Raw genomic sequence first — 57,480 nt, 5'->3', positions numbered from 1 at the left:
CTGGCGCCGACCACCTCCACCACCGTCACCCTGGCCCTGGGCGACGCCATTGCGGTGGCGCTGCTGGACCTGCGCGGTTTCAAGGAAGAAGATTTCGCCCGCTCGCACCCGGGCGGCGCACTGGGCCGCCGCCTGCTGACCCACGTGAAAGATGTGATGCGCAGCGGCGACGCCGTGCCGCGCGTGACCGCCGGCGTCAAGCTGACCGATGCGCTGCTGGAAATCACCCAGAAGGGCATGGGCATGACCGCCATCGTCGATGCCGACAACAAGCCGGTCGGCGTATTCACCGACGGCGACCTGCGCCGCATGATTGAAAAAGTCCAGGATTTCAGCAAAGTGGTGATCGGGGATGTGATGCATGCCAACCCGCGCACCATCTCGCCTGAGAAAATGGCGGTGGATGCGGTGGCCGTGATGGAGCAATACCGCATCAACCAGATGCTGGTGACCGATGCCGACGGCAAGCTGGTCGGTGCGCTGCATATCCACGACCTGACCCGCGCCAAGGTGATCTGATGACCGAGCTGACCTATGTGGAACGCGCCGCGCGCGTCAAGCTGATGATTTTCGACGTCGACGGCGTGCTGACCGACGGCAGCCTGCATTACGGCGCCGACGGCGAGGCGCTCAAGACGTTCAACGTGCAGGATGGCCTGGGCATCAAGCTGATCCAGGAAGCCGGCATCCAGACCGCCATCATCAGCGCGCGCACTTCGCCGCAGGTGATCCGGCGCGCGGCCGATCTGGGCATCAGCCATCTGCACCAGGGCGGCCACGACAAGCTGACGCCGTTCAACGCGCTGCTGGAGAAGACCGGCCTGACCGCCGAGCAGGTCGGCTTCATCGGCGACGATGTGGTGGACTTGCCGATCCTGGCGCGCGCCGGCTTTGCGGTTGCGGTGCCGAACGGCCGCAAGGAAGTGCTGGAGCGCGCCCACCACGTGACCGTGGCCCACGGCGGCCGTGGCGCGGTGCGCGAGGTCTGTGAGCTGGTGCTGCACGCGCAGGGGCTGTACGAGCGCGTGCTGGCGCAATTCCTGGTTTGACAGGGGGTAATCATGCGTAAAAGAACAGCCCACCGCTGGCAGCTGACCCTGATCATGATGGCCGGCGTGTTTGTGGCCGTCGGCAGCTTCTGGCTGGTGCAGGTGGTCAACCAGGCCGGCGAGGAAGCCCAGGCCGACAAGTTCCGCGACGAGCCGGACTACATCATCGACCGCTTCAGTACCGTACGCATGAACAAGAATGGCCAGCCGGCCTACATCATTTCCGGCGATAAGCTGACGCACCGCCCGCTGGATGACTCGTCGCTGATCGACAAGCCGTTCGTGCACGGGCTGGCCACCGAACAGCCGCCGATGAATATCCACGCGCAGACTGCCGTTGTCGATCAGGGCAATACGCGCGTCACATTGAATGGTAATGTGGACGTGGTGCGGCCCGCCACCAGGCAAGCGCAGGAGCTGCGCCTGAAGACCAGTACGCTGACCGTGTACCCGGATGAAGAACGCATGGAAACCGACGCCCCGGTCGAGATGCTGGTTGGCACCTCGACTGCCACCGGCACCGGCATGAAGGCCAACAACGCCACCCGCCAGATTGCGCTGGGCGGCCGCGGAACGATTACGATGCCGCCGCGCGCGGCACATTGAAGGAAGCAATGATGAAGATGAATAAACTGATGTTGTCGGCGGCGCTGCTGCTGGCCGCCGCTGCCGGCGTGGTGCACGCCGAGAAGGCCGATTCCACCAAGCCGACCCAGGTGACTTTCGACCAGCTGGACGCCGACGACGTCAAGCAGATCAAGACCTTCACCGGCAATGTGGTGCTGACGCGCGGCACCCTGCTGATGAAGTCGCCCAAGGCGGTGGTGACGGAAGATCCGGAAGGCTACCAGTTCGTCGTGCTGCACAGCGCGCCGGGTGTGCAGGCCACCTTCCGCCAGAAGCTGGACGGCGCCGGCGACCAGTGGGTCGAGGGCCAGGCCGACCGCATCGAGTACGACAACAAGACCGAGCTGGTCAAGCTGTACGCCAAGGCGCAGATCAAGAAGCTGGAAGGCGGCAAGCCCGCCAGCCAGGTCGACGGTGAATTCATTTCCTACGACAGCCGCAAGGAATTCTTCGCGGTGAAGAACACGGCCAGCGGCGAGAGCAAGCCGGGCGCGGGCCGCAGCACCATGGTGATTCAGCCATCGAGCAAGCTGGCAACGCCGCCTGCGCCGACCACCCAGCCTGCACCGGGGAAATAAGATGGAAGCATCCTGCGGTAGCACCCTGATCGTCAAAGGCTTGCAAAAGACCTACGGCAAGCGCCAGGTGGTGCATGACGTGTCGCTGCAAGTCGAATGCGGTGAAGTGGTCGGCCTGCTGGGGCCGAACGGCGCCGGCAAGACCACCTCGTTTTACATGATCGTCGGCCTGGTGCCGTCGGACGCCGGCAGCATCGATATCAGCGGCACCGATATCTCCTCGCTGCCGATCCACCGCCGCGCGACGATGGGCCTGTCCTATCTGCCGCAGGAAGCGTCGGTGTTCCGCAAGCTGACTGTGGAAGAAAATATCCGTGCCGTGCTGGAAATCCAGAAAGTGGACGGCAAGCCTTTATCCAAGGCTGACATTGATGAACGGCTGAATACCCTGCTGGCCGATTTGCAAATCGAAAAGCTGCGCGAAAACCAGGCGCTGTCGCTGTCCGGTGGCGAGCGCCGCCGCGTCGAGATCGCGCGCGCCCTGGCCACCAATCCGCGCTTCGTGCTGCTCGATGAACCTTTCGCCGGGGTCGACCCGATTGCCGTGATTGAGATCCAGCGCATCGTGCGCTTCCTCAAGGAGCGCGGCATCGGCGTCCTCATTACCGACCACAATGTGCGCGAGACGCTGGGCATCTGCGACCGCGCCTACATCATCAACCAGGGGACGGTGCTGGCTTCCGGCCGTCCGGACGACATCATCGCCAACGAGTCGGTGCGCCGCGTCTATCTGGGTGAACATTTCCGTATGTAAGTCTTCATGAAACAGTCTCTGCAACTGCGCACGTCGCAGCACCTGGCGTTGACGCCGCAACTGCAACAGTCGATCCGGCTGCTGCAGTTGTCAACGCTGGAGCTGCACCAGGAACTGGAACAACTGCTGATCGATAACCCGCTGCTGGAACGCCTGGACGATCCGCTGGACCATTCGCTGCGCCTGCTGGCCGATGGCGCCATCAGCCAGCAGGCGCCGGCCGGCGAAGCGCCGCCGGAAGGCCCGCCGGGCGAGGCGCCGGCGGCCGAAGCCGACACCTACGATGCCCCGGCCGCCGACACTGAAAGCACCACCCCCGATGCCGACCTGGACTGGGGTGACTCCGGCCGCAGCAAGAACAACGACGACGAGGAAGCGCGTCCGCAACTGGAAGCCCATCACTGCACGCTGCGCGAGCATTTGATGGAACAGATGCGGGTGACGGTGCTGGAAATGCGCGACCGCGCGCTGGTGGAGCTGATCATCGACGCGCTTGACGAAAACGGCTACCTGGAAGAATCGCTGGAAGAAATCCACGCGCGCCTGCCGCCAGAGCTGGAGATTGAAATCGAGGAGCTGCAGACCGCGCTCAAGCTGCTGCAAAGCTTCGACCCGATGGGCGTGGGCGCGCGCAATGCGTCCGAGTGCCTGGCGATACAAATCAGGCGTTTGCCCGGCGTGCCTTTGGTGACGCGGCGCATGGCCCTGGCCATCGTGGAAAATCACCTGACCTGGTTTGCCCAGCGCGACTTCAACAAGCTGAAAAAAACCCTGCTGTGCGATGACGAAGACTTGCGCGAAGCGCAGGCCGTGATTCGCCAGTGCAATCCGCATCCGGGCGCGGCGTTCGCCTCCGATGTGTCGGACTATGTGGTGCCGGATGTGATCGTCAAAAAATCGCGCAACGGCTGGCAGGTCAGCCTGAACAACGACGTCATGCCGCGCCTGCGCGTGAACGCCATGTACGCCAACCTGCTCAAGCAGGGCAAGGGGGAAAGCGCCATGGGCGCGCAATTGCAAGAGGCCAAATGGCTGATTAAAAATATGCGCCAGCGTTTCGATACGATCCTGCGCGTGGCACAGGCGATAGTAGAAAGACAAAAGAACTTTTTCTCGCATGGCGCCGTCGCCATGCGCCCCCTTGTGCTTCGCGAAATTGCTGATACACTGGGACTACACGAGAGCACTATTTCTCGCGTAACAACTCAAAAATATATGCTGACCCCGCACGGCATGTTTGAGTTGAAATATTTCTTTGGTAGCCATGTCGCCACCGAAGCTGGCGGGGAAGCAAGTTCGACGGCGATACGTGCCTTGATTGTGCAATTGACAGGAGCTGAAGACCCGAAAAATCCTTTATCCGACAGTAAGATTGCGGACATGCTGGGAGAACAGGGCATGGTGATTGCGCGACGGACTGTTGCCAAGTATCGCGAAGCTCTCAAAATCCCGCCAGTAAGCCTCCGCAAGTCTTTGTAGTGTGTTGGTTCCTGCGCGCCCGGCAGCAATGGGCACCGCACTAACCGTCAGAAGCGACTTATCTTTAGGAGTGTGTATGAATCTCACCATCAGTGGACATCATCTCGAAGTGACCGCAGCGATTCGCGAGTACGTGCAGAACAAGCTGGAACGGGTCACCCGCCACTTTGATCAAGTGATTGATATTGCTGTCATCCTGACCGTAGATAACCTTAAAGAGAAAGAGAAACGCCAGAAGGCTGAAATCAATCTGCGTCTGTCCGGTAAAACCGTCTACGTGGAAAGCCTGTCGCAAGACCTGTACGCCGCCATCGATACCCTGATCGACAAGCTTGATCGCCAGGTCATGAAGTACAAATCCAAAGTTCAATCGCACGGGCACGATGCCATCAAGCATATCCCGGATAGCTACGAACCCGCTGCCGCCGCCCTATAACAACGGCCCCGGCACATACAACTAAGGGCGCATGAGGGCGCCCTTTTTTGATCCTGCCCTGTTAAACGATTTTCTAAATCTTGGCAAGCTGCATTGGCGTTTACACAACGCAACGCAAATCTCTCTGGAATTTACAGTGCTGGAATGGTTTAATCATTAAGTTAAACGTTTTCCTATAACTACAAAGAGAGACTACACGATGAATCAACTCGCGATCCGGCCGCTGAGCGCGGCAATTGCCTTGATCTGCCTGTCCAGCGCCTGGGCACAGGAAGAGCCCGCGACGGTGGTGGTGTCCGGCATCCGCAAATCGTATGCCGACGCCGTCAACATGAAGCGCGACACCCTGGAAATTACCGACAGCATTTCATCCGACGGCCTGGGCCGCTTCCCTGACCTGAACGTGGGCGAGGCCATCCAGCGCATTCCCGGCGTGCAACTGAACCGCGAAGCCGGCTCGCGCAACGCCACCATCAACTTGCGCGGTCTGCCTGGCACCTTCGCGCTGACCACGATTAACGGCATGTCGTTCGCCCAGCCGGTGCTGAATGGATCGACCCCGCTGGGGGCGTTCAACTCGGACATTTTCAGCGCGGTGACGGTGCTGAAAAGCCCGACCGCGGCAGAACAGCCGGGCGGCCTGAGCGGCAACATCGATTTGCGCATCACCTCGGCGCTGGCGCGCAAGGATGGCGGCGGCATCACCGTGGGCGACGAATATGACGAGCTGGGCCGCCTGACCACGCCGAATGCCACGGTGTCCTGGAACAAGCACTTCGGCAAGGATCTGGCGGTGTTTGGCGTGTATGCCTACAAGAAAGAAGATTTCCGCCGCGATTCGACCCAGATTCAGGATTACGATCAGCTGACGGCAGCCAACCTCGGCATCACGCAAGCGCAGTTCGACGCGCGCTATCCAAAGTCGGAATACGCCAAGGGCATCCTGTTCCCCGGCCAGATCCGCCAGACCGTGACCGCCAACACCGGCGCCACCCACAGCGGCGCGGCCGGCGTCGGCTGGCGCATGAACAGCGAGACCAAGCTCAACCTCACTGGCTACTTCAGCGACCGCAAGCTCGATGCCTCCAACCAGTACCTGAACTATATCGACCCGACCGTCAATTCGCCGATCACCAACCTGGGGCCGATCTTCACCATCGATACGCCGAGCGGCAAGCAGGCCATGATCAATTCCTACGATTACGCCAACGCCAGCATCACCGACTCGCTGCGCTCGGCGCCGCAACGCCAGCGCACGCATGGGCTGAGCGCCGATGTCGATTGGGAGAACGACGACTGGCACTTCAACGGCGCGCTGCACAGCTCGCGCGCAGAAAACCGCCAGGACCAGCTGTCGATTGACATCGTGCAATCGGCGCGCACGCTGCCCGGCGCCAATGGCACCTATGGCCACTACTACTCGGGCGGCACCGACCTGGCGCAGTCCATCCTGACCCTGTTCACGCCCACCGCCAGCCACATCAATCCGGGGCCGTACGACCAGCGTCCCGGCACCTCGGTCACGCAGGCGCGCAACAATGGCAACGACCGCTTTGGCGTGACCGGCACCAACGGCCGCGCGCTGACCTCGGTGGATGCGGTGCAGGCCACGGCCGAGCGCAGCTTTGAGGAAGGCTTCTTCAAGTCGGTCAAGGCCGGCTTGCGCGCCGAGAACAATGACTTCGTATCGAGCGGTACGCGCAACACCGCGCAAGGCATCAACTTCGCGGCCATCCAGCCCTCGCTGGCGATTGCCAATCCCTATCTCGACACCTTTGCCGGCGGCTACATCCCCGGCTACACCAAAAACTGGGTGGCGGTCGATATTCCTGCGGTGCTGAACGCGGTCAAGCCGGTGACGGTGCTGCCGGGCCAGACGCTGACGCCGTATGGCCTGGTCAACAACGACGCCGATCCGGGCTTCTCTTCATATAACTTCTCGGTCAAGAACCGGATCGCTTCGGCCTTCGTGTCCAGCATCTGGGGCACCAGCGTGCTGGGCATTCCGCTGAAGGGCAATCTGGGCGCGCGATACGAGACCACGCGCGAAACCGTCAATTCGATCGATACCAGCAACCAGACCGTCACCATCCCCGGCGGCACCAAGGTGGTGACCACCAAGACCCCGCGCGAGTTCGAGCAGCGCTATCGCAACTTCCTGCCGTCGCTGGTGGCCAAGGCTGACCTGAGCGACAAGCTGGCGCTGCGTGGCGCCGCCTACCGCACCTTTGTGCGGCCGCAGCCGCGCGATATCACGCCGTCCACGGTGGTGACCGAACCGGCGCAGGGCGCCACCACCCCGACCTATAACGTGGTGCTGGGCAGCGCCGACCTGAAACCGTACACCGCCAATTCCTTTGACCTGGCGCTGGAGTGGTACAACCGGCCGAACGGGCTGGTGGCGCTGACCGTGTTCCAGAAAGATGTGAAAGGGCTGGTGGGGCCGGTGCGCGACGTCAACCGTCTGTGCCCGGCCGATGCCACCGCCTTGGGCCTGGGCCACCTGAGCGTGGTGGGCAGCAATTGCATGAGCGATATCCTGGTCAATGTCGGCACGGCGGAAGCGCCGTCGCTGCAGCCCGCACGGGTGGTCATCACCGGCCAGACCAACCAGCAGAAGATCAAGGTGAACGGCGTGGAGTTCAACGTGCAGCAGAATCTGGACTGGCTGCCGGCGCCGTGGAATAACCTGGGCGGCGCCTTCAATTACGCCTACACCACCATCAAGGGCAAGAACGACGACGGCTCGGCGGCGACGCTGCCGGGCGTGTCGCGCAATAATTACAACCTGATCGCTTACTACGAGACCAAGACCTGGGGCGTGCGCGCGGTGTACAACTATCGCGACGATTACGACCTGGCGGCCGGCGGCACCTTTAACGGCGCGGCGCGCTCGGTCAAGGCGCGCGGCCAGTTGGACATGTCGGCCAGCTACACCTTTGCCGGCAATTACAAGATTTCCTTCGACGCCTTTAATATGACCAACTCGGTGCGCGAGGAATACGAGGGCTCTTACCTGAAGCCGCGTCGTCTGGATGTGGACGGCCGCACCTATCAGGTCAAGCTCAGCGCGACTTTCTGACAGGAGCATCATGAAATTATTTATACCATTATTGTTGGCCGTGTCGGCGGCGCAGGCCTGCCCCGATGCGCCGCCGGCGCGCAGCGACATCGAGGCCAACAGCTATTACTCGGACAAGCATCACTCGGTGATCGATCCGGTGTTGCGGGCCAAGAACATCGCCGCCAGCAAGCCGATCGAGGATTTCCTGGCGCAGGTGGCGCGCGATGCGAACGGGCAGGGCGACCCCGCCTGCGCGCTGTCGTGGCTGGCCAGCTGGGGCGAGCAGAAAGCCATGCTGGGCAAGATGTCGAGCGAGCAGGCTTACTACGTGCGCAAGTGGACCCTGAGCGGCATGGCGCTCAACTATGCGCGCATCCGGCAGCAGGCCACGCCGGCGCAGCGCGCGGTGATCGAGGGCTGGTTCAAGGCGCTGGCCGACGCCACCATCGCGCACGCGGATGCCAAGAAGGGCGTCCGCAACAACCATTACTACTGGGAAGGCCTGGCGGTGACCGCGGTCGGCGGCGTGACCGGCGAGACGCGCTATCTGGACTGGGGCCGCAAGGTGCTCAACCATGCGCTCGGCCAGATGGAGGCCGACGGCGCCTTACCGGCCGAGATGGAACGCGCCGGCAAGGCGCTGCATTACCAGGTGTATGCGGCCACGCCGCTGGTGTTCATCGCCTCGATCCTGGATGTGCACGATCCGCGTCTGGATACGCTGGTGGCGTTCACGGTGGCCGCTTCGGCCGATCCATCCGGCATCGCCAAACGCACCGGTGTGGAGCAGGATCGGGTGGGCAGCCGCGAGGTGACGACCATTTACAACCGGCACGAGGGCAAGCCGCCACCGCCGCCCGGCAAGGCCCTGTGGCAACCGCGCATGGGCGGCGCACTGGATGTGCCCAATCCGCTGGAGCATCTGCAGTAGAATGGGCGGATGAGCGAATACATCCACACCAGCATCAGCAACGGCACCGGCCTGATCGTACTGGACCGGCCCAAGGCCCTCAACTCCCTGTCGCTGGACATGGTGCGGGCGATTACGCAGGCGCTGCTGGCGTGGCGCGATGACGCCGCGGTCGATGCCGTGCTGATCCGCAGCAGCAGCGAGAAAGCCTTGTGCGCCGGCGGCGACATCCGCTTTTTCTACGACGCCGGCAAGACCACGCCGCAGGGCGGCAGCGCGCTGGTGGAGGATTTTTTCACCGAGGAATACGCGCTCAACCACCTGATCCACTTTTATCCGAAACCGTATATCGCGCTGATGGATGGCGTGGTGATGGGCGGCGGCATGGGCGTGGCGCAGGCCGGGCCTGACGCGCGCGTGCGCATCGTTACCGACAAGACCCGGATGGCCATGCCGGAAGTGAATATCGGCCTGTTCCCGGACGTCGGCGGCAGCTACTTCCTGTCGCGCGCGCCGGGCGCGCTGGGCTATTACCTGGGCGTCACCGGCGTCACCATCAACGCTGCCGACGCCCTGTACGCCGGCCTGGCCGACCATTACGCGCCACTGGCCGACCGCGCCGCGCTGGACGCCTTGCTGAGCGCCACGCCGGGCGTGGACCTGCCGCGCGCCTTGGCCGCCTATGGCGCCGGCCACCACGCCGGCGACAGCCAGCTGGCTGCCAGCCGCACCGCCATCGACCGTCACTTCAGCGCTGGCTCGGTGCCCGCCATCATCGCCTCGCTGCAGGCGGATGGCAGCGAGTTTGCCGCCCACACCCTGGCAGTGATGGCCACCCGTTCGCCGCTGATGATGTGCGTCACGCACGAGCTGATCAAACGCGGCGCGACCCTGGACGTGGCCGGCTGCCTGCGCATGGAACGCGCCCTGGTGCGGCGCAATTTCGAGCACGGTGAGGTGATTGAAGGCGTGCGCGCGCTGGTCATCGACAAGGACAATGCCCCCCAATGGCATCCCGCCACCCTGGGCGAAGTGCGCGATGAGATGGTGCAAGCCATGTTCGCCCCGGTCTGGCCCGGCTACGCCCATCCCCTGCGTCATCTGTGACAGCGGCCGGCCGCCGCGACGGCGGCCGGGATGTCGCGCAGCGCCAGGATGCTGCGGGCGGCGTCGCGCTTGACCGCTTCTTTCGGCATGCCGTACACCACGCAGCTGGCTTCGTCCTGAGCGATGGTGTGGGCGCCGGCGTCGCGCATTTCGCGCAGGCCGCGCGCGCCGTCGTCGCCCATGCCGGTCATGATCACCCCCAGCGCATTGCGGCCGGCGCAGTGCGCCAGCGAGCGGAACAGCACGTCCACCGATGGCCGGTGGCGGTTGACCGGCGGCGCGTCCCTGATCTCGACCCGGTACTGGGCGCCGCTGCGCTGCAGCACCAGGTGGCGCCCGCCAGGCGCGATCAGGGCGCGCCCGGGCAGCACGCGGTCGCCGTCCTCGGCCTCGCGCACCTCGATCTGGCACAGCTGGTCGAGACGGCGCGCGAAGGCGCCGGTGAAGTGCGGCGGCATGTGCTGCACGATGACGATGCCCGGGCACACCCGCGGCAGCGCGCCCAGCACGTATTCCAGCGCCTGCGTGCCGCCGGTGGAGGTGCCGATGCCGACCACGCTCTCGCTGCCCAGCACCGGCGCCGGCGGCGTGCTCGGCAGCACCACGTCGGCGCTCAGCCGCGGCGCCGGCGGCGCCAGCGCCGCGCGTGCCGTCATGGCGCCCAGGTTGGCGCGCGCGGCCGCCTTGATCACGCTCGCCATGTCGTCGCCGCTGTCGAGCAGGAACTGGCGCAGCCCCAGCTTGGGCTTGGCGATCACGCTGACCGCGCCGGCCGCCAGCGCCTGCATGGTGGTTTCGGCGCCCTGTTCAGTCAGGGTGGAGCAGATCACCACCGGCGTCGGCCGCTCGCGCATCAGGCGCCGCAGGAAGCTGATGCCGTCCATGCGCGGCATTTCCACGTCCAGCACGATCACGTCCGGCCAGTCGCGCGCCATGCGCTCCATGGCGTACAGCGGGTCGCTGGCGGTGGCGATGACGCTCAGCGCGGGATCGGCCGCCAGCAGCGCGGACAGCACCTGGCGCACGGTCGCCGAATCGTCGACGATCATCACCTTGACCGGCTTCACGCGCCGCCCAGCTTGCGGTAGATCGAGGGCTGCACCAGCGCCAGCTGGGTGCTGACGCGGTTCAGGCTTTCCGCGTGGCTGACGATCAGCCAGCCGCCCGGGCGCAGCAGGGCCTGCAGCCGCTGCACCACCGCGCACTTGGTGTCGTGCGGGAAGTAGATCAGCACATTGCGCAGGAAAATCACGTCAAACTCGCCCAGCGCCGGCAGGCGCGCGTTGAGGTTGATCTGGCGGAAGCTGACGCGCGCGCGCAGGGCCGGATCAATGATGGAGGTGCCGGCATGGCAGCCGACGCCGCGCAGGCAATATTGCTGGCGCAGCTCGCGCGGAATGGCATCGAAGGCGGTCGAACGGTAGGCGCCGGCTGCGGCCTGTTCCAGCACCCGCGTGCTGAGGTCGGACGCCAGCACTTCCCACGGCTGCTGGCCCAGCGCCTGTGCCAGTGTCATGGCGATTGAATACGGCTCCTCGCCGCTGGAGCAGGCCGCGCTCCACACCCGCACCGGGCCGCGCTCGCGCAGCGGCGGCAGGATGGTGTCGCGCAGGAAGTCGAAATGCTGTGGTTCGCGGAAAAAATAAGTCTCGTTGGTGGTCAGCAGATCGACCGCGGTTTGCAGTTCGGCGCGATCGTCCTGCAGATGGCGGAAATAGGCCGCGTAACTGTCCCAGCCATGGTCGCGCAGGCGCCGCGCCAGCCGCCCGGCCACCAGCGCGCGCTTGGCGTCCGACAGGTGGATGCCGGCGATGCGGAACAGCAGGTCGCGGAACAGCTGGAATTCCCGTTCGCTGAGAGGCGGTCCGCACGGAACCGCCGACTGGCGCGCGCCCATGTTCAGGCGACGTCGGCCAGCTGCGCCAGCTCGTCGACCGCCAGCACGCGGTCGCTGTCCAGCAGGATCACGAAACGGTCGCGCACCTTGCCCATGCCGGCGATGAAGTCGGCACGGATGGCGGCACCGAACGCCGGCGGCGGCGCGATCTGCGCCGGCGGGATGTCCAGTACGGCGTTGACGGCATCGACCATGATGCCGATGTCGTGGGTGGCATCGTCCGCGCGCGCCTCGACGATCACCACGCAGGTGCGGCGGGTCGGGGCGCCGGCCTGGCGGCCGAAGCGTGCAGCGAGGTCGACCACCGGCACCACGGCGCCGCGCAGGTTGATCACGCCGCGGATAAACGCCGGCAGGCAGGGCACGGTGGTGAGTTCGCCGTACTCGATGATTTCCTTGATGCCGAGAATGCCGATGGCATACACCTCGCTGCCCAGCATGAAGGTCAGGTATTGCTGGCCGCCCGGCGCGGCAGGAGCTGCGTCCATGGCCGCTCCTAGTAGCGCACGAAGCCGGGCGGCGTGCCGACGGCCGCGCGTGGCGCGCGTACGGCTGGACGCGGCTGCTGGCGCGCGGCGGTGGCAGCCGGCACGGGCGCCGCCGCTGGCGTGCCGGCGGTCGGTTCGGACAGCGTAAAGAATTGCATCAGCTGCTGCAGCTGCACCGCCTGATCGCCCATCTGCTCGGCGGTGGCGGCCAGTTCCTCGGCGGCGCCGGCGTTCTGCTGGGTGGCCTTGTTGAGCTGCTCCATGGCGCCGTTGATCTGGCCGATGCCGGACGATTGTTCGCTGCTGGCCGAGGCGATTTCCTGCACCAGGTCGGAGGTCTTGGTAATGGTCGGCACCATGCCGTCCAGCAGCTGGCCGGCGCGCTCGGCCTGCTTGACCGAGCGTGCGGCCAGGTCGCCGATTTCCTGCGCCGCCACCTGCGAGCGTTCGGCCAGCTTGCGCACCTCGGCCGCCACCACGGCAAAGCCTTTGCCGTGCTCGCCGGCGCGGGCGGCTTCGATGGCCGCGTTCAGGGCCAGCAGATTGGTCTGGTAGGCGATGTCGTCGATGATGCCGATCTTTTGCGCGATCGACTGCATGGCGCCGACCGTTTCGCGCACGGCGGCGCCGCCCTCGGTGGCCTCGGCGGCGGCCTGGCTGGCCATGCCGTCGGTGACCTTGGCGTTCTCGGTATTCTGCAGTACGGTGGCCGACATCTGCTCGATCGAGGCCGAGGTTTCCTCCACCGAGGCGGCCTGTTCGGAAGCGCCCTGCGACAGCGACTGCGCGGTGCCGGAAATCTGTTCCGAGGCCGAGGACAGCGATTCGGCCGCCGCGCGTACTTCGCCGATCACCTGCGCCAGCTTGCTGATGGTGTTGTTGACAGTGTCCTTGAAGTCCTTCAGCTGTCCCTGGTAATTGCCTTCCACGGTGCGGGTCAGGTCGCCCTGTTCCATTTCCGCCAGCACCGCCACCGCCTCGTTGACCGGCAGCACGATGCCGTCCAGCGTCTGGTTGACGCCGGCCACCAGGCGCTGCCAGCCGCCGACGAACAGCCCGGTGTCGGCGCGCTGGTCGAGCTGGCCGTTGGCGGCGCCCTCGATGATGGTGGCGGTCTGCGCCAGCAGGTCGCTCATCATCTTGACCAGCGCATTCAGGTTGGCCTGGATGATGCCGTACAAGCCTTGGTAATTGGTCTCCAGCGGCGGCGGGATCACGCCCTTGGCGATATGGTCCACATACTCGGCGGTGATGTTGAGCGGCTGGGCCACGGCGTCGAGAATGGCGTTGATGCCGCGGCTGGCGTCTTTGAGGCGGCCCTCCGGCAGGCGGTCGAAGTTGATGCGGGTATCCAGCTTGCCGGCCAGCGCGTCCTGCACGCAGGCGGTCAGGTCGCCGGTGAAATGCATCAGCTCGGTCCGGTCTTCCCATTCCACCACCGCGCCCAGGCGCTTGCCGTCGCGGTTGAAGATAGGCATGGCCTTGAGGCCGAAGGTGCGGGCGCCAATCGTGATCTGGGTGCGGAACAGCTTGGTGAACTCGCTCAGCATCTTGCGCTGGTGCGCCGGATTCTTGTGGAACTGGTCGATGTTCGAACCCAGTAGTTTGTTGGCGTCAAACGAGGGGAAGATCTGGCGGATGTCGGCTTCCGCCACCCGCATCATCTCCACCACTGCCGGGTTGACGTAGTTGATGTTCAGGTCGGCGTCGGCCATCATGATGCAGGTCGAAACGATTTCCATGCCGCTGCGCAGGCGCTGCAGGCTCAGCTCGTCCTCGTGGCGCGCGGCCGCGGTCTGCTGCATGCGCTGCAGCTGCGCCAGCACCGGCGTCAGCGCGTCGTCGCCCAGCTCGTCGATGAGCGGGCCGCTCTCGTTGTCGCTCAATCCTTGCAGAACTTGCAGGACGGTGTCGATGCGTTCCTGACGTATGCGGTTGCCAAAGAATGCCATGTGTGTCTCCTGATGAAATGGTGGTGCCGACGGCGGGCCGGCTTACGCCGCGATCCGGGGCGGGGAAGCTTGCGCTGCCGGCGACCCGCCGGCCAGGGTGAAGAATTGCATCATCTGCTGCAGCTGCAGTGCCTGCTCGCCCATCTGCGCGGCGGTGGCGGTCAGCTCCTCGGCGGCGCCGGCGTTCTGCTGGGTGGTCTGGTTGAGCTGCTCCATGGCGCCATTGATCTGGCCAATGCCAGACGATTGTTCGCTGCTGGCCGAGGCGATTTCCTGCACCAGGCCGGAGGTCTTGGTAATGGTCGGCACCATGCCGTCCAGCAGCTGGCCGGCGCGTTCGGCCTGCTTGACCGAGCGCGCGGCCAGGTCGCCGATTTCCTGCGCCGCCACCTGTGAGCGTTCGGCCAGCTTGCGCACCTCGGCCGCCACCACCGCAAAGCCTTTGCCGTGCTCGCCGGCGCGGGCGGCCTCGATGGCCGCGTTCAGGGCCAGCAGATTGGTCTGGTAGGCGATGTCGTCAATGATGCCGATCTTTTGCGCGATCGACTGCATGGCGCCGACCGTTTCGCGCACGGCGGCGCCGCCCTCGGTGGCTTCGGCGGCGGCCTGGCTGGCCATGCCGTCGGTGACCTTGGCGTTCTCGGTATTCTGCAGTACGGTGGCCGACATCTGCTCGACCGAGGCCGAGGTTTCCTCCACCGAGGCGGCCTGTTCGGAAGCGCCCTGCGACAGCGCTTGCGCGGTGGCGGAAATCTGTTCCGAGGCCGAGGACAGCGATTCGGCCGCCACGCGCACTTCGCCGATCACCTGCGCCAGCTTGCCGATGGTGTGGTTGACGGTATCCTTGAAGTCCTTGAGCTGGCCATGGTAATTGCCCGCCACGGTGTGAGTCAGATCGCCGTGTTCCATGGCCGCCAGCACCCTGACCGCCTCGTTGACCGGCAGCACGATGCCATCCAGCGTCTGGTTGACGCCGGCCACCAGGCGCTGCCAGCCGCCGGCGAACAGGGTGGCGTCGGCCCGTATGCCCAGCTGGCCGCTGGCGGCGCCCTCGATGATGATGTCGGTTTGCGCCAGCAGCGTGCCCATGGTGGCCACCAGCGCGTTCAGGTTGTCGCGGATCACGCCGTACTGGCCGTGGTAGGTGGTGCTGATCGGCGGCGGGATCACGCCCCTGGCGATCTGTTCGACGTAGCTGGCAGTGAGGTTGAGCGGCGTGACGATGTTGTCCACGGTCTGGTTGATGCCGTCCACCAGCGCGCGCCAGTCGCCGCTGAAGAGCGCGGCGTTGGCGCGCCGTTCAAGCTGGCCCTCGGCAGCGCCCTGGATCAGCACTCGGGTCTGGCTTTGCAGCGCGTTCATGGTGGCGATCAGGTCGTTGAGGTTGTCGCGGATCAGCCGGTACTCGCCCTGGTAGTCGGTAGCGATGGGCGGCGGCATGACGCCGCGCGCGATCTGCTGGACATAGCCGGAGGTCACCAGCATCGGCCCGGCGATATTGCTGACCATGGTGTTGCAGCCCTCGACCAGGCGCCGGAACTCGCCCTGGAACGGCGCGGGATCGGCACGTGCCTCCAGCCGGCCCTGGGCGGCGGCGCGCGTCAGCTGGGCGGTGGCGGCGGTGACGCCGCGCAGGGTGGTCTGCAGGGTGGCCAGCGCGGCCATGATGCTGTGACGGTCGCCGGCGCGCAGGGTGATGCGGGCGTCGAGGTCGCCGGCCGCGAACTGCTGGGCCAGCCGGGCGGCGCGGGCCGGCTCATCGCCCAGCTGGCGGCGCAGATCGGCGGTGATATACCAGCCCAGCGCGGCCACCAGCAGCAGCGTGGCCGCCGTCAGGCCCAGCGAGAGCAGCAGGGCGTGCTGTTTGGCTTCGGCCGCGCGCGCCGCGCCTTGCCGGCCCAGCTCGACGTTGTAGCTGAACTGTTCGCTGATCAGGTCGCCGATCTGGTCGGCGATGCCGGCCAGCGCGGTCAGCGTGGCACGCGCGCCGGCCTTGTCTCCGCCGTCGCGCGAGGCCTGCAGCAGGGCGTCGATCTCGCCGTCGTAGCGCAGCGCCAGTGCCTTGATCTGGTCCAGATAGCGCTGGTCGCGGCTGTCGTTGACGCAGCTGGCGCCCTGGCAGCCGGTGCTGGCATACAGGCGCACGGCGTCAAAGGTGTCGCGCCGCTTGCGCTGCAGCTGGGCCTCGATGCGCGCATAGTCGCGCGGGTCCTGGCTGAGGATGTGCTGGTTGAGATGGAGGCGCACGCGCATCTGGCTGGCGCGCAGGCTGTCCAGGATGGTCAGGCTGGGCGCGGTGTCGCGGTTGCCGAGGTTGGCGTCCTGGTAGACCTGGTCGATCAGGTGGTGCGAGGTGGCCGCCAGCAGCACGATGCCGCCCAGCGCCGACAACACCAGCAACAGCATTTTCCGGGTGATGGTCATGCAGCCTCCGTGGTTTGCTGGCGGATCAGTTGGCCGACCAGCTCGGGTACATTGAGGATCAGCGCCACCGCGCCGTTGCCGAGAATGGTGAAGCCGCCGATGCCGCGCAGCTGGCTGAAGACTTTACCGAGCGGCTTGATGACGGTCTGGAATTCGCCCAGCAGATGGTCCACCACCAGGCCGACGCGGCGCCCGCCGTAGCGGATCACCACCACGTTTTCGCGCCGCAGCGGGGCCGGCGCGGCTCCAAACAGCTGGCGCAGCCGCACGAACGGCAGCACTTCGCCGCGCAGGTTGATGTAGTGGTTGTCGTTGGCCTCGGCCGCCTGCTCGGCGCTCAGTTCGATGCACTCGACCACCAGGGCCAGCGGCACCACATAGGTGGCCTGGCCGACGCCGATCAGGAAGCCATCAATGATGGCCAGCGTCAGCGGCAGGCGGATGCTGACAGTGGTGCCGCGGCCTTCGCTGCTGGTCAGCTCGACGCTGCCGCGCAGCGCCGCGATGTTGCGCTTGACCACGTCCATGCCGACCCCGCGCCCGGACAGGTTGCTGACCGTGTCCGCGGTGGAGAAGCCCGGTTCGAAGATGAGGTTGTAGATGTCGCGTTCGGCCAGCTGGGCGCCGGGCTCGATCAGGCCGCGCTCGGCCGCCTTGGCCAGGATGCGCTGCTGGTTCAGGCCGCCGCCATCGTCGGCCACCTCGATCACAATCGTGCCGGCATCGTGGTAGGCATTCAGGCGCACGGTGCCATGGTCCGGCTTGCCGGCGGCACGGCGCGCGGCGGCCGGCTCAATGCCGTGATCCATGGCGTTGCGCACCAGGTGGGTGAGCGGGTCGGCGATCTTTTCCACCACCGTCTTGTCGAGTTCGGTATCGGCGCCGCTGATGGCCAGCCGGATATCCTTGCCCAGCTCGGCCGAGACATCGCGCACCACGCGCTGAAAGCGGTTGAAGGTGGCGCCCACCGGCACCATGCGCAGGGTCAGCGCCGAGTCGCGCACCTGCTCGACCAGGCGCGTGACCTTGGTGGCCGATTCCAGCAGGGCCGGCGCGGCGGCCTGCTGGGCGGCCAGGCCGGCGCTGGCGCTGGCGATGATCAGTTCGCCCACCAGGTCGATCAGCTGGTCCAGCTTGGCGGCGTCAACGCGGATCAGGTTGGCTTCGGGGCCGCGTGCGGCGCGGGCTGGCGAGGCTGCGGCCTGCTCGCCGGCAGCGCTCGACACGGCAGGCTTGGCGGCCTCGCCGGCGTGATTGGCAATATGTGCGGTATGGGCACCATCGGCATCCTCGGCGTCGGGCGCCATGGCCGCCTCCAGCGCGGCCGGCGTCAGGCTGCCGCACAGAACCAGCAACTGGTCGATGCAGCTATGCTCCTGTGCCGCGCGCAGTTCGATCAGGCGGCGGAAGTCGGCGCCGCTGCTCCCCGGCGGCAGCAGGCAGATGCTGCTGTCCTCGCGCACGAACTCGAAGGCGCCATCGATGGCGGCGTGGCCGGCGCTGCTGAGGAAGCCGATTTCGTAGCCGAAGTAACTGCATTCCGGGTCCAGCGCGGGCAGGGGCGGCAGGGCGCCGGTGACGGCGGCGCAGTGGACGATCTGGCCCAGCGTGCGCAGATAGTGCAGGAAGGAGAGCGGGTCCATGCCGTAACGCAGCACGTCGGCGTTGAAGCGCAGCGACAGATGCCAGTGGCCGCTGCTGGCGCTGGCGGGCGTGGTGCCCGGCATGGCGGCCTCATCGACCGCGCCTGCCGGCAGTGCATCGACGCCCAGATAGCTTTGCAGCTCCGCGCCGAGCGCGCCGCCGGCGGCGGCGCAGGCAGCGTCCGGTTCTTTGCCGGTGGCGGCCAGCGCCACCAGCGCCGTCAGATAGTCGCTGACCGACAGCAGCAGCGTGGCCAGCGCCGGCGTGATGGCCAGGCGGCCGGCGCGCACCTGGTCCAGCACACTTTCTGCCACATGGCTGCAGGCCACGATGTGCTGCAGGCCGAACAGGCCGGCCGAGCCCTTGAGGGTGTGGACCGCGCGGAACAGCGCATTAACGGCGTCGGCATCGGCGCCGTCCTGCTCGATATGCAGCAGGCCCGCTTCCATTTGTTCCAGCAGCTCGCCGGCCTCGGCGATAAAGGTCGGCAAAGCCTCGTGCATCATGCCAGCTCCTGCAGCCCGTCGGCGTCGAGTTCAGCGCTCAGGCCGCAGATGGCCAGCACCTCGCGCAATTGGGCGCTGTGGTTGATCAGGCGTAGTTGGTTGCCGAGCGCGCGCGCATGGCGTTTGGCGCCCACCAGCAGCTGCATGCCGGCGCTGTCGATGCTGGTGACCTGCGCCAGGTCCAGCACCACCAGGGGGCCGGCGTGGACCGCGTCCAGCAGCCAGCGCTGGTCCCGCGCGGCGGTGAATATCGTCATCTCGCCGGCGGGCGCGGGATGGATGATGGCGGCAGTATCGGACAAGGGCTGGCTCATGGCGGGCGTGGCGTGATGTGGTTAGGGCAGGATCAGCTTGGAGACCGCGCTGAGCACGGTCTCCGGCTGGAACGGTTTGACGATCCAGGCGCGCGCGCCGGCCGCCTGGCCGGCGGCCTTGCGGGCGTCGCCGGCTTCGGTGGTCAGCATGACGATGGGCGTGAACTTGTAGGCCGGCAGCTGCTTGGCGGCCTTGACGAAGGCGATGCCATCCAGCTTGGGCATGTTGACGTCGCTGATGATCAGGTGGTACTTGCGGCCATCCAGCTTGCTCAGGGCGTCGTCGCCGTCGCAGGCCTCGACCACGGTATGGCCGGCGCCGCGCAGGGTGATGCCCAGCACCTGGCGCAGGGAGGCGGAGTCATCGACGATCAATATGGTTTTGGACACGAGTAAATCCTTGGCGGGTTGGCGGGTTAAAAGAAGGTGACGGCCTCGGCCTGTTGCGGCGCACGCCCCAACTGCGGATGGTGCTGTTCCGGCGCGGTGTAGCTGGCGGCCAGCTCGGCCAGCCAGGTTTGCGGATCGGGCGGCGGCGCGGTGTGGTCGTCCAGGCGCACGGCCAGCTTGTGCATGTCGGCCCGTACCTGGCCCAGGATCTGGCTGATCCGGTCCTGGAACTGCAGCGAGACCAGCACCTGCTCCAGCTCGTGGCCGACCGCGCTGCTGTGCTCGCGCATATCGTGTGCGGTCGCGGCCAGGGTGGCCGTGGCGCCGCGGAAATCGCTGACCACCCGTTCGATGATGGCGGCCGCGTTGAGCAGCGCCTGCTGATCCTGGCGCGCGTATTGCTGCGACGCTTCCAGGGTGCCGTTCAAGGCCCGGTTGACGGTGTCGATGGTGTCGGCAATCTGCTTGCCGGCGGCGCCCGACAGCAGCGACAGCTCGCGCACCTCGCGCGCCACGACCGCGAAGCCGCGCCCGGCCTCGCCGGCGCGGGCCGCTTCGATGGCGGCGTTGAGCGCCACCAGATTGGTCTTGCGCGCCACTTCGGCCACGCTGGCCGCCAGTCCGCGCAATTCGCTGGTGAAGCGCGCCAGGCCGCCAACCTGTTCCAGCAGCGCGCTCTTGGCGGCCAGGGCGTCGCGCAGCGCATTGGTGATGGAGTCGAGCTCTTCGTGGCTGCGGTTGAGCAGGTCGAGCAGGACGCCATCGTCGCCGGCGTGGCTGGCGGCCACCGCGACGCCAACCCGGCGATGGATTTCAACGAAGCGCTGGGCCAGCGCGGTGATGGCTTGTTCGGTCTGCTCGCTGGCCAGCTGGACCTGGTCCGACCACACCGGCAGCACGCTGCTGCACAAGGCATCCAGCCCTGGGGCGGCGGTGTCGGCCAGAGGCTGGGTGGCCGTGGCCAGCCGGCGCCAGGCCAGCGCATAGCCGCCTGCGGCCGCCAGCACCAGACCGGTCAGGCGCAGTGCCAGCGGCATGCCGGCCGGCAGCACGGCCGCGGCGGCCAGCGGCAGCGCCAGCAGCGCCAGCACGCGGGGTGCGCGGCGCAGCCAAGCGCGGCTGGGTGCGTCGAAATTTCGGTCCATCTGGGGCGTCTCGAAAAAGGAAAGCGGGAGACGATGATGGCGGAAGGGCTGGGGTCTTGCCTATAAGATATAACTTAATTTTCCGTAAGGAAAATAGATATTCTCGTAGGGAAATCCTGATCGGGTAGTAGGGGGTCAGGATTGCTCGCGGTGGCGCAGCACCACGCGTTCGGTGGCATGGAAGTGGGCGGCCAGCTTTTCCGCCATGTAGACCGAGCGGTGCTGGCCGCCGGTGCAGCCCAGCGCCACCGTCAGGTAGCTGCGGTTGTCGCTTTTGAAGGCGGGCAGCCATTTTTCCACGAAGGCGCGGATGTCGTTCAGCATTTCACCGGCGCTGGGCTGGGCGTCGAGGAATTCGATCACCGGCGCGTCGCGTCCGGTCAGCGGACGCAGGCTGAGGTCGTAATAGGGGTTGGGCAACGCGCGCACGTCGAACACGAAGTCGGCGTCCATCGGCACGCCCAGCTTGAAGGCAAACGATTCAAAGAACAAGGTCAGCGGCGAATGCGCGGTCACCACCAGGTCCTTGACCCAGCCGCGCAGCTTGTTGGCGCTGAGTTCGGAGGTGTCGATCACGTGGCCCAGCTTTTCAATCGCCGACAGCCGCTCGCGTTCCTCCATGATGCATTCGATCAGGGTGCGGCGCGCGGCCGGATTCTGGCCCGGGCGCAGTTCGTGCGACAGCGGGTGGCTGCGGCGGGTTTCCGAAAAACGCGCCACCAGCGAGTGGGTGTTCGCGGTCAGGAACATCACCTTGACGTCGTGGCCCTCGGCGCGCAGGCGGTGCACATCGGCCGGCAGCGAGGCCAGCGATTCGGCGCTGCGCGCATCGACCGCCACGGCCAGCGCCTGCAGGCCTTCGTCCGTCAGGGTCTGGACCAGGCTGGAAAGCAGGGCGGGCGGCAGGTTGTCGACGCAGTAGTGTCCCGTGTCTTCCAGGACGTTGAGTGCGACGGATTTGCCGGAACCGGAGATGCCAGTGATAAGTACGATGCGCATAGCCGCGATGATACCATCGACTGCTTAGTCGCCGCTCATCGCCTGTCGTTGGTGGAGCAGGGAATTCGTGCAGCGCAGCTGCGCGCCTGCGGAACGGCCGCGCCTTGCAAGGCGCGGCTCCTAGGCAACATTAAGGTCATGGGCGGGGCTAGTCCCCGCTCATGGCCTGTCGTTGCCGCTCCATGAATTCTTGCAGGGTGTCGATGCCGCGCAGTTGCAGGATGGTGTTGCGTACGGCCGCTTCCAGCAGCACCGCGATGTTGCGGCCGGCCGCCACCGGGATCACCACTTTGCGGATCGGCAGGCCCAGCACGTCCTCGGTCGGGAACTGGAACGGCAGGCGCTCCACTTCCTCGTCGGCGGCGCCACGGCGCACCAGGTGCACGATCAGCTTCAGGCGCATCTTGCGGCGCACCGCCGTCTCGCCAAAGATGGCCTTGATGTCCAGCAGTCCCAGCCCGCGTACTTCCAGCAGATTCTGCAGCAGCGCCGGACAGCGGCCTTCAATCATATTCGGCGCAATGCGTGAAAACTCCACCGCATCATCCGCCACCAGGCCGTGCGAACGCGAAATCAATTCCAGGCCCAGCTCGCTCTTGCCGAGGCCGGAATCGCCGGTGATCAGCACGCCCACGCCCAGCACGTCCATGAACACGCCATGCATGATGATGCGCTGCGCCAGCTTCTTGGACAAATACACGCGCAGGAAGTCAATCACCTGTGCCGCCGGCAACGGGGTGGAGAACAGCGGAATATTTTTCTCGTCGCAGATGGCCAGAATGTCGGGCGGCGTCTCCAGCCCCTGGGCGATGATCAGCGCAGGCGGGCCGCCGGCGATCAGCTCGCCAATCACATGGGCGCGCGTCAGCGACTTGAGGCGCTGGTAATAGTTGATTTCCTGATGCCCGAATACCTGGATACGGCCCGGGTGGATGGTGTTCAGGTGGCCGACCTGGTCGGCGGCTGAGGCCACGTCGCCGGAAATCAGGCGCTCGCCGCCGGGGAAGCCGGCGAACCAGCCAAGCTGCAAACTTTCGCGATTGTCGTCGTAAAGCCTTTGTATCGTCAGCGGAGTTTGCAGCATGGGGCATGTCACCAGGTTAGTTGAACTAACCCTAGTTTAACCCCATCGTTGCCGCTCAGCCAGCAGCTTGCAGGCTGGGTTGCCAGTTGATGATGCGGCTGTACACCGCTTGCGGATCGGTTTCCGTGCTCAGCGCGGTGCGGAAGGCGTCGTCGGAGAACATTTCGGCGATTTCAGACAGGATCTCCAGGTGCTGCTGGGTCACGTGATCCGGAATCAACAGGAAGAACAGCAGATTGACCGGCTTGCCGTCCGGCGATTCAAACGGAATCGGCTCGGCCAGGCGCACAAACGCCGCCAGCGGCGATTTCAGGCTCTTCATGCCCTTGATGCGGCCGTGCGGCACGGCGACGCCATGGCCCAGGCCGGTCGAACCGAGGCGCTCGCGCGCGAACAGATTGTCCGAGACGGTGGAGCGGGCGATGCCGCAATTGTTTTCAAAGATCAGGCCGGCTTGCTCGAAAGCGCGCTTTTTGCTGGAGACTTCCAGATCCAGCTGCACATTTTCCAGAGAGAGTATTTTGCTAAGGTTGTTCATAATACGACGTCAAATGTTGCAACGCACAAGGGTGGCATGCGAGCAGAATTATAGGCTTGTTTCTCTGCCGTGTAACATGAAATCGCTCTGCCACCGTTGTATTGGCGTTGGACGGTGCGCCGCTAAAAATGCACTTCGGAAAGGAATCGCTATTTCCGCACCGTATTCGTCGAAAACACCGGTATTTGCTTGGGAACCGGGCCGTTTTGCCGTTTTTTTACGCGTTTTTCGGCCGCGAGGGCCGTAGCGCGTGAACTGCACGCTGATCGCCCATCATACGCCGGTTTGTTGCGGTTTGATTGAAAAAATTATTACGTTTATTGACGCGCGCCACGCAGGTTGGGCGGCTTCTGTGCCGTGCTGAAATTGCTGCGCCATGGATTGATGTCCAGCCCGCCGCGCCGGGTGTAGCGCGCGTACACGGCCAGCTGCTGCGGCTGGCACTGGCGCAGGATGTCGACAAAGATGCGCTCCACGCACTGCTCGTGGAATTCATTGTGCTCGCGGAAACCTATCAGGTATTTGAGCAGGCTTTCCTGGTCGATCTGCGGGCCGCTGTAATGGATTTGCACGCTGGCCCAGTCCGGCTGGCCGGTGACCAGGCAGTTCGACTTCAGCAGGTGCGAGACCAGTTTTTCTTCCACCGGCTCTTCGTCATGCGCGGCTTGCAGGAGCTCTGGCGACGGGCTGTAGTTGTCGACTTCAATGTCCAGGCGGTCCAGCAGCAGGCCGTCCAGTTCGCCCATCTCCACCATGCCGAATTCCTCGGGCTGGGTCAGGATGATGTGGACATTGCCGCCGGCGGCGGCCGACAGGTCTTGCTGCAGCAGCTGCTTGAGCGCGGTCACGCTGTCCAGCCTGGTCTGGTTGAAGGAGTTCAGGTACAGCTTGAACGACTTCGATTCAATGATGTTGGGCGTATCGGCCGGGAAGGTGATGCGGGCGATCGCCACCTGCGGCTTGCCGCGCTGGTTGAGCCAGGAGATTTCGTAGGCGTTCCAGATATCGACGCCAAAGAACGGCAGGGTGCCGGACAAGCCCAGCTCGTCGCGCTTGCCCTGGCGCGGGATCGGGAACAGCAGTTCCGGCGCGTAATCGGTGCGGTAGGCGGAGGTTTTCCCGAGCGGGGACTGGTCGGCGGTGTTGGTCATGGCGGTATCGGTATTTCAGAGATGGACGGCATGGTAACGCAAACCATGCCGTCCTGCCTGGTTTAGCCCAGGAACAGTTTGTAGACGGGATTCTGGCTCTCATCCCAGTAGCGGTAGCCGAGCGTGGCGAGGAATTGCGCGAAGTCGCTCATTTCCTCCGGCGGCACCTGCAGGCCGATGACGATGCGGCCGACGTCGCCGCCCTGGCTGCGGTAGTGGCACAGCGAGATATTCCAGTTCGGCGCCATCGAATCGAGGAAGCGCATCAGCGCGCCCGGGCGCTCGGGGAATTCGAAGCGGTACAGCAGCTCGTTGTCGGCCAGCGCGCTCTTGCCGCCCACCAGATGGCGCAAGTGGGTCTTGGCCAGCTCGTCGTGGGTCAGGTCCAGCGCCTTGAAGCCATGCTCCTCGAAGCGGCGCGCCAGCGTGGTGGATTCGCCGCGGTCGGCGATCTGCACGCCGCAGAACACGTGGGCGTCATCCTTGTCCGAGATGCGGTAGGTGAACTCGGTAACGTTGCGCGCGCCGACCAGCTTGCACAGGCGCTTGAAGCTGCCGCGCTGCTCGGGCAGGGTGACGGCAAACAGCGCCTCGCGCGCTTCGCCCAGCTCGGCGCGCTCGGCCACAAAGCGCAGGCGGTCGAAGTTCATATTGGCGCCGCAGGCGATGGTGATCAGGGTTTCATGCTTGATCGGGTCCTTGGTCAGGGCGGCCCGCTCGATATACGCCTTGGCGCCGGCCACGGCCAGCGCGCCGGCCGGTTCCAGGATGCTGCGGGTGTCGGTGAACACATCCTTGATGGCGGCGCTGATGGCGTCGGTGTCGACAATGATGATGTCATCGACATATTGCTGCGTCAGGCGGAAGGTTTCCTCGCCCACCAGGCGCACCGCGGTGCCGTCCGAGAACAGGCCGACATCGGTCAGCGTCACGCGTTCGCCGGCCTTGATGCTGCGCGCCATGGCGTCCGAATCCAGGGTTTGCACGCCGATGATCTTGATGTCGGGACGGATGGCCTTGACGTAGGCGGCCACGCCGGAAATCAGGCCGCCGCCGCCGATGGCAACAAAGATGGCGTGGATCGGGCCGGAATGCTGGCGCAGGATTTCCATGCCGATGGTGCCCTGGCCGGCGATCACGTCGGGGTCGTCAAACGGGTGCACAAAGGTCAGCGCCTGTTCCTTTTCCAGGGTCAGCGCGTGGTTGTAGGCGTCGGTATAGGATTCGCCGTGCAGCACCACCTCGACGTCGCCGCCGCCGCGCGCCTTGACGGCGTCGATCTTCACCTGCGGCGTGGTGGTGGGCATGACAATCAGCGCCCGGCAGCCGAGCTTGGCGGCGGACAGGGCCACGCCCTGGGCGTGGTTGCCGGCCGAGGCGCAAATCACGCCGCGCTTGCGTTGCGCGTCGCTCAAATGGGCCATCTTGTTATAGGCGCCGCGAATCTTGAAGCTGAACACGCTCTGCATGTCCTCGCGCTTGAAATAAATCCGGTTCTCGTAGCGCTGCGACAGGGTCGGCGCCAGTTCCAGCGGGGTTTCATCAGCCACGTCATAGACGCGGGCGGTCAGTACTTTCTTCAGATAGTCGGTAGTCATGGTCTGCAAACAGAATATTGTTAGCTCCGGGGTCAGGTCCGCCATTTCTACACGGTCTCTGCCGTAGCGTTCGCTACGGCAGAGACCGTGTAGAAATGGCGGACCTGACCCCGGAGGTGGGCGATGCTAACTATCCGGCGGGTGACCGGGGGGAGCAGGGGCGCTGATTCTGGCGGGTGGGCTGGAATCGGACTGTTCAATCGTGCGGTGTGCGACTCATTATAATGGCACCTTTCCTATCCGCCCACCAAACCATGATCGAATCTGCAATTACCTGGCTGCTGCACCTGATCGCCGCACCCAAGGTAGGCCTGACTTCGGTCTTCATCATCAGCCTGGTGTCGGCCACGCTGGTGCCGCTCGGCTCGGAACCGGCGGTGTTTGCCGTCATCAAGGCCAATCCAGCACTGTTCTGGAGCGCGATCTTTGTCGCCACCGTCGGCAATACGCTGGGCGGCGCCATCGATTACTACATCGGTTGGCAAGCCAAGCAAAGTTTTGCCAAGGAACGTAAAAGCCGCTGGTTCCACTGGCTGGAACGCTATGGCGCCAAGACCATGCTGCTGGCCTGGCTGCCCGGCATCGGCGATCCGCTGTGTACCCTGGGCGGCTGGCTGCGGCTGCCATTCTGGCCCAGTATTGCCTATATGGCGGTCGGCAAGTTCCTGCGCTACCTCACCATGACCTCGCTGCTGTTGTACGTGCCGGACGGCGTGTGGCACCGGATCGGGCAAATGATGGGCTAATTTGGTGCAAGTTATCATATTGCCGCATAAGCTTATGCATAAATTTCATTCAGTTTGCGGCAGTAGATTGGCATATTCTTGCGCGATCCCCGCATAAATTTCGAATTTTTGCCGGATTTTGTGCGGGGCCAGAGCCCCTCGGCGGTCTAAGGCTGTTCCCGCGTGGTGCGTCGCAATAGGCTAGAATGACCCTCCCGGGTTCTGTCTACAGTCCAAATCGCATAATGAACGCCCCAGCACAAATCCAAGCTTTACTGGCGGAAACGCCCCACGGTCCGGAGGCCACGCGCCTGCGGGAAATTCCTTACAACTACACGTCGTTTTCCGATCGCGAGATCGTGATCCGGCTGCTGGGCGAGGAATCGTGGTCATTGCTGGACGCCCTGCGCGGCGCGCGCCAGACCGGCCGCTCGGCGCGCATGCTGTACGAGGTGCTGGGCGATATCTGGGCGGTGCGCCGCAATCCGTATCTGCAGGATGACCTGCTGGATAACCCGAAGCGCCGCCAGGAACTGATCAATGCGCTGCATCACCGCCTGGCCGAGGTGGACAAGCGCCGCCTGAATGTGGACGAGGCCGAGAAGGATGAGGCAGCCCGCCAGCGCAGCGCCAACGTGGCCAAGCTGCTGCAGGCGGCCGGCAAGGCGGTGGCCGACTTCGGTGAGGAATTCAAGCAGGTTTACGACCTGCGCAAGCGCACTTACAAGGTGCTGGGCCGCTACACCGACAAGCACAATATCTGCTTTGACGGCATGAAGCGCATCACCCACGTGACCGACGCCACCGACTGGCGCGTCGAGTATCCGTTCGTGGTGCTGACCCCGGACAGCGAAGAGGAAATGGCCGGCCTGGTCAAAGGCTGTATCGAGCTTGGCCTGACCATCATCCCGCGCGGCGGCGGCACCGGCTACACCGGCGGCGCCATTCCGCTGACGCCGATGTCGGCCGTCATCAACACCGAAAAGCTGCTCAACATGGGCGCGGTGGAGATGAAAGTGCTGCCGGGCCTGGACAAGGAATACGCCACCATCTACACCGGCGCCGGCGTCATCACCAATAAGGTGTCGGAAGCCGCGGAAAAAGCCGGCTTCGTGTTCGCGGTCGACCCGACCTCGGCCCATGCGTCCTGCATCGGCGGCAATATCGCCATGAACGCGGGCGGCAAGAAGGCCGTGCTGTGGGGCACGGCGCTCGACAACCTGGCTTCGTGGCGCATGGTCGACCCCCAGGGCGACTGGCTGGAAGTCACCCGCCTCGACCACAATCTGTCGAAGATCCATGACACGCCGCTGGCCCGCTTCAAGCTGGAATGGACCCATCCGACCGCCAAGGGCGAAGCCAAGGGCGCGCCGTTCAAGACCGAGATCCTGGAAATCGCCGGCCGCGTGTTCCGCAAGGAAGGCCTGGGCAAGGACGTGACCGACAAATTCCTGGCCGGCCTGCCGGGCATCCAGAAAGAGGGCACCGACGGCCTGATCACCTCGGCGCGCTGGATTCTGCACAAGATGCCGAAGTTTACCCGCACCGTCTGCCTGGAATTCTTCGGCCAGGCGCGCGATGCAATTCCCTCGATCGTGGAAATCAAGGATTACCTGGACGGCCTGCCGGCCAAGGGCGCCGAGTTCGCGACCCTGCGCCTGGCCGGTCTGGAGCACCTGGACGAGCGCTACCTGCGCGCGGTCGGCTACGCCACCAAATCGAAACGCGGCGTGCTGCCGAAGATGGCGCTGTTTGGCGACATCGTCGGCGACGATGAAAACGCCGTGGCGCAAGCCGCCTCGGAAGTGGTGCGCCTGGCGAACACCCGCGTGGGCGAAGGCTTTATCGCCGTCAGCCCGGAGACGCGCAAGAAGTTCTGGCTGGACCGTGCCCGTACCGCCGCCATCGCCAAGCACACCAACGCCTTCAAGATCAATGAAGACGTGGTGATTCCGCTCAACCGCATGGGCGAGTACACCGACGGCATCGAGCGCATCAACATCGAGCTGTCGATCAGGAACAAGTTACAGCTGGTGGAAGAACTGCAGGACTTCTTCGCCGCCGGCAATCTGCCGATCGGCAAGAGCGACGACGCCGACGACAGCGTCGGCGACGCCGAAATGCTGGGCGATCGCGCCCAGCAGGCGCAAGCGCTGCTGTCGCAAGTACACGGTCGCTGGAACTATCTGCTGGCCGAGCTGGACAAGCCGCTGGCCGCCGTCACCAGCGACCTGGCCGCGCATGGCCTCGACCGCCTGCTGCCGGTATTTGGCGAGCGCCTGAAAACCCAGCCGGACGCCACCCTGTTTGACGTGGTGCAGGACCGCACCATCCGCGTGACGTGGAAGCAGGAAATCCGCGCCCAGCTGCGCCAGATCTTCAACGGCGCCGCCTACAAGCTGATCCTGGACGAATGCACCGCGATCCACAAGCGCGTGCTGCGCGGCCGCGTGTTCGTGGCGCTGCACATGCACGCCGGCGACGGCAATGTGCACACCAACCTGCCGGTCAACTCGGATCACTACGAGATGCTGCAGCTGGCGCACCAGGCCGTGGCGCGCATCATGACGCTGGCCCGTTCGCTGAACGGTGTGATTTCGGGCGAGCACGGCATCGGCATCACCAAGCTGGAATTCCTGCAGGAAGACGAGATTGGCCCGTTCCGCGATTACAAGATGCGGGTCGATCCGGAAGGCCGCTTCAACAAGGGCAAACTGCTCAACACGCCGGGCATGGAAGCCGACCTGCGCAACGCCTACACGCCATCGTTTGGTCTGATGGGCCACGAATCGCTGATCATGCAGCAGAGCGATATCGGCGCGATTGCCAACAGCGTCAAGGACTGCCTGCGCTGCGGCAAGTGCAAACCGGTGTGCTCGACCCACGTGCCGCGCGCCAACCTGCTGTACTCGCCACGCGACAAGATACTGGCGACCTCGTCGCTGATCGAAGCCTTCCTGTACGAAGAGCAGACCCGTCGCGGCATCTCGATCAAGCACTGGGAAGAATTTGAGGACGTGGCTGATCACTGCACGGTCTGCCACAAGTGCGTCACGCCCTGTCCGGTCAACATCGACTTCGGTGACGTGTCGATGAACATGCGCAATCTGTTGCGCAAGATGGACAAGAAAACCTTCAATCCGGGCAAGGCGGCGGCCATGTTCTACCTGAACGCCACCGATCCGGCCACCATCAACGCCACCCGCGCGGCGATGGTCGGTCTGGGCTACAAGGCGCAGCGCCTGGGCAACGACATCCTGAAGAAATTCGCCAGGAAGCAGACCAAGGCGCCGCCGCCAACCGTGGGCAAGCCGCCGGTGCGCGAGCAGGTGATTCACTTCATCAACAAGAAGATGCCGGGCAACCTGCCGAAGAAGACCGCGCGCGCGCTGCTGGATATCGAGGACGACAAGGTCATTCCTATCATCCGCAACCCGAAGACCACCAATGCCGACACGGAAGCGGTGTTCTACTTCCCGGGCTGCGGTTCGGAGCGCCTGTTCTCGCAGGTCGGCCTGGCGACCCAGGCCATGCTGTGGGAAGTCGGCGTGCAGACCGTGCTGCCGCCGGGCTATCTGTGCTGCGGTTATCCGCAACGCGGCTCGGGCCAGTACGACAAGGCCGACAAGATGATGACGGACAACCGCGTGCTGTTCCACCGCATGGCCAACACGCTCAACTATCTGGACATCAAGACCGTGCTGGTGTCGTGCGGTACCTGCTATGACCAGCTGGCGACGTATGAGTTCGAAAAGATCTTCCCGGGCTGCCGCATCATGGACATCCACGAGTACCTGATGGAGAAGGGCGTCAAGCTGGAGGGCGTCACCGGTACGCGTTATATGTACCACGAGCCTTGCCACACGCCGATGAAATTGCAGGAAGCGACCAAGACCGTCAACTCGCTGATCACCACGCATGACAACGTCAAGATCGAGAAGAATGACCGCTGCTGCGGCGATTCGGGCACGCTGATGGTGGCGCGTCCGGACATCTCGACGCAGGTGCGCTTCCGCAAGGAAGAGGAAGTGGTCAAGGGCGCCAACAAGCTGCGCGCCGACGGCTTCGATGGCGAGGTGAAAATCCTGACCAGCTGCCCGGCCTGCCTGGGCGGCGTCTCGCGCTACAGCGAGGATGCCGGCACCACCGCCGATTACATCGTGGTGGAGATCGCCAAGCACCTGCTGGGCGAGAACTGGATGCCGGATTACGTCAAGCGCGCCAATGATGGCGGCATTGAACGGGTGCTGGTGTAAGCATGGCCTGCGATCTGTGCAATTTGCTGGCTGCGCCGGGCGCGGCGTTGATCTGGGGCGATGATCGCTTGTCGGTGGTCGCGGTGGACGAGGCCGAGTATCCGGGCTTCACGCGCGTGGTGTGGCATGACCACGTCAAGGAAATGACCGATCTGCCGGCCGAAGACCGCGTGCGCATCATGGACGTGGTGTGGGCGGTGGAATCGGCGCAGCGCGCGGTGATGGCCCCGGAGAAGGTGAACCTGGCCAGTTTTGGTAATATGACGCCGCACGTGCACTGGCACGTTATCCCGCGTTACCGCGACGATGCGCATTTCCCCAACCCGACCTGGGCTGTGGCGCAGCGTACCTCGTCGGCGGACGTGCTGGCGGCGCGCCGGGCGCTGCTGCCGGCGCTGCACGCAGCCATCGTCGAGAAAGTGAAAGCATTATGAGCAAGCCTGTCCCTACCGGTCTGACGGTCCACAACAAATCCCGCGTGCTGGGTATTGAGTTTAGCGACGGTGCGTCGTTCTCGATTCCGTTTGAACTGCTGCGCGTGTATTCGCCGTCGGCGGAGGTGATGGGGCATGGTCCGGGGCAGGAAGTGCTGCAGGTGGGCAAGCGCGAGGTGGGCATTGCCGGCATCGAGCCGGTGGGCAATTACGCGGTGCAGCCGACCTTCAGCGACGGCCACAACACCGGCATCTTCACCTGGGAATATCTGTACAAGCTGGGCAGCCAGAAAGATGCGCTGTGGGCGACCTATATGGACCGCCTGCACGCCTCCGGCTTTGAAGGCGACAGCGGCCGCGAACCGGGCATCTCCCTGACCGGCCCATCCACGCACCAGCACGGTGGCGGAGGCTGCGGCAGCGGCTGCAAGCACTAATCCGTCAGGTGGTCACGCCATCCATACAGAATCCGTGCCCGTGCCCAAGGCGATAGCAGCCGCAGCTTTTCCACGTCAAATTTGTATGGTCTGTCAGCATGCGCTGGACGAGGAACCCGCTTCATATTTGCGACGGACCAGGCGAAACGCGGGTCTTTTCGAAGTTTTTCCGCTTCTTCGCGATGCCGAATGTCCGATGCGTGCATTTCGTCGAGCTCTGCTTTGCTTGCAGGATCTATTTCCGGTATTTCAATGTCAGCTGGAATTTCGACGCCAAAGAGTTTCATAACTGTTCTCCAGCAGTTCAAAAGGTGTCACCAATTCCGGAAGCAAATACTCCCCGTCATTAATTAGCATCTTGAGCAGTCGCATCTTCTCGGCGTTGGCAATATCGGTGCAATTCCAGGTCATTAAAACTTCGCAATGACTATGCGTCGCACAAGCGATATGAAATGCTGCCCAATGGGCCTTCGCGATTAGACCTCCCCCACTTATCAAGAGTTCCTTCATACATCTAATTTCTTCGTTATCTTGAAGAGATACCAGATGTTGAATAGTGGCGATACGGTGCATTGCGCGTAACGGGTCACCACTCTTGATTTCCTGATGTACAAAGTCAGAGACAAAAGTGTTGGAGGGATCGCTACGGGTGTGCCACCAAAGTTGGGTGAGTTGCTGGCAGGCGCGGGTGATGGGGTTGGGGCTGAGGGGATCTGTCAGGTGACAGATGATGGAGGTTTCGAGGTAGATGGTTGGCATGGCGGCCTCGCTTGTTGAGCTGCCAGCGTAGGCGGCTCAACAAGCGAGGGTTTGTGGCGCGTCAACTGTGTGCTACTTCGGTTGCCAGGCCCACACGCGGCTGGCGATGTTGACGGCGTTGGGGATCAGCTTCTGCTGATAGAACAGATCGGCCACGCGCTGCTGGTTGGCGGCGATGTCGGGCGTCACCGGCGTGGCGCCGAAGCGGGTGCGCTGCATCCATGCCGCCACGATGTCGGCCGGCACGCCCGTCTGCTGCGTCAGCAAAGCGCTCACTTCCTTCTGATGCTCACGCGCCCATTTGCCGGTCAGTCTGACCTGCTCCAGCAAGGCCGATACCAGTTGCGGCGACTGCTCCGCGAACTTGCGCGAGGCGAGGTAGAAGCCGTTCGCCAGCGGCAGCCCGGTGTAGTCGCTCAACACGCGTACCTGATAGGCTTTCTGCGCCGACGCGAAGTAGGGATCCCACACCACCCACGCATCAATGCCCTTGCTGACAAACGCCGCCCGCGCATCCGATGGCGACAGATAAATCGGCGTGATGTCACTGAACTTCAGTCCCGCCTTCTGCAAAGCGGAAGCCAGCAGAAAGTGCGAGCCTGAGCCTTTTTGAAAAGCCACGCGCTTGCCCTTCAGGTCCGCCACCGAGCGGATCGGAGAATCCTTCGGCACGAACAGCGCCTCGCTGTTGACTGGCGCCGGCTCCGCGCCCACGTACAGCAAATCCACGCCGCCCGCCTGCGCAAAGATCGGCGGCGGCGCGCCGGTGCTGCCGAAATCGATGCTGCCGGCATTGAGCGCTTCCAGCATCTGCGGGCCGGCCGGGAATTCAATCCATTTGATCTGATGGCCGGGTAAAGTGGCACCCTGCGTCTTCATCATGCTGAGCAAGCCAGCGCTCTTCTGAAAGCCGATCCTGATTTCGGCCGCCGACGACAGCAGCGGCGCCGCCAACAACAAGCAAATCCATTTCTTCATCATCTTCCTTATGCGCTCTCGCGCTCTATCAATTCGCAGGCCAGCAGGTTCAATCGCGTATCCTGTGCCGGTGCGGGCAGCACGCCCAGTTGTTCCAGTATGCGCAGCGCGGCAATCTCGCCGATCTCGCGCCCCGGTGGACGGATGGTGGTCAGGCCAGGCAGCAGCAGCGGCGAAAAAGCGTAGTCGCCAAAGCCGACGATGGCGCATTGCCGCGGTATCTTCAATCCGGCGCGCTGCCCCGCCAGCAAAGCGCCGGCGGCCAGGTTATCGTTGGCGAAGATGATCGCCTCGACCGGCTTGCTGCGTCTGGCCGGCGACAAGGCCAACGCTTCAATCGCCTGCTTGCCGGCGTCGAACGGCGCTTCCGCTGTTGGCGCGTAAATGATCGGTTCAAGACCATGCTCGCGCATCACCACCTCGTAGCCATCGCTGCGGTCCACCGCGCTCAAATCGCCGGCAAGGCTGTTCTGCACGAAGGCGATGCGGCGATACCCCTTGGCGTACAAATAGCGCGCCGCCTGTTCGCCCACCGCGTTGTTGGAGTAGCCGACCTGGATCGGCTTGCGGCGCGGCTGATAATCCCAGGTCTCCACCACCGGAATGCCGGCCGTCGATAGCAGCTTTTCCGTCGCGCGATTGTGAAAGCGTCCTACCACCGCCAGCGCGGCCGGCTTCCAGCCGAGGAAGGCGCGCACCGCATTTTCTTCCTTGGCGGTCGAGAAATAACTGGACGCCAGCAGCAGCTGATAGCCGTGGCGGTTCAGTGTGTCGCTGAAGGTCTGGATGGTGTTGGCGAAAATGGGGCCGGAGATATTCGGTATCACCATGCCGACCACGCGGCCATGCGCCGACGCCAGACCACTGGCGGCCAGGTTGGGCACGTAGCCCAGCTCTTTCACCGCCGCCGCAATGCGTGCGCTGCGCTCGGCCGCTACGCGCCCTGGATCGCTGAAATAGCGCGAGACGGTAATCGAGCCGACGCCGGCCAGCCGCGCCACATCATGAACAGTGGCGCGGCCCGATCCGCGGCGCTTGCGTGGTGCTGTTGGTTCGCTCATGGCTGCATATTCTGAAAAAACATATCGATGATTTTTTTAATTCTTTGACTTCAAACCGACCCGCCGCGACACTGAAAAAAGGGTACCGGTACCACTTTATTGTAGCGAACGACCTGCCGAGCACTAAGCTGGTTCTTCGATGAAGAAAGTAGGTTTTCCGTATATGGCGCAACGGGCGCTTTCAAATCAAGGGATCACGAAATGAAGAACAACATCACATTTTTCGGCGCGCTGACGGTCGGCGCTGTGCTGGTCAACAGTGCGTATGCGGAGGCCGATCCGACGCCAATCACCAGCCGCGACGACAGCGCTTCCGTGCCCAGCGTGACCGTGAATGCCACACGCCGCAACGCGTCGCTGCAGTCGGTGCCGGTGGCGGTATCGGTGCTGGATGGCGAGGCGCTGACACAGGCGAACCGCACCAGCATCGACACCATCGTGCAGGAAGTGCCAAGCGTGACCTTCCGCCAGCAGGGCGGCAACAAGGATTCGACCATCTTCGTTCGTGGTATCGGTACCATCTCGACCTCGCCGGGCGTGGAGCCGACCGTATCGACCGTGATCGACGGCGTGGTGTACGCGCGTCCGGGCCAGGCCACGCTGGACCTGCTGGATATCGAGCACATTGAAATCCTGCGCGGCCCGCAAGGCACGCTGTTCGGCAAGAACGCCTCGTCCGGCGTGTTGAATGTGATCGGCCGCAAATCGTCGCAAGAGACCACCGGCTTCGTCGATGCCGCCTATTACGAAGGCAATGAAAAGCGCGTGCGCGCTGGCGTGTCTGGCGCCATCCAGCCGGGCGTGGTGGCGGCATCGATTACTGGCCTGTACGCAGATTTCGACGGCAATGTCGATAACGTCCACGCCGGCGGCGGCAAGCTGAATGGCTATGACCGCAAAGGCGTGCGCGCCCGCGTCGACATCACGCCGAACAAGGATCTGGATATCGCCCTGATCGCGGACTACTTGCGCTCGAATTCCTCGCCGGCGTTCACCGCCTACAAATCGACCGCCGCCGCCTTCACCGCCGGCATCGCGCCGGTGGTGGCCGGTCCGGAGAACCGTCAGGTGAATGCCGATATTCCTGCTGACATCCGCGACAAGAACAAGGGACTGTCGGCGCAGGTCGATTATCGCTTCAACGGCTACACGCTGACTTCCATCACCGCCGTGCGCGATTGGGATAACACCCAGTACACCAGCACTTCGGCCATCGGCAACGCGGCGGAAGTGGCGCGCATCACCGCGGCCTTCCCGGCTACGCGCGATATCGGCACCGTGGATTTCAGCCAGGCGTCGCAAGAGTTGCGTCTCGCCTCGCCAAAAGGCGGCTTCGCGGATTATGTGGTCGGCGCCTACTACCTGCACGGCAAGGACCGCGAGACTTATCAGCGCATCGTCAACAATGGCACGGCCATCAACTCCGGGCGCGCGGATTATGGCGTGAAGAGCGACAGCTACTCGCTGTTCGGTGAGAGCACCCTGAATTTCTCGCCAGTGTGGCGTGCGATCGCCGGCGCGCGCTGGACCAGGGATGAACTGTCCTATGACCACAAGCGCGTGTCGACGCAGAGCGCGGCCTTCCCAGGTGTGCAGCCGGCCGTGCAGAACGCCGGCTCCACCAATGAAGATGGCTATTCGGGCCGCCTTGGCCTGCAGTACGATATCTCGCGTGACGTGAACACCTACGCCACTTACTCGCGCGGCTACAAAGGACCGGCCTACAACGTCTTCTTCAACATGCTGAATCGCGACACACTGGCGCTGAAGCCGGAGACGTCGGATTCGTTTGAACTGGGCCTGAAAGCCAGCGCCTTCGATCGCAAATTGACCGCCAACCTGGCTCTGTTCAACACGAAGTATTCGAACTATCAGGCCAACTTTTACGACACCGTGGCGGGTGCCGTGGTGACGCGCCTGATCAACGCTGGCGATGTGTCGACCAAGGGCGTGGAGCTGGACCTGAATGCGCGGCCAACCCGCGCGCTGACCCTGAGCGCATCGCTGGCTTACACCGATGCCACCATCGACAACTTCAACTGCCCGCCGGCCGCTGCCGCGTCGTGCAGCCTGAATGGCAAGCCGCTGCCGTTCTCGCCCAAGTGGAAATCCTTCACCCGCGCCAACTACGCGCTGCCGCTGGAGAATGGCCTGATCGTCGATCTGTCGGCTGACTACAGCTGGCAGGCCAGGACGCAATACGACTTGTTCCAGTCGGCCGATGCGATTCAGGGCGCGTATGGCGTCGTGAACGCCGGCATCGCACTGTCGTCGCCGGTGGGCGGCTGGCGCGTGGCGCTGGTGGGCAAGAACCTGGCCAATAAATCGTACGCCACCAACCTGGTCACCTCGACCGGTTATGTCACCCGCTCCGTGCCGCGTGATGATGAGCGCTACTTCGGTATCACCGCACGCAAGGAGTTCTGATGGCCAGGAAGCTGAGTGTCGCCGCATTCATGATGCGTTATGGCCACCACGTCGCGGCGTGGCGGCATCCGGAAACGGATCTGTTGTCGAATCCTTTCAAGGTGTTTCGCGATCAGGTGCGTAGTGCGGAGAAAGCTTGTCTGGACGCGGTGTTTTTTGCCGATAGTGTGGCGCTGACTGGCGCGCCGTCGCTGGAACCTTTGACCTTGCTGTCGGCGCTGGCCGCGTCTACCGACCATATCGGTTTGATCGGCACTGCCACCACCACTTACAACGAGCCGTACACGGTGGCGCGTCAGTTTGCCTCGCTGGATTTGCTGTCGGATGGGCGGGCAGGGTGGAATCTGGTCACGTCGGATAACGCGGCGGAAGCGGCCAATTTCGGCCGCGATCAGCATGTGGCGCATGCGGACCGCTATGCGCGGGCGCGCGAATTTCATCAGGTTGTCACAGGACTGTGGAATAGTTGGGAACCCGATGCGCTGGATATCGATAAAGCCGGCCCGCTGCCGTATGACCCGGCCAGGCTGCATAAGCTGAATCATCGCGGCCAGCATTTCGCGGTTGCCGGGCCGCTGAATGTGGCGCGCAGCCCGCAGGGCCGGCCGGTGGTGGTGCAGGCTGGCGGTTCCGAGGTTGGCCGCGATCTGGCGGCGGCAACGGCGGAGGTGGTGTTCACGGCGCAGCCTACCCTGGCCAGGGCGCAGGCCTTCTACAGCGATATCAAGCGGCGCGTGGTGGAGAAGGGCCGTTCGCCGGATTCGGTGAAGGTGATGCCAGGCTTGTTCGCGGTGGTCGGCCGCACGCAGGCGGCGGCGCAGGCGAAGTTTGCGCAGTTGCAGTCGCTGATCGAGCCCAAGGCGGGGCTGGCTTTGTTGGGGCGTATGATCGGTAACTTCGATTTGTCGCCGTATCCGCTGGACGGGCCGTTGCCGGAGCTGCCGCCGACGCAGGATGGTCAGCGCAGCCGCCAGCAGCTGCTGACCGATCTGGCGCAGGGCGAGAATTTGACGATACGCCAGCTGTATGAACGCATCGCCGGCGGGCGCGGCCACTTCACGGTGGTCGGCACGGCGCAGCAGGTGGCGGATCAGATGCAGGAGTGGTTTGAGCATGGCGCGGCGGACGGCTTCAACTTCATGCCGCCAGCACTGCCGGGCGGGTTGGATGATTTCCTCGCGCTGGTGATTCCGGAATTGCAGCGTCGCGGCTTGTTCCGCACGTCGTATGAAGGGAGCACGCTGCGCGGGCATTTGGGCTTATAGGAGAACGTATGTTGGTGAGGATGCTGATATTGGCGATGGTCCTGGTGGCGGGGCAGGTTGGCGCGCAGGAGTATTTTGGCGATGCGCGCCCGGATGCACCGGAGCTGGCGGCACGCGGTCCGCTGCAAGTGGGCGTGCGCACCCTATGTGCTGGGCTCCGGCCCGAATGATCCCAAGCGGCCCAACACGCCGTTTCAGTTCAACGGCCGCGCCGCGCGCGATGCGGCCCCGCTGGGCGAGCGCTACCCGCTGGTGATCGTCTCGCACGGTTATCCCGGTTCGCGGCTGCAAATGTCCTATCTGACCGAGAATCTGGCGTCGAAAGGCTACGTGGTGGTCGCCATCGACCATCCCGAATCCACGCGCGCCGACAAAGCCGGCTTCCCCAGCACGCTGCTGAACCGGCGTCTTGATGACCTGTTCGTGCTGAACACCGTGGCCGCCTGGGCCAGGCCGGGCAGCGGCAGTTTTCTGTCCGGCGTGGCGGATACCGACATCGTCGCCCTGATCGGCTACTCAATGGGCGGCTACGGCGCCCTGAACACGGTCGGTGCCGGCATCAGCGCCGCGGCCGTGGCCTACGTCCCCGGCGGCAAGCTGGCGGTCAATCAGCAAGGCAACCCGGCGTACGAAGCCGCACGCGACCCGCGCATCAAGGCGGTGGTGGCCTTTGCGCCGTGGGGCGGCGAACAGAAGGTGTGGGACCCGGCCGGCCTGGCGGGCATCCGCACGCCGACCCTGTTCATCACCGGCGACCAGGACGACGTGGCCGGTTACCAGGACGGCGTGCTCAAACTGTTCCAGCAAGCCGTCAACGCCGACCGTTATCTGCTGACCTACGTCGGCGGGCGCCACAATGCCGCGCCGAATCCGCCATCGCCGGCGCACTGGAGCAACCCGGACGACTTCCAGTCCTATTCCGAGCCGGTCTGGGACAGCCGCCGCATCAACAATATCAACCAGCATTACGTCACCGCCTTCCTTGGTATCCATCTGAAAGCCGCGCCATTGCAGGCTTATCTGGACGATAACTGGAAGGGCTTCCCCAAGCGCGCCATGCTGGGGCTGGCGTGGCAGCACCTTAAGCCGCAATAAAAAGTGGGTCTTGTATAATGCTGGCAAATTAACAGGCCTGCATACCATGACCAACACCACTCACTTCGGTTACAAGACTGTCGCGGAAGAAGATAAAGTCCGCGAAGTTGCCAAGGTTTTCCATTCTGTCGCCGCCAAGTACGACATCATGAACGACGTCATGTCGGCCGGCCTGCACCGTCTGTGGAAGACCTTCACCATCGCCAACGCGGCCGTGCGTCCGGGCTTCAAGTGCCTGGATATTGCCGGCGGCACCGGCGATCTGGCCAAGGTGTTTGCCAGGCAGGCCGGCCCGACCGGCGAGGTGTGGCTGACCGACATCAACGAATCCATGCTGCGCGTGGGGCGCGACCGCCTCTTGAATCGCGGGCTGGTGACCCCCACCTTGCTGTGTGATGCGGAAAAGCTGCCGTTCCCGGATAACTACTTTGACCGCGTCAGTGTGGCGTTCGGCCTGCGCAACATGACGCACAAGGATCAGGCGCTGAAGGAAATGCGCCGCGTGCTGAAGCCGGGCGGCAAGCTGCTGGTGCTGGAATTCTCGAAAGTGGCGGAGCCGTTGCAAAAGCCATATGATCTGTACTCGTTCAAGATTTTGCCATGGATGGGGCAGAAGATCGCCAACGACGCCGACAGCTACCGCTATCTGGCCGAATCGATCCGCATGCACCCGGACCAGGAAACCCTCAAGGCCATGATGGAAGAGGCCGGCCTGGAACGTGTCACGTATTACAACCTGACGGCAGGTGTGGCCGCTTTACACACTGGTATCAAAATGTGATGACTGGAATGACCATGAACCTGAAAAAAATCCTGATCGGCGCTGTAATTGCCGTCTCCGCCATGTCGATGCTGGCCGAAGCGACCGCACGCCCAGCGGGCGGCGGCCGTTCGATTGGCCGTCAGTCGCAAAACGTCAGCCGCATGCCGGCCCAGCCGGCGCCGCAACCGGCGCCACGTCAGGCACAGCCTGCGCCAGCCCCAACCACGCCGCCGGCCGCCGCGCCGCAAAAGCCGAGCATGTGGAAAGGCATCCTCGGCGGCGCGCTGCTGGGCCTCGGTCTGGGCGCCCTGTTCTCGCACCTGGGCATCGGCGGCGCGCTGGCCAGCGCGCTCAGCGCGATCCTGATGATTGCCCTGCTGGCTGGCGTGGCGTTCTTCATCTTCCGTCTGATCCGCGGCAAGTCGCAGCCTGCGGCACAGCCGGCTGCGTTCGGCGGCAACAATGTCTACTCCATGCCGCCGTCGGCAGGCTCGGCAACGCCGGAAATCGGTTCGCGCCTGCAGCCTGCCGCCGCGCCGGTGCAGCAGCCGGCGCATACCCAGTGGGGCGTGCCGGGCGATTTCGACCAGGCCAGCTTCCTGCGCGTGGCCAAGAGCAACTTCATCCGCCTGCAGGCGGCATGGGATAAAGGCGATGTGGCCGATATCCGCGAGTTCACCACGCCGGAAGTGTTTGCCGAGATGAAGATGCAGATCAGCGAGCGCACCGTGGCCGACTACACCGACGTGGTCAGCATCGACGCCGAACTGCTGGGCATTGAAACCAGCGATACCGAGTATCTGGCCAGCGTCAAGTTCACCGGCATGATCAAGCCGGCGCCGGACGCGCTGGCCGAGCCGTTCCACGAGGTGTGGAACCTGGTCAAGCCGGTCAACGGTTCGAGCGGCTGGCTGCTGGGTGGTATTCAGCAACTGGCGTAAGCAAACCGGGTTCACCGGTAAAACTGGTAAGATCAAGGCCGCCCGTCATCGGGCGGTTTTGTTTTCAACCTCTAGAACATGATTTCATTGAATCCAGGCAGTTTCTCCGTGGCGCCGGCCAGCGCCGCCATCAACCATTTGCTGGCGCAGGAGCCGTGGGCGCGGCAGGAATTGCAGCGCCATGCCGGCAACATCGCCTGCATCGACGCCGGCACGGTGGCGCTGCGCCTGCGGGTGACGGCCGATGGCTATCTGGAAGCGGCGCCGGCCGACCAGGCCGCGCGCGTCACCATCCGCGTCAAACTGAGCGACCTGCCGCTGATCGCGCAAAACCGCGAGCGCGCCTTCTCTTATGTGCAGATCGAGGGCGATGCCGAATTCGCCAACGCCATTTCCAACCTCAGCAAGACGCTGCGCTGGGAAGCCGAGCACGACCTGGAAAAAGTGATCGGCCCGATCGCCGCCGTGCGCGCCGTCTCCGGCGCCCGGGCCGCGTTCGAAGCGATCAAGAGCGGCCACCAGAAGCTGGCCGAAAACGTGGCCGAGTTCCTGCTCGATGAACAACAAGTGCTGGTCCGCCCGCAGACGGTCGATGGCTACTCGGCCGACGTCACGCGCCTGCGCGACGATGTCGAGCGCTTTGCCAAGCGCCTGGCCAAACTGGAACAGAAACTGGGATCCCAATAATGCTGAAATTCTTGCGCCTGCTGAAAATCCTGCGGGTATCGGTGCGCTACGGCCTTGACGAAATCGCCATCTCCGGGCTGCGCAAGCCGCGCATCGCCAAGCTGATCGACACGGTGTTTTTCTGGCGCGACCTGTCGGCGCCGCGCGGCGAGCGCCTGCGCATGGCGCTGGAAGAGCTGGGACCGATCTTCGTCAAATTCGGCCAGGTGCTGTCCACCCGCAGCGACCTGATTCCGGCCGATCTGGTGATCGAGCTGGCGCGCCTGCAGGACCGCGTGCCGCCGTTCGATTCGAACCTGGCGATCGCGCAGATCCGCAAATCGCTGGGCGCGCATCCGGATGAGCTGTTTGCCACCTTTGAGCGCACGCCGGTGGCCTCGGCCTCGATCGCGCAGGTGCACTTCGCTACCTTGCGCGATGGCCGCCAGGTGGCGGTCAAGGTGCTGCGTCCGGGCATGAAGAAATCCATCGACGACGATGTCGCGCTGATGCACGTCGCCGCCGAATGGATCGGCAACCTGTGGGCGGACAGCAAGCGCCTGAAGCCGAAAGAAGTGGTGGCCGAGTTCGACAAATACCTGCACGATGAACTGGACCTGATGCGCGAAGCGGCCAACGCCAGCCAGCTGCGCCGCAACTTTGCCGATTCGCACCTGCTGCTGGTGCCGGAAATGTTCTGGGATTACTGCTCGCCCAGCGTGATCGTGATGGAGCGCATGCACGGCATTCCGGTGTCGCAGATCGACCGCCTGGAAGCGGCCGGCGTGGACCTGAAAAAGCTGTCCAGCGACGGCGTGGAAATCTTCTTCACCCAGGTGTTCCGCGATGGCTTCTTCCATGCCGATATGCACCCGGGGAACATCCTGGTGTCGGTCGAGCCGGAAACCTTTGGCCGCTATATCGCGCTGGACTTCGGCATTGTCGGCACGCTCAACGATTTCGACAAGGATTACCTGTCGCAGAACTTCCTGGCCTTCTTCCGCCGCGATTACAAGCGCGTGGCCGAGGCCCACATCGAGTCCGGCTGGGCCCCCAAGGAAACCCGCGTCGACGAGCTGGAGTCGGCAGTGCGCGCCTGCTGCGAGCCGATCTTCGACCGGCCGCTGAAAGACATCTCGTTTGGCCAGATCCTGCTGCGCCTGTTCCAGACCTCGCGCCGCTTCAACGTCGAAGTGCAGCCGCAGCTGGTGCTGCTGCAAAAGACCCTGCTCAACATCGAAGGCCTGGGCCGCCAGCTCGATCCCGACCTCGACCTGTGGAAGACCGCCAAGCCGTATCTGGAAAACTGGATGGCCGAGCAGGTTGGCGTCAAAGGCTTCATGCAGCGCCTGAAAGCCGAGGCGCCGCGCTACGCCCACATCTTCCCGCAACTGCCGCGTCTGGTGCACCAGGCGCTGGAACGGCAGGCCGGCAAGCCGGCCGATAACACTGAGCTGATCAAATTGCTGATCAGCGAACAGCAGCGCACCAACCGCCTGCTGGCGCTGGTGGTCTACCTGGCCGGCGCCGCGGTGCTGGGCGTGGCCGGCTATGAGTTGTACCTGCGCTGGCACTGACCGTCATGGCGGACTTCCAGCAGCGCGATCCAGGCGCGCCGGCGTTCTGGGATGAACGCTTCGAGCGCAACTTCACGCCCTGGGATGCGGGCGGCGTGCCGCAAGCCTTGCGCGCTTTCGCCGCCGCCAGTGCGCCGCTGACCACCCTGATCCCGGGCTGCGGCTCGGCCTATGAGCTGGCGTTCCTGGCCGGCCAGGGCTGGGACGTTGCCGCCATCGATTTTTCCCGCGCCGCGGTGGCGCGCGGCAAGCTGGCCGCCGGCCCGCATGCGGCGCGCGTGATGGAGGCGGATTTCTTTGCATGGCAGCCGGCCGCGCCGCTGCAGCTGATCTACGAGCGCGCCTTCCTGTGCGCCATGCCGCGCGCCATGTGGCCGCAGGTGGCGGCGCGCTGGGCGCAGCTGCTGGCGCCCGGCGCAGTGCTGGCGGGGTATTTTTTCTTTGACGATGCGCCCAAGGGCCCGCCGTTCGGCATCAGCCGCGCGCAGCTCGACAGCCTGCTGCAGCCGCACTTCGTCTGCCAGGTGGAGCAGGAAGTCAGCGACTCCATCCCGGTGTTTGCCGGCAAGGAGCGCTGGATGGTGTGGCGCCGTTTATAGCGTGGAATCGGGCTTGACGTAGTCGGGTTCGATGGAGCCGTCGTTACGGCCATATGGCGCCAGCAACAGCAGCAGCAGCCCGCAGGCCAGCATGGCCAGCCCGGAAGGCTCCGGCACCTGGCTGACGACCGGCGGTGCGGCGTGCGCCTGCCCCTGGGCCTGCCGCGGCTGGTCGGGAGGCGTTTCACCGGGCGCGACTTGCAGGTCGATCGGGTCCAGCGGCTGTTCCAGGCTGAGTTCGGCCGAGGATTGCTCGGCCGGCAAAGTCACCTTGCCACGCTGGTCCGCGTCAAGGTGGCTGGTGGCGCGCATGGCCGATGCCGGTCCGGCCGCGATCAGCACGCACAGCAGAACGAAAGAGGTGAGCGGTTTCATGGCATCCCCGCGTATTGTTGTAGTTATTCGGTTAATTGGGATGGGGTGCGGCGGCGTTGCGTGCCCGGGCGGTATTTGAAGGCTTGCACCACTACTACCACGGCCATGCACAGCAACACGGTGCGGCGATGCAAGGGCTCGTCCGGCGATTCAGGCACGAATTTGCTGGCGGCCGCCATGGCGGGAGCGGCGAGACAAGCAGACAGGATGCCTGCATACAGATATTTTTTCATAAAATTCCCCTAAGAATCAAATGGTTGGAGCGTCGTCGGTTAAGGACAGCTAACGAGGCGGCGATTCAGGGATTGGGAAATCTACGCTGGTTGAGAGTGATTAAATCATGCTCATCGCCAATATGCGAATAGATTTTCCCAATGAAATCGATTATTGCCATGGCTTGGTCACAGGAAACAGTCAGGTGGGCGGCAAAAGGCTTTATAATTCAGGGTTTTGATGATTTTTGCGGAGTAAGTAATGCCGATCTACGCGTACCGCTGCGAGGCATGTGGTTTTGCCAAGGATGTCTTGCAAAAGATTTCCGACCCGCAGCTGACTGTTTGCCCGGAGTGCGGCAAGGAGTCGTTCAAGAAGCAAGTGACCGCGGCCGGCTTCCAGCTGAAAGGCTCGGGCTGGTATGTGACCGATTTCCGCGGCGGCACGCCGCCAGCCACCGGCACCGCCACCGGCCCGGCCAAGACCGACGCCGCAGCGGCTCCGGCGCCCGCGCCAACGCCAGCGGGCGGCGCCAGCGACAACTGAAGCGCTCCATCCACCACGAAGGAATTCGATGCGTAAATACTTCATTACCGGCTTGCTGATCCTGGTGCCCCTGGCGATTACCGCCTGGGTGTTGAACCTGGTGATCAGCACCATGGACCAGTCCCTGCTGTTCGTGCCGGAACGCTGGCAGCCGCGTACGTTTATCGGCTTCGACATTCCCGGCCTGGGCACCTTGCTGACCATCGTCATCGTGTTCCTGACCGGCCTGCTGACCAACAACCTGGTCGGCAATTATGTGGTGCGCCTGTGGGAAAAACTGCTGACCCGCATCCCGGTGGTGAGCTCGCTGTATTCAAGCGTCAAGCAAGTGTCGGACACGCTGTTTTCCTCGTCCGGCAACGCCTTCCGCAAGGCGGTGCTGATTCCGTATCCGCACCAGAATTCGTGGACCATCGCCTTCCTGACCGGCGCGCCGGGCGGGGATGTGAAGAACCACCTGGTCGGCGACTACGTCAGCGTCTACGTGCCGACCACGCCGAATCCGACCTCGGGCTTTTTCCTGATGATGGCGAAGAAGGATGTGGTCGAGCTTGACATGAGTGTCGATGCGGCCCTGAAGTACATTGTGTCGATGGGCGTGGTGGCGCCGGAAGAAGCGCCCAAAGTCATCGTCGACGAAGCAAAGCTGAACTAAGCAAGATTAACTGAGTAACCTAACCTGAACCGAGAAATAAACATGTCCTCAATGCGTACTCACTACTGCGGCCTCACCACTGAAGCGCTGCTTGGCCAAACCGTCAGCCTGTGCGGCTGGGTACACCGTCGCCGCGACCACGGCGGCGTGATCTTCATCGACCTGCGCGACCGCGAAGGCCTGGTGCAGATCGTATGCAATCCGGAGCAGGCTGAAGTCTTCAAGGCCGCCGAAGCCGTGCGCAACGAGTACTGCCTGCGCGTGACCGGCGTGGTCAAGGACCGCCTGGCCGGCACCATCAACACCAACCTGAAGTCGGGCAAGATCGAAGTGATCTGCTCGGAACTGGAAGTGCTGAACGCCTCGGTGGCCGTGCCGTTCCAGCTGGACGACGACAACCTGTCGGAAACCACCCGCCTGACCCACCGCGTGCTGGACCTGCGCCGTCCGCAGATGCAGAACAACCTGCGCCTGCGCTACAAGGTCACCATGGAAGTGCGCAAGTACCTGGACGAACTGGGCTTCATCGACGTCGAGACCCCGATGCTGACCAAGTCGACCCCGGAAGGCGCGCGCGACTACCTGGTGCCATCGCGCGTGAACGCCGGTAACTTCTTCGCGCTGCCGCAGTCGCCGCAGCTGTTCAAGCAGCTGCTGATGGTGGCCAACTTCGACCGCTACTACCAGATCACCAAGTGCTTCCGCGACGAAGACCTGCGCGCCGACCGTCAGCCGGAATTCACCCAGATCGACTGCGAAACCTCGTTCCTGACCGAACAGGAAATCCGCGATCTGTTCGAAGACATGATCCGCAAAGTGTTCAAGAACACCATGGACGTCGACCTGCCTAACCCATTCCCGGTGATGGACTTCGCCGAAGCCATGGGCAGCTACGGTTCGGACAAGCCGGACATGCGCGTCAAGCTGAAGTTCACCGAACTGACCGACGTCATGAAGGACGTCGACTTCAAGGTGTTCTCGGGCGCTGCCAACATGCCGAACGGCCGCGTGGTCGGTCTGCGCGTACCGAAAGGCGCCGACATGCCGCGTTCGGAAATCGACGCCTACACCCAGTTCGTGGCGATCTACGGCGCCAAGGGCCTGGCTTACATCAAGGTCAACGAAAAGGCCAAGGGCCGCGACGGTCTGCAATCGCCGATCGTCAAGAACCTGCACGACGCCGCCCTGGCCAAGGTGCTGGAACTGACCGGCGCCGAAGACGGCGACCTGATCTTCTTTGGCGCGGACAAGGCCAAGATCGTCAACGACGCCATCGGCGCGCTGCGCGTGAAGATCGGCCACTCGGAATTCGGCAAGAACGCCGGCCTGTTCGACGACGTCTGGTCGCCGCTGTGGGTGGTGGACTTCCCGATGTTCGAATACGACGAGGAAGCCGACCGCTGGACCGCGACCCACCACCCGTTCACCGCGCCGAAAGACGGCCACGAGGACATGCTGGAAACCAATCCGGGCGCCTGCATCGCCAAGGCCTACGACATGGTGCTGAACGGCTGGGAACTGGGCGGCGGTTCGATCCGTATCCACCGCGAGGAAGTGCAGTCGAAAGTGTTCCGCGCGCTGAAGATCGATGCCGACGAAGCGCGCCTGAAGTTCGGCTTCCTGCTGGACGCGCTGCAGTACGGCGCGCCGCCGCACGGCGGCCTGGCATTCGGCCTGGACCGTATCGTGACCCTGATGACCAAGTCCGATTCGATCCGCGACGTGATCGCCTTCCCGAAAACCCAGCGCGCGCAGGATCTGCTGACCCACGCGCCGTCGGAAGTCGACGAGAAGCAACTGCGCGAACTGCACATCCGTCTGCGTGCCGCCGAGCCGAAAGTGGCCGGTTAATTTGTGTGACCAGGAAAAGGCGCTGCGGCGCCTTTTCTTTTATCGCGACCATGACGTCTTACAAGATTCCTGAATCGGTGCTGGTGGTGATCCACACCGCCGACCTGCACGTGTTGCTGATCGAGCGCGCCGACAAGCCGGGCTTCTGGCAATCGGTCACCGGCTCGCTGGACGCGCCGGACGAGCCGCTGCTGCAAACCGCCGCCCGTGAACTGTACGAAGAAACCGGCATTGTGGCCGATGGCGAAACCATCGTGCTGCGCGACTGGCAGCTGTCCAACGTCTACACCATCTATCCGGTCTGGCGCCACCGCTACGCCCCGGGGGTGACCGAAAACACCGAGCACGTGTTCAGCGTGGAAGTCCCGCGCGACATCGCCATCACCCTCAGCCCGCGCGAGCACGTCAATTACATCTGGCTGCCGTATCTGGATGCCGCCGACCAATGCTTCTCGCCCTCCAACGCCGAGGCCATTCTGCAACTGTCACGCTTTCAGCACAAAATTTAATTCTTGATAATTAGTCTTCTGGTAAATCCGCTCGCTATTGATTACAATCAATATTCTTCATGCAATCAAAATTTCCAGAAAGAATGTATGCCATCGCCTACCGCGTCCAGTCCCACCAGCAAGGTCGATTTACTCGATATTAATCTCTACGACGCATTGATCGCGGGGCTCAAATGGGGCGGCAAGGTGGGGACAGGCATTACCATCACCTACAGCTTTCCGTGGAGCAGCACCAATACTGCCGTATTCTCCGGTGCCAATGGCACACCGTATTCCTCCGACGATGAGCCGAACGCGACCTCCCATTACGGGCTCACCACCGTGCAGCAGGACGCAGTGCGAGGTGCCCTGCAGGCCTGGGCCGATGTCGCCAACATCAAGCCGGTGGAGGTAAAGGAGAGCGCCACCCTGGTGGGGGATATCCGTGTTGGCTGGACTTCGGCAACCGACACTACCAGCGACGGGGACACGGCGTGGGGCTGGGCATATTTCCCCAACAACACCTATCCGCAAGGTGGCGATATCTGGATCAGTACCATGTCCACCGGTGCCAACCCCACCGGCATGTGGGGGGCAGGCTCATACAACTACATGTCGTTGATCCACGAACTGGGCCATGCACTCGGTTTGAAGCACCCATTTGAAGGTGCAACCGTGTTGGATAGCGATTTCGATAATCGCCAGTACACAGTGATGGCCTATGAGGATCCGCCGCATGACCTGTTCGTCGACGTCACCGATGACGGTAGCACGCACAGTTGGTCGTCCTTCTATGTGTCGCCGCAGACGCCGATGGTGGCCGACATTGCTGTCATCCAGTATCTTTACGGCGCCAATATGAGCTACCACAGTGGTGACGATGTCTACACCTTTGACCCTTCGACGCCGTTTTTGCGCACCATCTGGGATGCTGGCGGCAATGACACCATTTCGGTCGCCAATTTCACTAACGGCTGCGTCATCGATTTGCTGGACGGGACATACTCGTCGATTGCCATACCATCGGACACCGGTGCCGGCTACAGCTGGACCAAGGCGCCACCGACCCCCACTTACGACGGCACCGACAACCTTGGCATCGCGCTGGGCGCCGTGATTGAGAACGCCATCGGCGGCAGCGGCGACGATATTCTGTGGGGGAACGAGGTGAATAACCACCTGCAGGGTAACGCCGGCTTCAATCTGCTGAATGGTTACGGCGGGATCGACACGGTGGTCTATACCGGCAAGTTTGCCGACTATACCGTCAGCGTGGAGTCGGATGGCTATTATCAGGTGGCGGCACGCAACGGCACGCAGACTGACATCGTGGACCAAGTTGAGCGACTGAGCTTCACGGACGTGAGCATGGCGCTGACGGTCGATGGCCTGGCCGAGGATGCGCTGACGGCGCAGTACACTGCGCTGGCGCAGAAGTTCTACGTGGCGTATTTTGGCCGTCCGGCCGATCCGAATGGCCTGGCGAACATGGTGTCCCAGCTCAGCGCCGCCAGGGCGCCCACCACCGCCGACGGCATCGTGCTGGCCTACCAGACCAATCCCGCCATCAAGCAACTGGTTGACAGCTTCGGCAACAGCGAGGAATCGGCGCTGTTGTACAAGGGGACCAACAACCATGACTTCGTGGTGTCGATCTTCACCCACCTGCTGGGCCGCACGCCGCCGGAAGGGCCGGGACTGGACTTCTGGGTGAATGCCCTCGACAGCGGCAATGTGGCGCGCAGTCTGGCGGCAATGAACATTGTTGGCGGCGCCGAGGCAAACACGACAGATCAGGGTAAGATAGATGCCGCCCTGGTTGCCAACCGCGTGCTGGTGGCTGACAACTTCACGGTGGCGCTGAATGTGCCGGCGCTGGTGGCCAATTACGCCGGCGCGGAAGCGGCCAGCGCAGCGCGCGCGCTGCTCGATGCCGTCACCCAGAGCACACCGGTGATCAGCTACGAGAGCACGGTACTGAGTACGGTCGCCAAGTTGCCAGTGCAACTGGTGGGGGTACAGCCAGTGGCGCACGACGGGCTGTTTGCCTGAGAGAGATACCAGAGATAACAATGAAGGAGTTTTACCATGCCCAGCCCCAGCACTACCGGCCAGACCAGCGATGTCAATAATAGCGGCCAGCTGACTATCGACGCCCTGCTGGGTGGCACTAAGTGGGGCGGCGCGACCGGTACCGGCGCCACCGTCACTTACAGCTTCCCGTGGACCACCAATACCACCGCCGTGTTCGCCGGTCCGAACGGCGTGTATTCCGACTTGAACGAAAACACCGCCACCGAGCATTACGGCCTGAATGCCATTCAGCAGGCCGCCGCGCAAAACGCGCTGCAGGCATGGGCCAACGTGGCCAACGTGACGCCGATGCTGGTGCAGGACAGCAGTACCGTGGTCGGGGATATCCGGCTGGCGTTCACCTCGGCGTCGAATACGTTCAGCGATGGCTCCTCCCCTTGGGGCTGGGCATCTTATCCTGACCCGTATTACCCGTCCGGCGGCGACGTCTGGATCAGTTCGTCACTGAAGGACACCGATTGGTCCGTCGGTTCCTACAACTACATGTCGCTGATCCATGAACTGGGCCACGCGCTTGGCCTCAAGCACCCGTTCGAGGATGCGCCGCTGGACCTGGCGCACGCCAACCGCCAGTATTCCATCATGGCGTACGACGATGCGCCGAAAAGCTTGTTCGTTGACATCACGGAAACCCCGCGCAGCTACTACTGGAAGTCCTACTATGTGGTGCCGGATACGCCGATGGTAAACGACATCGCCGCCATCCAGTACCAATATGGCGCCAACCTGGGCTACAAGACCGGCAACGACACCTACACTTTCGATCCGTCGACGCCCTTCCTGCGCACGATCTGGGACGCGGGCGGCAATGACACCATCTCGGTGGCCAACTTCACCAACGGCAGCGTGATTGATCTCACTCCCGGGCGTTATTCATCGATCCATATCCCATCGGACGTGCGCACCGATATTGACTGGGGCGACACACCGCCACCAACCGGCACTTACGACGGTACCAATAATCTGGGCATCGCCTACGGCGCGTGGATAGAAAACGCGATTGGCGGCAGTGGCGACGATACGCTGCTCGGCAACAGCCTGGCCAACCATCTGCAGGGCAATGGCGGCAGCAATGCGCTGGATGGCGGCAGCGGCATTGACACTGCGGTCTATAGCGGCAATTTCAGCGCCTACAGCTTTACCTCCAGCAGCAGCGGCTACAGCGTCACGCTGAACAGCAATCCGGCGCAAAAGGATAAATTGACCAATATCGAGCGCCTCAGCTTTGCCGACGGCAGCATGGCGCTCAACGTCAACAGTCTGGCGGAGGACGCCACCCAGGCGCAGTACGTGCAGCTGGCGCAGAAATTCTACGTGGCGTACTTCGGCCGCCCGGCCGATGCCAACGGGCTGGCCAATATGGTAGCCCAGCTGAGCGCGGCCGGCGCGCCCACCACTGCCGACGGCATTGTGCTGGCGTACCAGACCAATACCGCCGTCAAGCAACTGGTTGACAGCTTTGGCAACAGCGAGGAATCGGCGGTGCTGTACCAGGGCGCCAGCAACCATGACTTCGTGGTGTCGATTTTTGTCCACCTGCTGGGCCGCACACCACCGGAAGGGCCAGGCCTGGATTTCTGGGTGAACGCGCTGGACGGCGGCAACGTGGCGAAAAGCCTGCTGGCGCTGAACATAGTGGGCGGCGCCGAGGCCAACACTACCGCGCAAGGCAAGATCGATGCCGCCCTGGTGGCCAACCGGGTGACGGTGGCGGCCAACTTCACCGCCTTGCTGGACCAGCCGTCCGAGATTGCCGGCTACGCGGGTTACACTGCGGCCGCCACGGCGCGCGCGATGCTGGACGCGGTCAGCCAGGACACCAATCTGCTCAGTTATGAAAGCACGGTGTACAGCACTGTCTCGCACATGTCTGCCACCGGCACGCTGGCGGAAATTGTCGGCGTCAGCCAGGCGTACGGCCACGGGGCGCTGATGGCCTGAGCAGTCTGCGCCGAAGGTGCGGGACCGTACACAGGAGCCCTGTTGCGGCCCCGGACTCAGGGTTAAAATGGATGGCATGAAGATCCGTGTCGCCACCTACAACATTCACAAGGGCGTGTCCGCCATCCGGGCGGAACCGCGGGTGCTGGCGCTCAAGCAGGCGATCGGCATGTTTGATGCCGATGTGGTTTTTTTGCAAGAGGTGCAGGGTAAACATGACCTCAAGGCCGCCAAATACGGGGCCGAGCACCTTGGCCACAAACATTGGCCCGCTGCAGCGCAGCATGAATTTTTTGCCGGCGAATCGCGCTATCTGCATTCGGCCTATGGCATGAACGCGATCTATGATCATGGCCACCACGGCAATGCGCTGCTGAGCGCTTTCCCGATCGCCAGCCAGGCCAACCGCGATGTCTCCGATCACGCTTACGAACAGCGCGGCATCCTGCATTGCGTGCTGAACACGCCGCAGGGGCCGGTGCATTGCTATGTGGTGCATCTGGGGCTGTTCGAGGGCAGCCGCCGCCGGCAGACCCAGGCGCTGATTTCAGCGGTGAAGGAAACCGCGCCCAACGACGAGCCGGTGGTGATTGCCGGCGATTTCAATGACTGGCGCAACACCCTCAGCGACGAGCTGCGCAACGCGCTGGGTGTGCGCGAGGCGTTTGATGAAATCGGCGGCAATTCGGCGCTCGATGAAGTGCTGCGCAAGCTGCGCCGCAAAACCGGCGTCGCGCCCGCGCGCACCTTCCCGGCCGGCCTGCCGTTCTTCCGCCTCGACCGCATTTATGTGCGTGGTTTCAAGGTCGAGACGGCGGAGGTGATGCATGGTAGTCTATGGGCCAAGCTCTCAGACCACGCTCCCATCGTCGCCTCGCTGACGCTGGCTTGAGCGCCAACTATGCGCCCAGTCAATTTTATCGCCGATAACGAAGTCACACTGCTCCACACCGGCACCGATTATTTCCCGGCGCTGATCGACGCCATCGACCAGGCGCAGTACGAGGTCTATTTCGAGACCTATATCTTTGCCGGCGACGAGACCGGCCAGAAGGTGATTGCCGCCCTGATCCGCGCCGCCCAGCGCGGCGTGCAGGTGCGCGTGATTACCGACTGGTGGGGCACTGGCCGCCGCCAGATCAACAGCATGCACGACGCCTTCACCGCCGGCGGCGTTGAGCACCGCATGTTCAATCCCTGGTTCAAGCGCGGCGTCACGCGCACGCACCGCAAGATCTGCGTGGTGGACCGCCAGGTGGCTTACGTCGGCGGCATCAATATCAACGACGATATGTTCTGCGATTACGATCACAACAAGCCGCTGTCGGCGCCGCGCTGGGATTTCGCGGTGCAGGTGCGCGGGCCGCTGGTGGCCGACATCCAGATGGAGGCGGTGACGCAGTGGCGCCGGCTCGGCAAGCTCGGCCTCATCAAGCGGATCGGCCTCTACCGTGACATGCGCAAGGTGCAGAAGATCGCCGCCCAGCACGCCGTGCAGGCCGGTTTTGTGGTGCGCGACAATCTGCGCAACCGCCGCACCATTCAGCGCGCTTATCTGCAGGCGCTGGGCCGCGCGCGCAAGAGCGTGCTGCTGGCCAATCCATATTTCGCGCCCAGCCGCAAGTTCCGCCAGGCGCTGGTCTCCTGCGCCGAGCGCGGGGTGGAAGTGGTGCTGCTGATCGGTGTCGGCGAGATTTGGCTGCAGGATGCGGTAGCGCACTCTTTCTATCCGAAGCTGCTTGCGGCAGGCGTCAAAGTGGTGGAATATCATAAGACGCAATTGCACGCCAAGGTGGCGGTGATCGATGATGACTGGGCCACGGTCGGCTCCAGCAATGTCGACGGCTTGAGCCTGTTTTTGAACCAGGAAGCCAATGTGGTGATCAAGGATGCGGCGTTCGCGCAAAGCCTGCGCAAGCATATCGAAGACGCCATTGCCGAGGGCAAGGTGATCACTTACGATGATTTTGAGCACGTTGGCCATGTGAAGCGCATTGGCTACGAGATTGCGTTTGTGTTTTATAAATTACTGATGCGGGTATTCGCAGTGGGGAAATACGCGTGAGCGAAGGTGTACGACTCGATAAATGGCTGTGGGCAGCACGCTTCTTCAAGACCCGTTCGCTGGCCACGGACGCCATTTCGCTAGGCCGCGTGATCGTCAATGGCGATCGCGCCAAGCCGGCGCGTAACGTCAAGCTGGGTGACGTGCTGGAAATCGACAACGGCTCCGATCAGTGGGAGGTCGATGTGATGGGCCTGTCCGATGTACGCGGCCCCGCCACCGTGGCCCGCAGCCTCTACGAAGAGACCGATGTGAGCGTGGCGCGCCGCGCTGCCGTCGCGGAAAACCGCCGCCTGTACCGCGAACCCGGCACTACCATCAAGGGCCGCCCGACCAAACGCGATCGCCGCGAATTGGACAAGCTATAAAGTAGTTTCCCCTCCGTATTGCTGCGTCGCAGCAATAGAACACCACCTCTAACAGTACTGTTTGACATTCCCCCTCAAGTGGATAATAGTACGAGCGTTCGCAATTCTTTTCACACAGAGTAAATTTAACTGGAGCAGAATAATCTTTCTCCATGATTTGAAAAACTTACTCTGGGATGCAATCTTATTAATACCTCAACTAAATTTATGCGCAAAGGCGAGTTAACCCGCGCTGCAATCCTCGACGTGGCCCTGGATCTGGCCAGTCGCGACGGCCTGGAAGGCCTGACCATAGGATTGCTGGCGGATAAGATGAACATGAGCAAATCCGGCGTGTTTGCGCACTTCGGATCGCGTGAAGATTTGCAGTTGGAAGTACTGAAGCTGTATCACCACCGCTTCGAGCAGGAAGTGTTCTTCCCCAGCGTGAAAGAGCCGCGCGGCATCCAGCGTCTGAAGGCGATGTTTGCGCGCTGGGTCAAGCGGGTCAGCGTGGAAGTGGCCTCGGGCTGCATCTACATCAGCGGCGCCGTGGAATATGACGACCGCCCAGGTCCGATCCGCGAAGAGCTGATGGCGATGGTCGGCGCCTGGCAGGGCGCCCTGCTGCGCTGCGTAAAGCAGTCAGTGGAATGCGGCGACCTGAAAGCCGACACCGATCCGCAACAGCTGGTGTACGAGATGTACGGCCTGATCCTGGCCCTGCACCACGATGCGCGTTTCCTGCGCATTCCGGGCAGCCTGGAGCGCGCCGGCAAGGGCTTCGAGCGCTTGATCGAGACGTATCGCAATCCGCAATCGCCGGCAGCGGTGGTCGCACAAGCTGGTTAATTAATTCAAACACTCAAAAGTAGTCATCAGGAGAAAATCATGGGTCAATATGTCGCACCAATCCGGGATATGCAATTCGTTCTGCACGAGCTGCTGAAAGTGGAAGACGAACTGAAAGCGCTGCCGAAGCACGCGGAAATCGATGCCGACATCATCAACCAGGTGCTGGAAGAGGGCGGCAAGTTCACCTCGGAAGTGCTGTTCCCGCTGAATCACTCGGGCGACCGCGAAGGTTGCAAGCACGACGCCGCCACCAGCACCGTGACCACTCCGAAAGGCTTCAAGGAAGCCTACAAACAGTACGTGGAAGGCGGCTGGGCCGCGCTGGCGTGCGATCCGGAATACGGCGGCCAGGGCCTGCCAGTGGTGATGAACAACTCGTTCTACGAGATGCTGAACTCGGCCAACCAGGCCTGGACCATGTACCCGGGCCTGTCGCACGGCGCCTACGAGTGCCTGAAAGAACACGGCACCGACGAACAGAAGAAGCTGTACCTGCCGAAGCTGGTCTCGGGCGAGTGGACCGGCACCATGTGCCTGACCGAACCGCACTGCGGCACCGACCTGGGCATGCTGCGCTCGAAAGCCGTGCCACAGGCGGACGGCTCGTGGCTGATCACCGGCAACAAGATCTTCATCTCGGCCGGCGAACACGACATGTCGGAAAACATCCTGCACCTGGTGCTGGCCCGCGTGCCGGACGCACCGGAAGGCTCGAAAGGCATCTCGCTGTTCCTGGTGCCGAAGTTCCTGCCCAACGCCGACGGCACCGTTGGCGAACGCAACCCGATCTTCTGCGGCGCCATCGAAGAGAAAATGGGCATCCACGGCAACTCGACCTGCCAGATGAACCTGGACGGCGCCAAAGGCTGGATCATTGGCCAGCCGAACAAAGGCCTGCAAGCCATGTTCGTGTTCATGAACGCGGCCCGTCTGGGCGTGGGCATGCAGTCGCTGGGCCTGACCGAAGTGGCTTACCAGAACGCGCTGATCTACGCCAAAGACCGCATCCAGATGCGCTCGCTGACCGGCCCGAAAGCACCTGACAAGCCAGCCGACCCGATCATCGTGCACCCGGACGTGCGCCGCATGCTGTTGACCGGCAAGGCCTACGCTGAAGGCGCGCGCGCCTTCACCTCGTACGTGGCGCTGCAGATCGACCGCGAACTGAACCACCCGGACGAAGATGTGCGCAAGGAAGCCGCCGACGAAGTCGCGCTGCTGACGCCGATCATCAAGGCCTTCATCACCGACAACGCCTGGATCGCCACCTCGGAAGCCATGCAGGTGTACGGCGGCCACGGCTACATCAGCGAGTGGGGCATGGAGCAGTACGTGCGCGACGCCCGTATCAACCTGATCTACGAAGGCACCAACACCGTGCAGTCGCTGGACCTGCTGGGCCGTAAGATCCTGGGCGACAACGGCGCCAAGCTGCGCAAGTTCGGTGAGAAGATCAAGGCCTACGTGGAAGAGAATGGCCTGGACGAAAAAATGTCCGAGTTCATCACCCCGCTGGGCGACCTGGGCGACAAAGTGCAGAAGCTGACCATGGAAATCGGCATGAAAGCCTTCCAGAACGCCGACGAAGTGGGCGCGGCCGCCGTGCCTTACCTGCGCGTGGTGGGCCACCTGGTGTACTCGTACTTCTTCGCCCGCATGGCGCAGATCGCGCTGGAAAAAGAAGACAGCGGCGACACCTTCTACAAATCGAAACTGGCCACCGCGCGCTTCTACTTCGCCCGCCTGCAACCAGAAACCGCCACCCTGATCCGTCAGGCGCGCTCGGGCTCCGCCAATCTGATGGCCCTCGACGCCGACCTGTTCTAAGCAACCAGAGGAAACGACATGACCAATTTCATCGTTAAAAAAGTAGCCGTGCTGGGCGCCGGCGTGATGGGCGCGCAGATCGCTGCCCACTGCGTCAACGCCAAAG

Annotated in this window: 53 protein-coding genes (1 of these 53 only partly in view); 33 read left to right on the top strand and 20 right to left on the bottom strand. The window is 63.5% G+C overall.

Features of this window, described 5'->3' with window-relative positions; genetic code table 11:
* From ABDW57_RS20370 to ABDW57_RS20325, 10 genes are all read left to right on the top strand, one after another.
* Positions 1-519: the 3' portion of a KpsF/GutQ family sugar-phosphate isomerase gene (locus ABDW57_RS20370; protein ID WP_343732007.1), read on the top strand. It extends 471 nt beyond the left edge of the window; only the last 519 of its 990 coding nucleotides appear in the window; the start codon falls outside the window, past its left edge; its stop codon occupies positions 517-519.
* A complete protein-coding gene (locus ABDW57_RS20365; RefSeq protein WP_343732006.1) occupies positions 519-1,049 on the top strand; it encodes an HAD family hydrolase in 531 nt (176 codons plus the stop codon). The genes ABDW57_RS20370 and ABDW57_RS20365 overlap by 1 nt, the downstream gene beginning before the upstream one ends.
* Positions 1,050-1,061: 12 nt before the next feature.
* Positions 1,062-1,655 carry an LPS export ABC transporter periplasmic protein LptC gene (gene lptC / locus ABDW57_RS20360; protein WP_343732005.1) on the top strand — a complete coding sequence of 198 codons (594 nt, stop codon included), beginning with the start codon at positions 1,062-1,064 and terminating at the stop codon, positions 1,653-1,655.
* Between the two features lie 17 nt (positions 1,656-1,672).
* Positions 1,673-2,254, top strand: coding sequence for a lipopolysaccharide transport periplasmic protein LptA (gene lptA / locus ABDW57_RS20355; protein WP_343732078.1), 582 nt, complete (start codon positions 1,673-1,675; stop codon positions 2,252-2,254).
* Position 2,255: 1 nt separating this feature from the next.
* The gene (lptB, locus tag ABDW57_RS20350) at positions 2,256-3,008 is read left to right on the top strand and encodes an LPS export ABC transporter ATP-binding protein (RefSeq protein WP_343732004.1); all 753 of its coding nucleotides are present in this window, start codon (positions 2,256-2,258) and stop codon (positions 3,006-3,008) included.
* Positions 3,009-3,014: 6 nt separating this feature from the next.
* Positions 3,015-4,487: an RNA polymerase factor sigma-54 gene (locus ABDW57_RS20345; RefSeq protein ID WP_343732003.1), complete on the top strand. Its 1,473-nt coding sequence runs from the start codon at positions 3,015-3,017 to the stop codon at positions 4,485-4,487.
* 76 nt (positions 4,488-4,563) lie between these two features.
* The gene (gene raiA, locus ABDW57_RS20340) at positions 4,564-4,923 is read left to right on the top strand and encodes a ribosome-associated translation inhibitor RaiA (protein WP_176645852.1); all 360 of its coding nucleotides are present in this window, start codon (positions 4,564-4,566) and stop codon (positions 4,921-4,923) included.
* A 199-nt stretch (positions 4,924-5,122) separates the two neighbouring features.
* The gene (locus ABDW57_RS20335; RefSeq protein ID WP_343732002.1) at positions 5,123-8,005 is read left to right on the top strand and encodes a TonB-dependent receptor; all 2,883 of its coding nucleotides are present in this window, start codon (positions 5,123-5,125) and stop codon (positions 8,003-8,005) included.
* A 10-nt stretch (positions 8,006-8,015) separates the two neighbouring features.
* Positions 8,016-8,918, top strand: a complete 903-nt coding sequence (locus tag ABDW57_RS20330) for an alginate lyase family protein (protein ID WP_343732001.1) — start codon at positions 8,016-8,018, stop codon at positions 8,916-8,918.
* Between the two features lie 9 nt (positions 8,919-8,927).
* Positions 8,928-10,004 (top strand): enoyl-CoA hydratase/isomerase family protein, encoded by a 1,077-nt coding sequence (locus ABDW57_RS20325; RefSeq protein WP_343732000.1) that lies wholly within the window; start codon positions 8,928-8,930, stop codon positions 10,002-10,004.
* Here the strand turns inward: ABDW57_RS20325 and ABDW57_RS20320 are convergent.
* From ABDW57_RS20320 to ilvA, 14 genes are all read right to left on the bottom strand, one after another.
* The gene (locus tag ABDW57_RS20320; RefSeq protein ID WP_343731999.1) at positions 9,995-11,071 is read right to left on the bottom strand and encodes a chemotaxis response regulator protein-glutamate methylesterase; all 1,077 of its coding nucleotides are present in this window, start codon (positions 11,069-11,071) and stop codon (positions 9,995-9,997) included. The genes ABDW57_RS20325 and ABDW57_RS20320 overlap by 10 nt on opposite strands.
* Positions 11,068-11,901: a protein-glutamate O-methyltransferase CheR gene (locus ABDW57_RS20315; RefSeq protein ID WP_343731998.1), complete on the bottom strand. Its 834-nt coding sequence runs from the start codon at positions 11,899-11,901 to the stop codon at positions 11,068-11,070. Before ABDW57_RS20315 ends, ABDW57_RS20320 begins: the two co-directional genes overlap by 4 nt.
* Positions 11,902-11,903: 2 nt before the next feature.
* Entirely contained in the window at positions 11,904-12,389 is a 486-nt protein-coding gene (locus ABDW57_RS20310) for a chemotaxis protein CheW (RefSeq protein WP_343731997.1), read from the bottom strand.
* A gap of 8 nt (positions 12,390-12,397) precedes the next feature.
* A complete protein-coding gene (locus ABDW57_RS20305) occupies positions 12,398-14,341 on the bottom strand; it encodes a methyl-accepting chemotaxis protein (RefSeq protein WP_343731996.1) in 1,944 nt (647 codons plus the stop codon).
* A 42-nt stretch (positions 14,342-14,383) separates the two neighbouring features.
* Positions 14,384-16,765 (bottom strand): methyl-accepting chemotaxis protein, encoded by a 2,382-nt coding sequence (locus ABDW57_RS20300; protein ID WP_343731995.1) that lies wholly within the window; start codon positions 16,763-16,765, stop codon positions 14,384-14,386.
* Positions 16,762-18,915, bottom strand: a complete 2,154-nt coding sequence (locus ABDW57_RS20295; RefSeq protein WP_343731994.1) for a chemotaxis protein CheA — start codon at positions 18,913-18,915, stop codon at positions 16,762-16,764. The genes ABDW57_RS20300 and ABDW57_RS20295 overlap by 4 nt, the downstream gene beginning before the upstream one ends.
* Positions 18,912-19,217, bottom strand: a complete 306-nt coding sequence (locus ABDW57_RS20290) for an STAS domain-containing protein (protein WP_343731993.1) — start codon at positions 19,215-19,217, stop codon at positions 18,912-18,914. The genes ABDW57_RS20295 and ABDW57_RS20290 overlap by 4 nt, the downstream gene beginning before the upstream one ends.
* A 33-nt stretch (positions 19,218-19,250) precedes the next feature.
* A complete protein-coding gene (locus ABDW57_RS20285) occupies positions 19,251-19,619 on the bottom strand; it encodes a response regulator (protein ID WP_343731992.1) in 369 nt (122 codons plus the stop codon).
* Between the two features lie 26 nt (positions 19,620-19,645).
* Positions 19,646-20,764, bottom strand: coding sequence for a methyl-accepting chemotaxis protein (locus tag ABDW57_RS20280; protein WP_343731991.1), 1,119 nt, complete (start codon positions 20,762-20,764; stop codon positions 19,646-19,648).
* Between the two features lie 135 nt (positions 20,765-20,899).
* The gene (rapZ, locus tag ABDW57_RS20275; RefSeq protein ID WP_343731990.1) at positions 20,900-21,763 is read right to left on the bottom strand and encodes an RNase adapter RapZ; all 864 of its coding nucleotides are present in this window, start codon (positions 21,761-21,763) and stop codon (positions 20,900-20,902) included.
* 148 nt (positions 21,764-21,911) lie between these two features.
* Positions 21,912-22,847 carry an HPr(Ser) kinase/phosphatase gene (hprK, locus tag ABDW57_RS20270; protein ID WP_008444515.1) on the bottom strand — a complete coding sequence of 312 codons (936 nt, stop codon included), beginning with the start codon at positions 22,845-22,847 and terminating at the stop codon, positions 21,912-21,914.
* A gap of 55 nt (positions 22,848-22,902) precedes the next feature.
* A complete protein-coding gene (locus ABDW57_RS20265) occupies positions 22,903-23,385 on the bottom strand; it encodes a PTS sugar transporter subunit IIA (protein ID WP_343731989.1) in 483 nt (160 codons plus the stop codon).
* Between the two features lie 317 nt (positions 23,386-23,702).
* Entirely contained in the window at positions 23,703-24,536 is an 834-nt protein-coding gene (gene queF, locus ABDW57_RS20260) for an NADPH-dependent 7-cyano-7-deazaguanine reductase QueF (protein WP_343731988.1), read from the bottom strand.
* A 62-nt stretch (positions 24,537-24,598) separates the two neighbouring features.
* Positions 24,599-26,134 carry a threonine ammonia-lyase, biosynthetic gene (gene ilvA / locus ABDW57_RS20255; protein ID WP_343731987.1) on the bottom strand — a complete coding sequence of 512 codons (1,536 nt, stop codon included), beginning with the start codon at positions 26,132-26,134 and terminating at the stop codon, positions 24,599-24,601.
* Between the two features lie 254 nt (positions 26,135-26,388).
* Here ilvA and ABDW57_RS20250 point away from each other — a divergent pair, with 254 nt between their 5' ends.
* From ABDW57_RS20250 to ABDW57_RS20235, 4 genes are all read left to right on the top strand, one after another.
* Positions 26,389-26,880, top strand: a complete 492-nt coding sequence (locus ABDW57_RS20250; RefSeq protein WP_343731986.1) for a YqaA family protein — start codon at positions 26,389-26,391, stop codon at positions 26,878-26,880.
* Positions 26,881-27,104: 224 nt separating this feature from the next.
* Positions 27,105-31,115: an FAD/FMN-binding oxidoreductase gene (locus ABDW57_RS20245; protein ID WP_343731985.1), complete on the top strand. Its 4,011-nt coding sequence runs from the start codon at positions 27,105-27,107 to the stop codon at positions 31,113-31,115.
* A 2-nt stretch (positions 31,116-31,117) separates the two neighbouring features.
* Positions 31,118-31,549: an HIT family protein gene (locus tag ABDW57_RS20240; protein ID WP_343731984.1), complete on the top strand. Its 432-nt coding sequence runs from the start codon at positions 31,118-31,120 to the stop codon at positions 31,547-31,549.
* On the top strand, positions 31,546-31,986 hold the full coding sequence (locus ABDW57_RS20235; RefSeq protein WP_343731983.1) for a DUF971 domain-containing protein: 441 nt from the start codon (positions 31,546-31,548) through the stop codon (positions 31,984-31,986). Before ABDW57_RS20240 ends, ABDW57_RS20235 begins: the two co-directional genes overlap by 4 nt.
* Here ABDW57_RS20235 and ABDW57_RS20230 read toward each other — a convergent pair.
* From ABDW57_RS20230 to ABDW57_RS20215, 4 genes are all read right to left on the bottom strand, one after another.
* The gene (locus ABDW57_RS20230) at positions 31,983-32,273 is read right to left on the bottom strand and encodes a hypothetical protein (RefSeq protein WP_343731982.1); all 291 of its coding nucleotides are present in this window, start codon (positions 32,271-32,273) and stop codon (positions 31,983-31,985) included. The genes ABDW57_RS20235 and ABDW57_RS20230 overlap by 4 nt on opposite strands.
* A complete protein-coding gene (locus ABDW57_RS20225; protein ID WP_343731981.1) occupies positions 32,242-32,745 on the bottom strand; it encodes a hypothetical protein in 504 nt (167 codons plus the stop codon). Before ABDW57_RS20225 ends, ABDW57_RS20230 begins: the two co-directional genes overlap by 32 nt.
* Positions 32,746-32,817: 72 nt before the next feature.
* Entirely contained in the window at positions 32,818-33,726 is a 909-nt protein-coding gene (locus ABDW57_RS20220) for a sulfonate ABC transporter substrate-binding protein (protein WP_343731980.1), read from the bottom strand.
* 5 nt (positions 33,727-33,731) lie between these two features.
* Positions 33,732-34,784 (bottom strand): LacI family DNA-binding transcriptional regulator, encoded by a 1,053-nt coding sequence (locus tag ABDW57_RS20215; RefSeq protein WP_343731979.1) that lies wholly within the window; start codon positions 34,782-34,784, stop codon positions 33,732-33,734.
* A gap of 201 nt (positions 34,785-34,985) precedes the next feature.
* Here ABDW57_RS20215 and ABDW57_RS20210 point away from each other — a divergent pair, with 201 nt between their 5' ends.
* From ABDW57_RS20210 to ABDW57_RS20175, 8 genes are all read left to right on the top strand, one after another.
* The gene (locus ABDW57_RS20210) at positions 34,986-37,211 is read left to right on the top strand and encodes a TonB-dependent receptor (protein WP_343731978.1); all 2,226 of its coding nucleotides are present in this window, start codon (positions 34,986-34,988) and stop codon (positions 37,209-37,211) included.
* The gene (locus tag ABDW57_RS20205) at positions 37,211-38,476 is read left to right on the top strand and encodes an LLM class flavin-dependent oxidoreductase (protein ID WP_343731977.1); all 1,266 of its coding nucleotides are present in this window, start codon (positions 37,211-37,213) and stop codon (positions 38,474-38,476) included. Before ABDW57_RS20210 ends, ABDW57_RS20205 begins: the two co-directional genes overlap by 1 nt.
* Before the next feature lie 81 nt (positions 38,477-38,557).
* The gene (locus tag ABDW57_RS20200) at positions 38,558-39,571 is read left to right on the top strand and encodes an alpha/beta fold hydrolase (protein WP_343731976.1); all 1,014 of its coding nucleotides are present in this window, start codon (positions 38,558-38,560) and stop codon (positions 39,569-39,571) included.
* 46 nt (positions 39,572-39,617) lie between these two features.
* Positions 39,618-40,352 carry a bifunctional demethylmenaquinone methyltransferase/2-methoxy-6-polyprenyl-1,4-benzoquinol methylase UbiE gene (ubiE, locus tag ABDW57_RS20195; protein ID WP_343731975.1) on the top strand — a complete coding sequence of 245 codons (735 nt, stop codon included), beginning with the start codon at positions 39,618-39,620 and terminating at the stop codon, positions 40,350-40,352.
* Positions 40,353-40,366: 14 nt separating this feature from the next.
* Positions 40,367-41,275: a Tim44-like domain-containing protein gene (locus tag ABDW57_RS20190; RefSeq protein ID WP_343731974.1), complete on the top strand. Its 909-nt coding sequence runs from the start codon at positions 40,367-40,369 to the stop codon at positions 41,273-41,275.
* Positions 41,276-41,353: 78 nt separating this feature from the next.
* A complete protein-coding gene (locus ABDW57_RS20185) occupies positions 41,354-41,962 on the top strand; it encodes an SCP2 sterol-binding domain-containing protein (protein ID WP_343731973.1) in 609 nt (202 codons plus the stop codon).
* Entirely contained in the window at positions 41,959-43,518 is a 1,560-nt protein-coding gene (gene ubiB, locus ABDW57_RS20180) for a ubiquinone biosynthesis regulatory protein kinase UbiB (RefSeq protein WP_343732077.1), read from the top strand. The genes ABDW57_RS20185 and ubiB overlap by 4 nt, the downstream gene beginning before the upstream one ends.
* A 5-nt stretch (positions 43,519-43,523) precedes the next feature.
* On the top strand, positions 43,524-44,117 hold the full coding sequence (locus tag ABDW57_RS20175; RefSeq protein ID WP_343731972.1) for a methyltransferase domain-containing protein: 594 nt from the start codon (positions 43,524-43,526) through the stop codon (positions 44,115-44,117).
* On the opposite strand, the gene ABDW57_RS20170 is transcribed toward ABDW57_RS20175, so the two are convergent.
* Positions 44,112-44,492 (bottom strand): hypothetical protein, encoded by a 381-nt coding sequence (locus ABDW57_RS20170; RefSeq protein ID WP_343731971.1) that lies wholly within the window; start codon positions 44,490-44,492, stop codon positions 44,112-44,114. The genes ABDW57_RS20175 and ABDW57_RS20170 overlap by 6 nt on opposite strands.
* A 23-nt stretch (positions 44,493-44,515) precedes the next feature.
* Positions 44,516-44,725: a hypothetical protein gene (locus tag ABDW57_RS20165; protein WP_343731970.1), complete on the bottom strand. Its 210-nt coding sequence runs from the start codon at positions 44,723-44,725 to the stop codon at positions 44,516-44,518.
* A gap of 241 nt (positions 44,726-44,966) precedes the next feature.
* On the opposite strand from ABDW57_RS20165, the gene ABDW57_RS20160 reads away from it, so the two are divergent.
* The 11 genes from ABDW57_RS20160 to ABDW57_RS20110 all read left to right on the top strand — a co-directional run bounded on the left by ABDW57_RS20160 (position 44,967) and on the right by ABDW57_RS20110 (position 57,374).
* Positions 44,967-45,251 carry an FmdB family zinc ribbon protein gene (locus ABDW57_RS20160; protein ID WP_343731969.1) on the top strand — a complete coding sequence of 95 codons (285 nt, stop codon included), beginning with the start codon at positions 44,967-44,969 and terminating at the stop codon, positions 45,249-45,251.
* Positions 45,252-45,279: 28 nt separating this feature from the next.
* Positions 45,280-45,906, top strand: a complete 627-nt coding sequence (locus ABDW57_RS20155) for a DUF502 domain-containing protein (RefSeq protein ID WP_343731968.1) — start codon at positions 45,280-45,282, stop codon at positions 45,904-45,906.
* A 51-nt stretch (positions 45,907-45,957) separates the two neighbouring features.
* Positions 45,958-47,757, top strand: coding sequence for an aspartate--tRNA ligase (aspS, locus tag ABDW57_RS20150; protein ID WP_343732076.1), 1,800 nt, complete (start codon positions 45,958-45,960; stop codon positions 47,755-47,757).
* Positions 47,758-47,807: 50 nt separating this feature from the next.
* On the top strand, positions 47,808-48,266 hold the full coding sequence (gene nudB / locus ABDW57_RS20145) for a dihydroneopterin triphosphate diphosphatase (RefSeq protein WP_343731967.1): 459 nt from the start codon (positions 47,808-47,810) through the stop codon (positions 48,264-48,266).
* Between the two features lie 87 nt (positions 48,267-48,353).
* Positions 48,354-50,297, top strand: coding sequence for a M10 family metallopeptidase C-terminal domain-containing protein (locus tag ABDW57_RS20140; protein WP_343731966.1), 1,944 nt, complete (start codon positions 48,354-48,356; stop codon positions 50,295-50,297).
* Between the two features lie 36 nt (positions 50,298-50,333).
* A complete protein-coding gene (locus ABDW57_RS20135; protein ID WP_343731965.1) occupies positions 50,334-52,280 on the top strand; it encodes a M10 family metallopeptidase C-terminal domain-containing protein in 1,947 nt (648 codons plus the stop codon).
* A gap of 76 nt (positions 52,281-52,356) precedes the next feature.
* Positions 52,357-53,172, top strand: coding sequence for an endonuclease/exonuclease/phosphatase family protein (locus ABDW57_RS20130; protein ID WP_343731964.1), 816 nt, complete (start codon positions 52,357-52,359; stop codon positions 53,170-53,172).
* A 9-nt stretch (positions 53,173-53,181) separates the two neighbouring features.
* On the top strand, positions 53,182-54,345 hold the full coding sequence (gene clsB / locus ABDW57_RS20125; protein ID WP_343731963.1) for a cardiolipin synthase ClsB: 1,164 nt from the start codon (positions 53,182-53,184) through the stop codon (positions 54,343-54,345).
* A complete protein-coding gene (locus ABDW57_RS20120; RefSeq protein WP_343731962.1) occupies positions 54,342-54,713 on the top strand; it encodes a S4 domain-containing protein in 372 nt (123 codons plus the stop codon). The genes clsB and ABDW57_RS20120 overlap by 4 nt, the downstream gene beginning before the upstream one ends.
* Before the next feature lie 207 nt (positions 54,714-54,920).
* Entirely contained in the window at positions 54,921-55,544 is a 624-nt protein-coding gene (locus tag ABDW57_RS20115) for a TetR/AcrR family transcriptional regulator (protein ID WP_155466198.1), read from the top strand.
* Positions 55,545-55,583: 39 nt separating this feature from the next.
* Positions 55,584-57,374: an acyl-CoA dehydrogenase C-terminal domain-containing protein gene (locus ABDW57_RS20110; RefSeq protein WP_343731961.1), complete on the top strand. Its 1,791-nt coding sequence runs from the start codon at positions 55,584-55,586 to the stop codon at positions 57,372-57,374.
* The last annotated feature ends 106 nt before the right edge of the window (positions 57,375-57,480 follow it).

This window comes from Duganella sp. (assembly GCF_039595735.1).
GTDB lineage: Bacteria > Pseudomonadota > Gammaproteobacteria > Burkholderiales > Burkholderiaceae_D > Rugamonas.
The sequence above is the reverse complement of the archived record's forward strand: the minus strand, read 5'-3'. Positions and strand labels throughout refer to the sequence as shown.

Coding starts and splice junctions, on each gene's coding strand:
- ABDW57_RS20365 (WP_343732006.1), top strand. CDS start 519: ATGACCGAGCTGACCTATGTGGAACGCGCCGCGCGCGTCAAGCTGATG.
- lptC (WP_343732005.1), top strand. CDS start 1,062: ATGCGTAAAAGAACAGCCCACCGCTGGCAGCTGACCCTGATCATGATG.
- lptA (WP_343732078.1), top strand. CDS start 1,673: ATGAATAAACTGATGTTGTCGGCGGCGCTGCTGCTGGCCGCCGCTGCC.
- lptB (WP_343732004.1), top strand. CDS start 2,256: ATGGAAGCATCCTGCGGTAGCACCCTGATCGTCAAAGGCTTGCAAAAG.
- ABDW57_RS20345 (WP_343732003.1), top strand. CDS start 3,015: ATGAAACAGTCTCTGCAACTGCGCACGTCGCAGCACCTGGCGTTGACG.
- raiA (WP_176645852.1), top strand. CDS start 4,564: ATGAATCTCACCATCAGTGGACATCATCTCGAAGTGACCGCAGCGATT.
- ABDW57_RS20335 (WP_343732002.1), top strand. CDS start 5,123: ATGAATCAACTCGCGATCCGGCCGCTGAGCGCGGCAATTGCCTTGATC.
- ABDW57_RS20330 (WP_343732001.1), top strand. CDS start 8,016: ATGAAATTATTTATACCATTATTGTTGGCCGTGTCGGCGGCGCAGGCC.
- ABDW57_RS20325 (WP_343732000.1), top strand. CDS start 8,928: ATGAGCGAATACATCCACACCAGCATCAGCAACGGCACCGGCCTGATC.
- ABDW57_RS20315 (WP_343731998.1), bottom strand. CDS start 11,901: ATGGGCGCGCGCCAGTCGGCGGTTCCGTGCGGACCGCCTCTCAGCGAA.
- ABDW57_RS20310 (WP_343731997.1), bottom strand. CDS start 12,389: ATGGACGCAGCTCCTGCCGCGCCGGGCGGCCAGCAATACCTGACCTTC.
- ABDW57_RS20305 (WP_343731996.1), bottom strand. CDS start 14,341: ATGGCATTCTTTGGCAACCGCATACGTCAGGAACGCATCGACACCGTC.
- ABDW57_RS20300 (WP_343731995.1), bottom strand. CDS start 16,765: ATGACCATCACCCGGAAAATGCTGTTGCTGGTGTTGTCGGCGCTGGGC.
- ABDW57_RS20295 (WP_343731994.1), bottom strand. CDS start 18,915: ATGATGCACGAGGCTTTGCCGACCTTTATCGCCGAGGCCGGCGAGCTG.
- ABDW57_RS20280 (WP_343731991.1), bottom strand. CDS start 20,764: ATGGACCGAAATTTCGACGCACCCAGCCGCGCTTGGCTGCGCCGCGCA.
- rapZ (WP_343731990.1), bottom strand. CDS start 21,763: ATGCGCATCGTACTTATCACTGGCATCTCCGGTTCCGGCAAATCCGTC.
- hprK (WP_008444515.1), bottom strand. CDS start 22,847: ATGCTGCAAACTCCGCTGACGATACAAAGGCTTTACGACGACAATCGC.
- ABDW57_RS20265 (WP_343731989.1), bottom strand. CDS start 23,385: ATGAACAACCTTAGCAAAATACTCTCTCTGGAAAATGTGCAGCTGGAT.
- queF (WP_343731988.1), bottom strand. CDS start 24,536: ATGACCAACACCGCCGACCAGTCCCCGCTCGGGAAAACCTCCGCCTAC.
- ilvA (WP_343731987.1), bottom strand. CDS start 26,134: ATGACTACCGACTATCTGAAGAAAGTACTGACCGCCCGCGTCTATGAC.
- ABDW57_RS20250 (WP_343731986.1), top strand. CDS start 26,389: ATGATCGAATCTGCAATTACCTGGCTGCTGCACCTGATCGCCGCACCC.
- ABDW57_RS20245 (WP_343731985.1), top strand. CDS start 27,105: ATGAACGCCCCAGCACAAATCCAAGCTTTACTGGCGGAAACGCCCCAC.
- ABDW57_RS20240 (WP_343731984.1), top strand. CDS start 31,118: ATGGCCTGCGATCTGTGCAATTTGCTGGCTGCGCCGGGCGCGGCGTTG.
- ABDW57_RS20235 (WP_343731983.1), top strand. CDS start 31,546: ATGAGCAAGCCTGTCCCTACCGGTCTGACGGTCCACAACAAATCCCGC.
- ABDW57_RS20230 (WP_343731982.1), bottom strand. CDS start 32,273: ATGAAACTCTTTGGCGTCGAAATTCCAGCTGACATTGAAATACCGGAA.
- ABDW57_RS20225 (WP_343731981.1), bottom strand. CDS start 32,745: ATGCCAACCATCTACCTCGAAACCTCCATCATCTGTCACCTGACAGAT.
- ABDW57_RS20220 (WP_343731980.1), bottom strand. CDS start 33,726: ATGATGAAGAAATGGATTTGCTTGTTGTTGGCGGCGCCGCTGCTGTCG.
- ABDW57_RS20215 (WP_343731979.1), bottom strand. CDS start 34,784: ATGAGCGAACCAACAGCACCACGCAAGCGCCGCGGATCGGGCCGCGCC.
- ABDW57_RS20210 (WP_343731978.1), top strand. CDS start 34,986: ATGAAGAACAACATCACATTTTTCGGCGCGCTGACGGTCGGCGCTGTG.
- ABDW57_RS20205 (WP_343731977.1), top strand. CDS start 37,211: ATGGCCAGGAAGCTGAGTGTCGCCGCATTCATGATGCGTTATGGCCAC.
- ABDW57_RS20200 (WP_343731976.1), top strand. CDS start 38,558: ATGCGCGCCCGGATGCACCGGAGCTGGCGGCACGCGGTCCGCTGCAAG.
- ubiE (WP_343731975.1), top strand. CDS start 39,618: ATGACCAACACCACTCACTTCGGTTACAAGACTGTCGCGGAAGAAGAT.
- ABDW57_RS20190 (WP_343731974.1), top strand. CDS start 40,367: ATGAACCTGAAAAAAATCCTGATCGGCGCTGTAATTGCCGTCTCCGCC.
- ABDW57_RS20185 (WP_343731973.1), top strand. CDS start 41,354: ATGATTTCATTGAATCCAGGCAGTTTCTCCGTGGCGCCGGCCAGCGCC.
- ABDW57_RS20175 (WP_343731972.1), top strand. CDS start 43,524: ATGGCGGACTTCCAGCAGCGCGATCCAGGCGCGCCGGCGTTCTGGGAT.
- ABDW57_RS20170 (WP_343731971.1), bottom strand. CDS start 44,492: ATGAAACCGCTCACCTCTTTCGTTCTGCTGTGCGTGCTGATCGCGGCC.
- ABDW57_RS20165 (WP_343731970.1), bottom strand. CDS start 44,725: ATGAAAAAATATCTGTATGCAGGCATCCTGTCTGCTTGTCTCGCCGCT.
- ABDW57_RS20160 (WP_343731969.1), top strand. CDS start 44,967: ATGCCGATCTACGCGTACCGCTGCGAGGCATGTGGTTTTGCCAAGGAT.
- ABDW57_RS20155 (WP_343731968.1), top strand. CDS start 45,280: ATGCGTAAATACTTCATTACCGGCTTGCTGATCCTGGTGCCCCTGGCG.
- aspS (WP_343732076.1), top strand. CDS start 45,958: ATGCGTACTCACTACTGCGGCCTCACCACTGAAGCGCTGCTTGGCCAA.
- nudB (WP_343731967.1), top strand. CDS start 47,808: ATGACGTCTTACAAGATTCCTGAATCGGTGCTGGTGGTGATCCACACC.
- ABDW57_RS20140 (WP_343731966.1), top strand. CDS start 48,354: ATGCCATCGCCTACCGCGTCCAGTCCCACCAGCAAGGTCGATTTACTC.
- ABDW57_RS20135 (WP_343731965.1), top strand. CDS start 50,334: ATGCCCAGCCCCAGCACTACCGGCCAGACCAGCGATGTCAATAATAGC.
- ABDW57_RS20130 (WP_343731964.1), top strand. CDS start 52,357: ATGAAGATCCGTGTCGCCACCTACAACATTCACAAGGGCGTGTCCGCC.
- clsB (WP_343731963.1), top strand. CDS start 53,182: ATGCGCCCAGTCAATTTTATCGCCGATAACGAAGTCACACTGCTCCAC.
- ABDW57_RS20115 (WP_155466198.1), top strand. CDS start 54,921: ATGCGCAAAGGCGAGTTAACCCGCGCTGCAATCCTCGACGTGGCCCTG.
- ABDW57_RS20110 (WP_343731961.1), top strand. CDS start 55,584: ATGGGTCAATATGTCGCACCAATCCGGGATATGCAATTCGTTCTGCAC.